General features: G+C 51.5%; 68 protein-coding genes and 1 riboswitch (2 of these 69 running past the window's edge). Of the genes, 54 read left to right on the top strand and 14 right to left on the bottom strand.

The window, feature by feature from the left end; genetic code table 11:
* Positions 1-492, bottom strand: partial view of a hypothetical protein gene (locus ACZ5FK_RS08065; RefSeq protein ID WP_464804421.1) — the 5' portion only. The gene continues 138 nt to the left of window position 1, outside the view; the window shows 492 of its 630 coding nt (coding positions 1-492); it begins with the start codon at positions 490-492; its stop codon lies off the left edge, out of view.
* Between the two features lie 221 nt (positions 493-713).
* Here ACZ5FK_RS08065 and ACZ5FK_RS08060 point away from each other — a divergent pair, with 221 nt between their 5' ends.
* On the top strand, positions 714-1,658 hold the full coding sequence (locus ACZ5FK_RS08060; protein WP_464804420.1) for an L-threonine 3-dehydrogenase: 945 nt from the start codon (positions 714-716) through the stop codon (positions 1,656-1,658).
* Positions 1,659-1,704: 46 nt separating this feature from the next.
* On the opposite strand, the gene ACZ5FK_RS08055 is transcribed toward ACZ5FK_RS08060, so the two are convergent.
* From ACZ5FK_RS08055 to thiD, 4 genes are all read right to left on the bottom strand, one after another.
* On the bottom strand, positions 1,705-3,063 hold the full coding sequence (locus ACZ5FK_RS08055; RefSeq protein WP_464804419.1) for a YjiH family protein: 1,359 nt from the start codon (positions 3,061-3,063) through the stop codon (positions 1,705-1,707).
* Positions 3,064-3,266: 203 nt separating this feature from the next.
* On the bottom strand, positions 3,267-3,947 hold the full coding sequence (gene bshB2, locus ACZ5FK_RS08050; RefSeq protein ID WP_464807399.1) for a bacillithiol biosynthesis deacetylase BshB2: 681 nt from the start codon (positions 3,945-3,947) through the stop codon (positions 3,267-3,269).
* Between the two features lie 45 nt (positions 3,948-3,992).
* Positions 3,993-4,343 carry a YojF family protein gene (locus ACZ5FK_RS08045; protein WP_464804418.1) on the bottom strand — a complete coding sequence of 117 codons (351 nt, stop codon included), beginning with the start codon at positions 4,341-4,343 and terminating at the stop codon, positions 3,993-3,995.
* A 111-nt stretch (positions 4,344-4,454) separates the two neighbouring features.
* Positions 4,455-5,288: a bifunctional hydroxymethylpyrimidine kinase/phosphomethylpyrimidine kinase gene (gene thiD, locus ACZ5FK_RS08040; protein ID WP_464804417.1), complete on the bottom strand. Its 834-nt coding sequence runs from the start codon at positions 5,286-5,288 to the stop codon at positions 4,455-4,457.
* Between the two features lie 448 nt (positions 5,289-5,736).
* Here thiD and ACZ5FK_RS08035 point away from each other — a divergent pair, with 448 nt between their 5' ends.
* From ACZ5FK_RS08035 to ACZ5FK_RS08015, 5 genes are all read left to right on the top strand, one after another.
* Complete coding sequence (locus ACZ5FK_RS08035; RefSeq protein WP_464804416.1) at positions 5,737-6,504, top strand: DUF4230 domain-containing protein; 768 nt, start codon at positions 5,737-5,739, stop codon at positions 6,502-6,504.
* 6 nt (positions 6,505-6,510) lie between these two features.
* A complete protein-coding gene (locus tag ACZ5FK_RS08030; RefSeq protein WP_464804415.1) occupies positions 6,511-7,194 on the top strand; it encodes a uracil-DNA glycosylase in 684 nt (227 codons plus the stop codon).
* Positions 7,195-7,365, top strand: coding sequence for a uracil-DNA glycosylase (locus ACZ5FK_RS08025; RefSeq protein ID WP_464804414.1), 171 nt, complete (start codon positions 7,195-7,197; stop codon positions 7,363-7,365).
* Positions 7,362-7,619 carry a YwdI family protein gene (locus ACZ5FK_RS08020; RefSeq protein ID WP_464804413.1) on the top strand — a complete coding sequence of 86 codons (258 nt, stop codon included), beginning with the start codon at positions 7,362-7,364 and terminating at the stop codon, positions 7,617-7,619. The genes ACZ5FK_RS08025 and ACZ5FK_RS08020 overlap by 4 nt, the downstream gene beginning before the upstream one ends.
* A 109-nt stretch (positions 7,620-7,728) precedes the next feature.
* A complete protein-coding gene (locus tag ACZ5FK_RS08015; protein WP_464807398.1) occupies positions 7,729-8,109 on the top strand; it encodes a DUF423 domain-containing protein in 381 nt (126 codons plus the stop codon).
* Between the two features lie 103 nt (positions 8,110-8,212).
* On the opposite strand, the gene ACZ5FK_RS08010 is transcribed toward ACZ5FK_RS08015, so the two are convergent.
* The gene (locus tag ACZ5FK_RS08010; RefSeq protein WP_464804412.1) at positions 8,213-8,575 is read right to left on the bottom strand and encodes a spore coat protein GerQ; all 363 of its coding nucleotides are present in this window, start codon (positions 8,573-8,575) and stop codon (positions 8,213-8,215) included.
* Between the two features lie 23 nt (positions 8,576-8,598).
* Positions 8,599-9,018, bottom strand: a complete 420-nt coding sequence (locus ACZ5FK_RS08005) for a cell wall hydrolase (RefSeq protein ID WP_464804411.1) — start codon at positions 9,016-9,018, stop codon at positions 8,599-8,601.
* 431 nt (positions 9,019-9,449) lie between these two features.
* Here ACZ5FK_RS08005 and ACZ5FK_RS08000 point away from each other — a divergent pair, with 431 nt between their 5' ends.
* Positions 9,450-9,794, top strand: a complete 345-nt coding sequence (locus tag ACZ5FK_RS08000; RefSeq protein WP_464804410.1) for a hypothetical protein — start codon at positions 9,450-9,452, stop codon at positions 9,792-9,794.
* A gap of 54 nt (positions 9,795-9,848) precedes the next feature.
* Here the strand turns inward: ACZ5FK_RS08000 and hemQ are convergent, their stop codons facing one another.
* A complete protein-coding gene (hemQ, locus tag ACZ5FK_RS07995; RefSeq protein WP_464804409.1) occupies positions 9,849-10,598 on the bottom strand; it encodes a hydrogen peroxide-dependent heme synthase in 750 nt (249 codons plus the stop codon).
* Between the two features lie 177 nt (positions 10,599-10,775).
* On the opposite strand from hemQ, the gene pta reads away from it, so the two are divergent.
* Entirely contained in the window at positions 10,776-11,747 is a 972-nt protein-coding gene (gene pta / locus ACZ5FK_RS07990; protein ID WP_464804408.1) for a phosphate acetyltransferase, read from the top strand.
* Between the two features lie 43 nt (positions 11,748-11,790).
* Positions 11,791-12,618 (top strand): octanoyl-[GcvH]:protein N-octanoyltransferase, encoded by an 828-nt coding sequence (gene lipL / locus ACZ5FK_RS07985; RefSeq protein ID WP_464804407.1) that lies wholly within the window; start codon positions 11,791-11,793, stop codon positions 12,616-12,618.
* Positions 12,619-12,668: 50 nt separating this feature from the next.
* Here lipL and ACZ5FK_RS07980 read toward each other — a convergent pair whose 3' ends face one another.
* Positions 12,669-13,301 (bottom strand): RsfA family transcriptional regulator, encoded by a 633-nt coding sequence (locus ACZ5FK_RS07980; protein WP_464804406.1) that lies wholly within the window; start codon positions 13,299-13,301, stop codon positions 12,669-12,671.
* A gap of 210 nt (positions 13,302-13,511) precedes the next feature.
* Between ACZ5FK_RS07980 and ACZ5FK_RS07975 the strand changes: the two genes are divergently transcribed.
* Positions 13,512-14,810 carry an HD domain-containing protein gene (locus ACZ5FK_RS07975; protein ID WP_464804405.1) on the top strand — a complete coding sequence of 433 codons (1,299 nt, stop codon included), beginning with the start codon at positions 13,512-13,514 and terminating at the stop codon, positions 14,808-14,810.
* A gap of 14 nt (positions 14,811-14,824) precedes the next feature.
* Positions 14,825-15,343: a YwgA family protein gene (locus ACZ5FK_RS07970; protein WP_464804404.1), complete on the top strand. Its 519-nt coding sequence runs from the start codon at positions 14,825-14,827 to the stop codon at positions 15,341-15,343.
* A 700-nt stretch (positions 15,344-16,043) separates the two neighbouring features.
* Here the strand turns inward: ACZ5FK_RS07970 and ACZ5FK_RS07965 are convergent.
* The 3 genes from ACZ5FK_RS07965 to ACZ5FK_RS07955 form a co-directional block, all read right to left on the bottom strand.
* On the bottom strand, positions 16,044-16,232 hold the full coding sequence (locus ACZ5FK_RS07965) for a 2-hydroxymuconate tautomerase (RefSeq protein ID WP_464804403.1): 189 nt from the start codon (positions 16,230-16,232) through the stop codon (positions 16,044-16,046).
* A 121-nt stretch (positions 16,233-16,353) separates the two neighbouring features.
* A complete protein-coding gene (locus tag ACZ5FK_RS07960; RefSeq protein ID WP_464804402.1) occupies positions 16,354-17,532 on the bottom strand; it encodes a site-specific integrase in 1,179 nt (392 codons plus the stop codon).
* A 1-nt stretch (position 17,533) separates the two neighbouring features.
* Positions 17,534-18,070 carry a helix-turn-helix domain-containing protein gene (locus ACZ5FK_RS07955; protein ID WP_464804401.1) on the bottom strand — a complete coding sequence of 179 codons (537 nt, stop codon included), beginning with the start codon at positions 18,068-18,070 and terminating at the stop codon, positions 17,534-17,536.
* A 167-nt stretch (positions 18,071-18,237) separates the two neighbouring features.
* Between ACZ5FK_RS07955 and ACZ5FK_RS07950 the strand changes: the two genes are divergently transcribed.
* From ACZ5FK_RS07950 to ACZ5FK_RS07845, 22 genes are all read left to right on the top strand, one after another.
* The gene (locus ACZ5FK_RS07950; RefSeq protein WP_464807397.1) at positions 18,238-18,447 is read left to right on the top strand and encodes a helix-turn-helix transcriptional regulator; all 210 of its coding nucleotides are present in this window, start codon (positions 18,238-18,240) and stop codon (positions 18,445-18,447) included.
* Positions 18,425-18,739 (top strand): helix-turn-helix domain-containing protein, encoded by a 315-nt coding sequence (locus tag ACZ5FK_RS07945; RefSeq protein WP_464804400.1) that lies wholly within the window; start codon positions 18,425-18,427, stop codon positions 18,737-18,739. Before ACZ5FK_RS07950 ends, ACZ5FK_RS07945 begins: the two co-directional genes overlap by 23 nt.
* 109 nt (positions 18,740-18,848) lie before the next feature.
* Positions 18,849-19,022: a hypothetical protein gene (locus ACZ5FK_RS07940; protein ID WP_464804399.1), complete on the top strand. Its 174-nt coding sequence runs from the start codon at positions 18,849-18,851 to the stop codon at positions 19,020-19,022.
* Entirely contained in the window at positions 19,019-19,390 is a 372-nt protein-coding gene (locus ACZ5FK_RS07935; protein ID WP_464804398.1) for a hypothetical protein, read from the top strand. Before ACZ5FK_RS07940 ends, ACZ5FK_RS07935 begins: the two co-directional genes overlap by 4 nt.
* A gap of 14 nt (positions 19,391-19,404) precedes the next feature.
* The gene (locus tag ACZ5FK_RS07930; protein WP_464804397.1) at positions 19,405-19,623 is read left to right on the top strand and encodes a hypothetical protein; all 219 of its coding nucleotides are present in this window, start codon (positions 19,405-19,407) and stop codon (positions 19,621-19,623) included.
* A gap of 24 nt (positions 19,624-19,647) precedes the next feature.
* On the top strand, positions 19,648-20,154 hold the full coding sequence (locus ACZ5FK_RS07925) for a hypothetical protein (protein WP_464804396.1): 507 nt from the start codon (positions 19,648-19,650) through the stop codon (positions 20,152-20,154).
* A gap of 393 nt (positions 20,155-20,547) precedes the next feature.
* Positions 20,548-23,481 carry a DEAD/DEAH box helicase gene (locus ACZ5FK_RS07920; RefSeq protein WP_464804395.1) on the top strand — a complete coding sequence of 978 codons (2,934 nt, stop codon included), beginning with the start codon at positions 20,548-20,550 and terminating at the stop codon, positions 23,479-23,481.
* A 240-nt stretch (positions 23,482-23,721) separates the two neighbouring features.
* Positions 23,722-23,907, top strand: coding sequence for a hypothetical protein (locus ACZ5FK_RS07915; protein ID WP_464804394.1), 186 nt, complete (start codon positions 23,722-23,724; stop codon positions 23,905-23,907).
* A gap of 74 nt (positions 23,908-23,981) precedes the next feature.
* Positions 23,982-24,245 (top strand): hypothetical protein, encoded by a 264-nt coding sequence (locus tag ACZ5FK_RS07910; RefSeq protein WP_464804393.1) that lies wholly within the window; start codon positions 23,982-23,984, stop codon positions 24,243-24,245.
* Positions 24,245-24,619: a hypothetical protein gene (locus ACZ5FK_RS07905; RefSeq protein WP_464804392.1), complete on the top strand. Its 375-nt coding sequence runs from the start codon at positions 24,245-24,247 to the stop codon at positions 24,617-24,619. Before ACZ5FK_RS07910 ends, ACZ5FK_RS07905 begins: the two co-directional genes overlap by 1 nt.
* Positions 24,620-24,951: 332 nt before the next feature.
* Positions 24,952-25,596, top strand: coding sequence for a hypothetical protein (locus ACZ5FK_RS07900; RefSeq protein WP_464804391.1), 645 nt, complete (start codon positions 24,952-24,954; stop codon positions 25,594-25,596).
* A gap of 121 nt (positions 25,597-25,717) precedes the next feature.
* Entirely contained in the window at positions 25,718-26,068 is a 351-nt protein-coding gene (locus tag ACZ5FK_RS07895) for a hypothetical protein (RefSeq protein WP_464804390.1), read from the top strand.
* Positions 26,069-26,085: 17 nt separating this feature from the next.
* On the top strand, positions 26,086-26,913 hold the full coding sequence (locus ACZ5FK_RS07890) for a head maturation protease, ClpP-related (protein ID WP_464804389.1): 828 nt from the start codon (positions 26,086-26,088) through the stop codon (positions 26,911-26,913).
* A gap of 14 nt (positions 26,914-26,927) precedes the next feature.
* Positions 26,928-27,545, top strand: a complete 618-nt coding sequence (locus tag ACZ5FK_RS07885; RefSeq protein ID WP_464804388.1) for a hypothetical protein — start codon at positions 26,928-26,930, stop codon at positions 27,543-27,545.
* Positions 27,545-27,991: a hypothetical protein gene (locus tag ACZ5FK_RS07880; RefSeq protein ID WP_464804387.1), complete on the top strand. Its 447-nt coding sequence runs from the start codon at positions 27,545-27,547 to the stop codon at positions 27,989-27,991. Before ACZ5FK_RS07885 ends, ACZ5FK_RS07880 begins: the two co-directional genes overlap by 1 nt.
* A gap of 43 nt (positions 27,992-28,034) precedes the next feature.
* On the top strand, positions 28,035-28,343 hold the full coding sequence (locus ACZ5FK_RS07875) for a hypothetical protein (RefSeq protein WP_464804386.1): 309 nt from the start codon (positions 28,035-28,037) through the stop codon (positions 28,341-28,343).
* A gap of 10 nt (positions 28,344-28,353) precedes the next feature.
* Positions 28,354-30,366: a tape measure protein gene (locus tag ACZ5FK_RS07870; protein WP_464804385.1), complete on the top strand. Its 2,013-nt coding sequence runs from the start codon at positions 28,354-28,356 to the stop codon at positions 30,364-30,366.
* Between the two features lie 143 nt (positions 30,367-30,509).
* The gene (locus tag ACZ5FK_RS07865; RefSeq protein WP_464804384.1) at positions 30,510-30,851 is read left to right on the top strand and encodes a putative periplasmic lipoprotein; all 342 of its coding nucleotides are present in this window, start codon (positions 30,510-30,512) and stop codon (positions 30,849-30,851) included.
* A gap of 64 nt (positions 30,852-30,915) precedes the next feature.
* On the top strand, positions 30,916-31,134 hold the full coding sequence (locus ACZ5FK_RS07860; protein WP_464804383.1) for a helix-turn-helix transcriptional regulator: 219 nt from the start codon (positions 30,916-30,918) through the stop codon (positions 31,132-31,134).
* A complete protein-coding gene (locus ACZ5FK_RS07855) occupies positions 31,127-31,393 on the top strand; it encodes a group-specific protein (RefSeq protein ID WP_464804382.1) in 267 nt (88 codons plus the stop codon). The genes ACZ5FK_RS07860 and ACZ5FK_RS07855 overlap by 8 nt, the downstream gene beginning before the upstream one ends.
* A 264-nt stretch (positions 31,394-31,657) precedes the next feature.
* Positions 31,658-32,284 (top strand): hypothetical protein, encoded by a 627-nt coding sequence (locus tag ACZ5FK_RS07850; protein WP_464804381.1) that lies wholly within the window; start codon positions 31,658-31,660, stop codon positions 32,282-32,284.
* Between the two features lie 244 nt (positions 32,285-32,528).
* Positions 32,529-33,059, top strand: a complete 531-nt coding sequence (locus tag ACZ5FK_RS07845) for a YwhD family protein (protein WP_464804380.1) — start codon at positions 32,529-32,531, stop codon at positions 33,057-33,059.
* Between the two features lie 221 nt (positions 33,060-33,280).
* Here the strand turns inward: ACZ5FK_RS07845 and ACZ5FK_RS07840 are convergent, their stop codons facing one another.
* Positions 33,281-35,341, bottom strand: a complete 2,061-nt coding sequence (locus tag ACZ5FK_RS07840) for a transglycosylase domain-containing protein (RefSeq protein WP_464804379.1) — start codon at positions 35,339-35,341, stop codon at positions 33,281-33,283.
* Positions 35,342-35,523: 182 nt separating this feature from the next.
* Here ACZ5FK_RS07840 and ACZ5FK_RS07835 point away from each other — a divergent pair, with 182 nt between their 5' ends.
* The 5 genes from ACZ5FK_RS07835 to ACZ5FK_RS07815 all read left to right on the top strand — a co-directional run bounded on the left by ACZ5FK_RS07835 (position 35,524) and on the right by ACZ5FK_RS07815 (position 40,262).
* Complete coding sequence (locus tag ACZ5FK_RS07835; RefSeq protein WP_464804378.1) at positions 35,524-35,964, top strand: YwiB family protein; 441 nt, start codon at positions 35,524-35,526, stop codon at positions 35,962-35,964.
* On the top strand, positions 35,961-37,628 hold the full coding sequence (argS, locus tag ACZ5FK_RS07830) for an arginine--tRNA ligase (protein WP_464804377.1): 1,668 nt from the start codon (positions 35,961-35,963) through the stop codon (positions 37,626-37,628). The genes ACZ5FK_RS07835 and argS overlap by 4 nt, the downstream gene beginning before the upstream one ends.
* A gap of 329 nt (positions 37,629-37,957) precedes the next feature.
* Entirely contained in the window at positions 37,958-38,818 is an 861-nt protein-coding gene (locus ACZ5FK_RS07825) for an aminoglycoside phosphotransferase family protein (protein ID WP_464804376.1), read from the top strand.
* 47 nt (positions 38,819-38,865) lie between these two features.
* A complete protein-coding gene (locus ACZ5FK_RS07820; protein WP_464804375.1) occupies positions 38,866-39,417 on the top strand; it encodes a GNAT family N-acetyltransferase in 552 nt (183 codons plus the stop codon).
* Positions 39,418-39,509: 92 nt separating this feature from the next.
* Positions 39,510-40,262, top strand: coding sequence for a hypothetical protein (locus tag ACZ5FK_RS07815; RefSeq protein WP_464804374.1), 753 nt, complete (start codon positions 39,510-39,512; stop codon positions 40,260-40,262).
* A 149-nt stretch (positions 40,263-40,411) separates the two neighbouring features.
* Here ACZ5FK_RS07815 and ACZ5FK_RS07810 read toward each other — a convergent pair whose 3' ends face one another.
* The gene (locus ACZ5FK_RS07810; protein WP_464804373.1) at positions 40,412-40,858 is read right to left on the bottom strand and encodes a helix-turn-helix domain-containing protein; all 447 of its coding nucleotides are present in this window, start codon (positions 40,856-40,858) and stop codon (positions 40,412-40,414) included.
* Between the two features lie 279 nt (positions 40,859-41,137).
* On the opposite strand from ACZ5FK_RS07810, the gene ACZ5FK_RS07805 reads away from it, so the two are divergent.
* From ACZ5FK_RS07805 to ACZ5FK_RS07730, 16 genes are all read left to right on the top strand, one after another.
* Positions 41,138-41,359 (top strand): hypothetical protein, encoded by a 222-nt coding sequence (locus ACZ5FK_RS07805; protein WP_464804372.1) that lies wholly within the window; start codon positions 41,138-41,140, stop codon positions 41,357-41,359.
* A 57-nt stretch (positions 41,360-41,416) separates the two neighbouring features.
* Positions 41,417-41,614 carry a hypothetical protein gene (locus ACZ5FK_RS07800; protein WP_464804371.1) on the top strand — a complete coding sequence of 66 codons (198 nt, stop codon included), beginning with the start codon at positions 41,417-41,419 and terminating at the stop codon, positions 41,612-41,614.
* Between the two features lie 114 nt (positions 41,615-41,728).
* Positions 41,729-41,917, top strand: a riboswitch (cobalamin riboswitch).
* A gap of 121 nt (positions 41,918-42,038) precedes the next feature.
* A complete protein-coding gene (locus tag ACZ5FK_RS07795) occupies positions 42,039-43,025 on the top strand; it encodes an ABC transporter substrate-binding protein (RefSeq protein ID WP_464804370.1) in 987 nt (328 codons plus the stop codon).
* Positions 43,018-44,010 (top strand): FecCD family ABC transporter permease, encoded by a 993-nt coding sequence (locus ACZ5FK_RS07790; protein ID WP_464804369.1) that lies wholly within the window; start codon positions 43,018-43,020, stop codon positions 44,008-44,010. The genes ACZ5FK_RS07795 and ACZ5FK_RS07790 overlap by 8 nt, the downstream gene beginning before the upstream one ends.
* A 1-nt stretch (position 44,011) precedes the next feature.
* On the top strand, positions 44,012-45,475 hold the full coding sequence (locus tag ACZ5FK_RS07785; RefSeq protein ID WP_464804368.1) for an adenosylcobinamide amidohydrolase: 1,464 nt from the start codon (positions 44,012-44,014) through the stop codon (positions 45,473-45,475).
* Between the two features lie 2 nt (positions 45,476-45,477).
* Positions 45,478-46,434: an adenosylcobinamide-phosphate synthase CbiB gene (gene cbiB / locus ACZ5FK_RS07780; RefSeq protein WP_464807396.1), complete on the top strand. Its 957-nt coding sequence runs from the start codon at positions 45,478-45,480 to the stop codon at positions 46,432-46,434.
* On the top strand, positions 46,421-47,497 hold the full coding sequence (locus ACZ5FK_RS07775; protein WP_464804367.1) for a pyridoxal phosphate-dependent aminotransferase: 1,077 nt from the start codon (positions 46,421-46,423) through the stop codon (positions 47,495-47,497). The genes cbiB and ACZ5FK_RS07775 overlap by 14 nt, the downstream gene beginning before the upstream one ends.
* Positions 47,479-48,063 (top strand): bifunctional adenosylcobinamide kinase/adenosylcobinamide-phosphate guanylyltransferase, encoded by a 585-nt coding sequence (locus ACZ5FK_RS07770; RefSeq protein ID WP_464804366.1) that lies wholly within the window; start codon positions 47,479-47,481, stop codon positions 48,061-48,063. The genes ACZ5FK_RS07775 and ACZ5FK_RS07770 overlap by 19 nt, the downstream gene beginning before the upstream one ends.
* On the top strand, positions 48,060-48,887 hold the full coding sequence (locus tag ACZ5FK_RS07765; protein WP_464804365.1) for a cobyric acid synthase: 828 nt from the start codon (positions 48,060-48,062) through the stop codon (positions 48,885-48,887). The genes ACZ5FK_RS07770 and ACZ5FK_RS07765 overlap by 4 nt, the downstream gene beginning before the upstream one ends.
* Complete coding sequence (cobS, locus tag ACZ5FK_RS07760; RefSeq protein ID WP_464804364.1) at positions 48,887-49,651, top strand: adenosylcobinamide-GDP ribazoletransferase; 765 nt, start codon at positions 48,887-48,889, stop codon at positions 49,649-49,651. Before ACZ5FK_RS07765 ends, cobS begins: the two co-directional genes overlap by 1 nt.
* 15 nt (positions 49,652-49,666) lie before the next feature.
* Positions 49,667-50,248 (top strand): histidine phosphatase family protein, encoded by a 582-nt coding sequence (locus ACZ5FK_RS07755; protein ID WP_464804363.1) that lies wholly within the window; start codon positions 49,667-49,669, stop codon positions 50,246-50,248.
* A complete protein-coding gene (locus tag ACZ5FK_RS07750; RefSeq protein WP_464804362.1) occupies positions 50,200-50,613 on the top strand; it encodes a bifunctional adenosylcobinamide kinase/adenosylcobinamide-phosphate guanylyltransferase in 414 nt (137 codons plus the stop codon). The genes ACZ5FK_RS07755 and ACZ5FK_RS07750 overlap by 49 nt, the downstream gene beginning before the upstream one ends.
* The gene (locus ACZ5FK_RS07745) at positions 50,610-51,191 is read left to right on the top strand and encodes a cob(I)yrinic acid a,c-diamide adenosyltransferase (protein ID WP_464804361.1); all 582 of its coding nucleotides are present in this window, start codon (positions 50,610-50,612) and stop codon (positions 51,189-51,191) included. Before ACZ5FK_RS07750 ends, ACZ5FK_RS07745 begins: the two co-directional genes overlap by 4 nt.
* Positions 51,191-51,679 carry an ECF transporter S component gene (locus tag ACZ5FK_RS07740; protein ID WP_464807319.1) on the top strand — a complete coding sequence of 163 codons (489 nt, stop codon included), beginning with the start codon at positions 51,191-51,193 and terminating at the stop codon, positions 51,677-51,679. Before ACZ5FK_RS07745 ends, ACZ5FK_RS07740 begins: the two co-directional genes overlap by 1 nt.
* Positions 51,676-52,356: an alpha-ribazole-5-phosphate synthase gene (locus tag ACZ5FK_RS07735; RefSeq protein ID WP_464807318.1), complete on the top strand. Its 681-nt coding sequence runs from the start codon at positions 51,676-51,678 to the stop codon at positions 52,354-52,356. The genes ACZ5FK_RS07740 and ACZ5FK_RS07735 overlap by 4 nt, the downstream gene beginning before the upstream one ends.
* Before the next feature lie 597 nt (positions 52,357-52,953).
* On the top strand, positions 52,954-54,634 hold the 5' portion of the coding sequence (locus ACZ5FK_RS07730; protein ID WP_464807317.1) for a (Fe-S)-binding protein. Its footprint extends 470 nt past the window's final position; only the first 1,681 of its 2,151 coding nucleotides appear in the window; the start codon lies at positions 52,954-52,956; the stop codon falls past the right edge of the window.

Raw genomic sequence — 54,634 nt, 5'->3', positions numbered from 1 at the left:
CAGGAAATGGGCGAGCCATAGTGTTCGGATACGGCCCGCTTGTTCCTCGGCTTGTCCGGTGTCATTCTTGAGCACGGACGATAACCCGCCGAAATAGGCGGCGAGTTCCGTATTCGACATGCCCCGGGCCAGTTCAGCCAGCTTTTTCGCGTCTTTCTGGATGAGCGCAAGATTCGCCTTATAGGTCTCTTGCATCTCAGATTGCGGGTAGGAAGCGATGATCCGTTTCAGCGCCTTGATCACCTCTTCCTTGCTGCCGTTGCCCATCGCGTAGGCGTAAGTGAACAGCGGTTTATTGTGATTGTTTTTCAAATACTGCCCGATCAGGCGGACATTTTTGGAGCGATATGTAATGAAAATAGGGTATCCTACCGACAGGATGAGTGTTCCGATGAATAACAGGATAAAGACAAGCCACACCGGCACGCGCAGGGAATACAGTATGAAAAAGGCGGCCATCAGACCGATGAACAAAAGCAGCTTGCCTTTCATCATGCACCTCGTTTTTCCTCCAGTATACCAAAGGAAGCCGGGGCATGAAAGGTTTCCGGCTGATACTGATAGAATGGTCAAATGTGCGATACTTCTATGTGTTGTATTTTTCGGCTGCACACTATATAATCAGAGAATATTGATTCTACAACGTTTATGCTTGGGTGAAATGGATAATGTACGCTCCAAAAATACATATGTCGATTGGGAGGAATATACGGATGAAAAAGATACTCGTGACGGGTGCGCTTGGCCAGATCGGCTCTGAATTGATTGAGAAGCTGCGGAATGAATACGGTGCAGAGAATGTTCTGGCGACAGATATCCGCAAGCCGGCAGGAGACATGTCAGGGCCGTTCGAACTGCTTGACGTGACGGACGGTAAGCGTATGCTGGAAATCGCTGAATCATTCGGTGCGGATACGATGATGCATATGGCGGCGCTTCTTTCTGCCAAAGCGGAAGAGAATCCGCTGCTCGCATGGAACTTGAATATGGGCGGTCTCATGAACGCTCTTGAAACGTCACGCGAGCTCGGCCTGCAGTTCTTTACGCCAAGTTCCATCGGTGCATTCGGCCCGTCGACACCAAAACAGGATACCCCGCAAGATACATTGCAGCGGCCAACGACAATGTATGGCGTGAATAAAGTCTCGGGCGAATTGCTCTGTGACTATTATTATCATAAATTCGGCGTCGATACACGCGGCGTCCGGTTCCCTGGTTTGATCTCATACGTGGCACAGCCCGGCGGGGGCACGACGGACTATGCGGTCGATATTTATTACAAGGCGCTGGAAGAGGGGGCATACACCTCCTTTATCGCGGAAGGCACGTATATGGACATGATGTATATGCCGGATGCCCTGCAGGCGATTGTCGACCTGATGGAGGCAGACCCTGCGAAGCTTAAACACCGCAATGCGTTCAACGTTACTGCAATGAGCTTTGAGCCATCTGATATCGCGGCTTCGATCCGCAAGCATATTCCTGATTTCAAGATGTCATACGATGTCGATCCTGTCCGCCAGGCGATTGCGGACAGCTGGCCGGATCATATCGACCCGTCTGCTGCGAAAGAGGAGTGGGGCTTCAAAGCGACCTATGATCTGGATGCGATGACTGCCGATATGCTTGAAAAGTTGAAAGTGAAGCTGAATAAATAAGAGAAAGGCTGGCGCGGATTGAATACCGTGCCAGCCTTTTGTCCGTTTAAAACAGCAAATGGGCGACGCCTGCGACAATCGGCAGGGCGATGAGTGTCCGGAGCACGAAGATGACGATCAGATCCCAAACGTTGATGGGAATCTTGGTTCCAAGAATCAATCCGCCGACTTCAGACATGTAAATCAGCTGGATGACCGAGATACAGGCGATGGTGAACAGCGTAATCGGCGATGTGATGACGCCGTCCGCCAGAATGACCGGGAGGAACATATCCGCAAATCCGACGACCATCGACTGTGCGGCATCGGCTGCTTCCGGAATGCCCAGAACAGAAAGAATCGGTTCGAACGGTTTTCCGAGAATCCGGAAGACGCTTGTGAATTCGGCAAGCATGAGTGCGACCGTACCGAATGCCATGACGACCGGCGCGACGCCGATCCACATATCCAGGACATTTTTGACCCCCGCGCCAGCGACTTTGCCGAGGTTCTTGCTTTTCGATGCTGCCTGCAAAGCGTTCTCGAGGCCGTGCGTAACCACGTTATAGCCTTCCGGCAATGTCTCTTCCGCTCCGGTATACGGGCGTCCGTCGATGTATTCATCTTTCTTTCCGCGAAGCGGATAAATGCGCGGCATGATGAGTCCTAGAACAATACCCGTCAAGATGACAGTGCCGTAAAACGGCAGGAAGTACCGGTCAAGCCCGACGGTGTCGATAATGACGAGCGAGAAAGTGATGGAAACGACGGAAAATGTCGTTGCGATAATTGCAGCTTCCTTCTTCGTGTAATGTCCTTCTTCGTATTGTTTGCTCGTCAGCAAGACGCCAATCGTTCCGTCACCGATCCAGGATGCAAGCGCATCGATTGAAGACCGGCCTGGCAGCTTGAACAGCGGGCGCATGATCTTCACCATCATCGTACCGAAGAACTCCAGCAATCCGAAGTTCAGCAGCAGTGGCAGGAAGAGGCCTGCGAATAGGAAAATCGTGAACAGGAATGGCACGAGGCCGTCCGGCGCAAGCAGCAGGCCGCCGGTATCTTCGCTCCATACCGCTTCCGGACCGAGCTTGAACGTCGCCATGACAGCAAACACTGCTCCAATGATGCGGACGACAGTCCAAAATGGAGTCACTTTGAACAGGGTCGCAAGGAACGAAGGCGGCGCCGCTGAATCTGTGCGGATAAACATGAATACAAGCGATCCGAGCGCCGCAATGATGATGACAACCATCGGAACCATCGGCATGGCGGGTTCCACCACGCCTGCCAGCATATCAGCGAACTTTGCGATCGGCACTTTCCATCCGCCTTTGAACGGAAGGGGAATCATGAAAAGAATAATGCCAAGTATAGAAGGGATTAAAAAGTAAAACCAAGTCGATGTGCGGAAGTTTTTGAACACAACTCTCTCTCCTCTATGAATAAATTACTGTACCTAATGAATATTTATACATAATAATGCATTATCGTAGATGTGTAAAGTATGTGATTAGAAGTTTGATTTGTCAGTATTCATTAGTGGATGACCAATATCTCTTATGAAAGCGTTTGCATAATTATGTAATGAAGAGCCGTCCGCATCTGACCGCGGACGGCCGCTCAGCCTTATTCGAAATCACGGTCCCACTGATACGTGTAAAAACGCTCGTAGTGCAGCCACTTCAGTGCTTCGGGATCTTGTTCCACCAGGCGTTTTTCCATATCGCGCATCATCCAGACCGTCTGCGAAGCATGGGCGTTCATCGTCGCGAGCTTTTTCGCGGCTGCCCCTTCGACATGATGGATGACATCCGGCTCGCCGAGGATTTCGGGCGTCCGTTTGTCGAATGCGATCGTGTATAATACAGGCCGCGTTTCCTCAGGCATGCGCCGGATCGCCCGGACGACCGCCCGCGCTGTCGCATCGTGATCGGGATGGACGGATAAGCCTGGATAGAACGAGATGACGAGCGATGGGTTCGTATCTTCGATCAAATCTGTGATCATCTTGACCATCTTTTCGTCGTCTTCAAATTCGACCGTCTTGTCGCGGAGGCCCATCATCCGAAGGTCTTCAAGGCCCATGGCTTTCGCTGCGTTCTGCAGTTCACCTTTACGGATCAGCGGAAGCGTCTCCCGGTTCGCAAAGGGCGGATTGCCGAAATTACGGCCCATTTCGCCGAGAGTCAGACAGGCGTACGTGACGGGCACGCCCATATCGATATATGTCGAAATCGTTCCGGACACACCGAACGCTTCATCGTCAGGGTGCGGAAAGACGACCAGTACGTGACGTTCTTGTTTTATCATGGGTAATCCTCCTTGGGAATGGTTGTGGATCGCGTGGCTATCTCAATATGTAAACGGAGATTCACTGATCTCAAGCGATACGGCAAGCTTGCCTTCCGGATCAAGCCCCGCCATCAGCAGGCGTCCGTGTTCGTCGAGTTCAAAGTGCGTGATCCCTTGCGCATACACCCAGCCGTACGGCAGTTTAAGGCCGACACGGTGCGGTGATTCGCCAGCCACTTTCCCGAGTTCGTATTTCACCAATACATTGCGGATAAATGCGCCCGCATTGAAAAATCCTTCATTGAAGTGTGCGGCATAGGAACCATTGGTCGTCTCCAAGTGCAAATAGACATCTTTGTTTGCAAAGGAATCGATCAGCTCCTGCAAGCGGGCCGGTTGTACCTGTTCCATTTGTATTCCTCCTTCATCCATTCTTTAAGTATATCGAAATGGAAGACGGATTGCAGAGCAGGCGTCTTCAGAAAGGATGCATGCGGCTATCCATGATAAAACAGCGGCCGCTCAAATCTCCGTAACGGTGACCTCTGGAGCGCCAAAGCGGTTTTTTGCACCATGCATGACAGGGCCGACATATTCGTTCAGTTTCCAGCCGTGAGCAATTGCCGCAGCGACAAATTTCTTCGCTTCGATGACCGCATCGCGGACAGGCAATCCGTTTGCAAGATTCGCAGTGATGGCCGCTGCGAATGTACAGCCCGCTCCGTGATTGTAATGGGTATCCGTCTTCTCGGTCTCAAGCAGCAGAAAAGCGGTCCCGTCATAGAACAGATCAGCCGCCTTGTCGTGATGCAGCTGTTTGCCTCCTTTGACGACGACATTCCGTGCGCCAAGGGAATGGATCTTTTCAGCGACCGATTTCATCTGCTCGATAGAAGCGGGGGTCTTCATTCCCGCAAGCTGGCCGGCCTCGAATAAGTTCGGCGTCACGATTTCCGCTTTCGGCAGCAAGTACTGGATCATCGCATCGACCGTGCCGGGATTCAGCACTTCGTCTTCCCCCTTGCACACCATGACCGGGTCAATGACCACATGATCCAGTCCGGATTCCGCAATCGCCTCGCCTGCTGTCATGATCACTTCTTCCGTGCTCAGCATGCCAGTCTTGATGGCGTCGACGCCTGTCGAAAGGGCGGTCTTCAGCTGCGCCTTCAGCACATCGATCGGCAGTGAATGGACATGATGGGCCCAATTATTGTCCGGATCCATCGTCACAACGACCGTCAATGCTGTCATGCCATATGTTCCGTGTTCCTGGAATGTCTTCAAGTCAGCCTGGATGCCGGCTCCCCCTGAAGTGTCCGAGCCTGCGATCGTCAACGTCTTTTTCAGCGTCATTTTGGAAGCTCCTTTATAATGGGATATACAATTTCCATCGTAATCAATTTGAAGAAAAAATACAATTGTCGAAACTTGTAGGCTTGCCAAAAGAAGGTTGTACAGGATTGCTTTTCAGTTGTCCATAGCGGAACTTTTCGATAGGCTAAACGTACAACTAGTAGACTGTCAGTCGATTGAAGCCATAAAGGAAAGAATTCTAGGGACTGATGAATGTTTTTGGCGGATATGCCAGGGTCTTCCCTGCTAAACGAAGCAATCCTGCTGCTACATGAAGCAATTTGCATTGCAAATCAAGCAATCAGGCAACTGAATGAAGCAAACATGCATATAAAAGAAGCAACCAAGCCGCCTGGCGAAGCAACCGAGTCTTGAAACAGAGCAATCGAGAGGCCACAGCTAGCGGTATTGCACAGATACAACAACCTGAAAGGGCGGTGAGCCGGGAATGGATGAAAAAGAGAGGGAGCAGGAACGAAAGCAAGCGATGGACGAGATTCGGCGGGCGGAACGCGAGCAGGCGGTCACGTTTGAAGAAGTGTCAGGGCGCGAAAAGCGGAAAAAACGGACAGGCTTCCGGAGAACAGGCCGCTTTCTGTTCTCTTCCTGGAAACGGTGGGCCGTTCTCATCGCAGTTATCGCCATACTGGTGCTTCTTGCGCTCCCGTTCATCACATTCAAGTTCCTGACGCTCGGGAGCACCTTTTCGGAAGATAAGGGCGTATTCCTTGAGCGGATTCAGGACTTAAGCGAGATTGCGACCGCGGAGTCGTATACGAAAGTGATCATCGAGCGGCAGGACAACCAGCTGTTCGGCCAGAGCATCGGCGTCAATCTGCCGGGGACGAAGCGGCAGCTGCTCGTCGTCATCCCGGGATCCGTGAAAGCGGGTGTCGACTTGTCCGGTGTCACCGACAAAGATATTTCCATCAATGAAAAGAAGAAGACGGCGACGCTCCGGCTTCCGCCAGCGCAATTCCTCGGCGGAGCGGAGATTTATTTCGACCAGGTCGAAATATATTCATATGAAGGCGTGTTCCGCGAAAAAGCGGATATCAAGGAAGCGTATGAGCTGGCTGAGGAAGCGAAGCAGATGATTTTGGATGAAAGTGCCGGGCAGGGCGTTTTGCAGACGGCTGAGCAGAATGCCGTCCGGACGCTGCAGGAAATGTTCTCTTTCGCAGGATACGATGTAACAATTGAGTTCAAGGAGTGATGCTGGATGAGTGTACGATTCGGAAATGATTGGGACGAGGTGCTCGCGGGGGAATTCGGCAAGCCGTATTACGCGGAGCTCCGGGAATTCCTGAAGGAGCAGTATGCACATGAAAGGGTATATCCCCTCATGGAAGATATGTGGACCGCGTTCAAGCTGACCCCTTTTGAGAGCGTCAAAGCGGTCATTCTGGGCCAGGATCCGTATCACGGACCCGGGCAGGCGCATGGCCTGAGCTTCTCTGTGAAGCCGGGTGTACCTCTTCCGCCGAGTCTCCGCAATATTTATAAGGAACTTGCCGCGGATGCCGGGTGCCAGGTGCCTGATGAAGGAACGCTCACCGGCTGGGCGGAGCAGGGTGTCCTCATGATGAACACCGTTCTGACCGTGCGGGAAGGGGAAGCCCATTCGCACCGCGGCAAAGGATGGGAAATCTTCACCGATGAAGTGATCCGCAAGCTGTCCGCACGTCCTGAGCCAGTCGTCTTTGTCCTGTGGGGAAAGCCGGCGCAGGAAAAAAAGAAATTGATCGATCTTGAAAACAATGCCATTATCGAATCGCCGCATCCGAGTCCGTTGAGCGCAAGGCGCGGTTTCTTCGGGAGCAAGCCCTTTTCCAAAGTGAATGAACTGCTGGCAAGCTGGGATGAACAGCCGATCGACTGGTGCCGTACCAGGGAGGATCACTGAATGGCCGTCAACTGCTTCAAATGCAAGAATTTCTTCGTCACCTGGGACCCGAAACACCCGCGCGGCTGCAAAGCGTATGGTTTTAAGACGAAGGAACTGCCGTCGATTGTCGTAAAACGGACGTCCGGCATGGAGTGCATGAAATACGAACCGAAGGAGTCTGCAAAATGATACCCTATGACCGTATCTTACTTGAAATGGAACGCCAGCTGGGAAATGCCCGGCAATCGGCGGATGAAGCGGGCGTGCGGGAAGCGCTGGCCGCGATCAAATCGCTGTGCGATCTCATGCTCGCGGATGCCAAGAAGCCGGCGGCCGTTCAGCAGGCAGCGCCTCTGATGCCTGCCGCCATCCCGGATATGCCGCTGACTGGGAAACCGCTGGAGGAAGAGGACGCGAACGGCGGCTCGCTCTTTGATTTCTGAGGGCCGTCTAATTATTTGTCGAAAACTTGTCATGCAGGAATTCGTACAAATGGGACGGAAACAGGTACGATAGAGGGGCACTGTATTTTCAATGAAAGAAGGAACCCATATGCCATTTTTCATCATCGCAGGTGCTGTCAACGCGGCACTCGCTGTCGCGCTCGGCGCATTCGGCGCCCATGCGCTGAAGGAGAAACTGTCCGAGCACTATCTCGCCATCTGGGAGACCGCCGTGCAGTATCAGATGTTCCACGCGATCGGCCTCATTGCGGTCGGTATCCTGATGAGTTCGGCACTGCTTGGACCGTCCACGCAACTGAGCTGGGCCGGATACTTGCTGCTCGCCGGAACAATCATCTTCTCCGGCAGCCTGTATGTACTCAGCCTGTCCGGAATCGGCGTCCTCGGCGCCATCACGCCAATCGGCGGTGTCGCCTTCATCGCAGGATGGATCATGCTGATCATCGCAGCCGTCAAATTCGGCCGCTAAGCTCTCTTCGGAGGGCTTTTTTCATTCCAATGAAAAGAGGCACAGGACGCAAAATGCGAACTGTGCCTGGAGTGAAGGTGGCGGCCGGTCAGCCGGTCAGCCCCTATTGCTGTACATATGGATTCTGATTGAAGTAGTTCAGTTCCTCATTGAACTCGGCATAATCAAAATAGATCATTGGGAATAAATAGCGCTTTTCCGTTCCGATTTCACTGAGGATGACATGATCCCTTCCCGCCGCCTCGACGCGCCCTTGTATGGCGACCGTATTCTGGCCAGGAGCCAAGGCGTGCTCAAACGAAAAATGGAAGACGCCGGGCGTTCCCCGGTTCAGACGCAAAATGTTTTCAATGTAGGATTCTTCCCGGCCGGGCGGGCGGCCGGTCGGAAGCGTCACTTGGGGCGGCATCATTTGCTGAGGCATCGTTTGTTGCTGGTAATTCGGATTCCAATAATATTGGACCATCGTACATACTCATCCTTTCAACATTAGATTTTCGGACAGTCTTGCTCCGATGGGGAAAAGAAGCAGTGTGACTTATACCGGCCGGTGTTCGCCTGATTGTACCACTGGGCAGGACAATCGCCTGATGGCATGAAGAACCAGAGCGACCGCTCGGCAGGGTGGAACCGTTCACCATTGATAGCCCGCCGCGCAAGTCGTTTGTCCTGTTCCCGTGCGCGCTGATAGAAGTATCCTTTCACCGTCGCCTCGAAACCGCCGGGACGCTGATAGACCATCTGCTGCAAAGTGCGGATATCGCGGAAATCCAGACAATCCCCCCGCACCCGGTTCACGCCCACGTTCCCGACCATCAACATACCCAGTTTCCCTTCACCTTCCGCCTCCGCGCGCATCAAGCGGGCGAGCAGCTCCACTTCTTTGTCAGTGGCTTTAATGACAGCCACGGCAAAACCCCCTCACAACTAACGGTATGCCGGCCCGTGGCTCTTCATTCCAAAGCTATGGCAAAATTGCTGGCAATAGGGGGAGATAGTTCATGAATATTAAAAATTTCACTCGTATAGAAATGAGGCGGAGGCTGCGATCGATCTAGCTGATTTGGAGCGATGAGGGGGGTCCCCCTAAGTAAGCAATGAGGTGCCGGAAGTGAGCAATGAAGGGCCGAAAGTAAGCAATGGTTCGATAGAAGTAAGCAATGGCGAGCCGGCAGTAAGCAACAAGGCGCCAGAAGTAAGCAACGAGCACCGCAAAGTAAGCAATCCCCGCGTCTTTCCGTGCCAAAACTCTTTCATAACCGTTTCGGCAGCCACACATCTCTGAACCTTCTCGCAGGTAATTCGTCAATGTTATACAGTACGGGGACTGGGGGGAGTTCATGACAAGTATTTTAATGATGCTGGGGTTGGGGCTGGTCTTTGTTTTCCTTCTGATCGGGGTTTATTTGCATATCCAAAAGAGGAACACGAAGAAAAAGCCTTCCGTGATGGGCGTCAGCTCGCTGGCCCTGCAAATCATACTTCTTCTCCTGTTCTTCACGGATACGCTGGCGGGGATGCCTGAAAAGTTATTTGACACAATATGGTTGATTGTCATCGGCGGCGGCTTCGTTTTCGGCATCCGGGAGTTCAGGCATAATTCGATTGTGGCGCTGCTGACGATCCTGCTTAGCCTATTGCTCTCCATATTCCTGTTGCTGATCCTTGTGATCGGCTCCATGTAAGCACGAAAAAACGCTCAGGCCTGGCTGCCTTGAGCGTTTTTCATTTCACCTATATTAAACTGTGAAAAATTCCTCTTTCTTCTCTCCGTCCAACAGCGTACCGACGAAGAACGAGCCAAACACGCCATAGCGCGCACTTACTTCGTCAAAACGCATTTCGTAGACGAGTTTCTTGAACTGGAGCACATCATCCGCAAACAGCGTGACGCCCCACTCGTAGTCATCGAAGCCGACGGAGCCGGAGATGATCTGCTTCACTTTGCCTGCGTAGCTGCGGCCGATCATGCCGTGGCTGCGCATGAGCGCTTTCCGGTTGTCCATGTCGAGCATGTACCAGTTGTCGTCGCCTTCGCGCTTCTTGTCCATCGGGTAGAAGCAGATGTACTGGCTGCGCGGAAGTTCCGGATACAGGCGTCCGCGGACGTATGGGTTCTGGTATGGATCTTCGTTCGATTCGCCTGCCAGGTAGTTGGACAGCTCAACGACCGACACGTACGAATAAGCGGGCACAGTGAAGTCCGCAATCGTCAGCTTGTTGAATTCCGCTTCCAGCTGCTGCAATTCATCCATCGTCGGGCGAAGCATCATGAGCATGAAGTCCGCTTTCTGGCCGACCACTGTGTAAAATGCGTGGCTGCCCGTCTTTTCGTCGTCCGCCTGTTGCAGTTTATCCAGGAATGCCATGAATTCCGAGACCGCCTGCTTGCGCTCCTCTTTCGAAATCAATTTCCAAGAGGCCCAGTCCATCGTGCGGAAATCATGCAATACATACCAACCATCGAGTGTTACCGCTGCTTCGTTCATGTATCTTCAAACTCCTTCAATATGGATTTTAACTATTCCCAGTGTAGCATATTCCTAAGGAAAAGACGGCGGCGGACGAATGGGTGTCAACAATTTGACACGAAGTGCCGGGCTGTTCGGACGCGCCTGCCTGGTGTATGCTAAAGGTATCGAATGAATACGGAAGGTGTGAGGAAGATGACGGATGTATTCACTGGAATCACTCAACAACTACGCGGCCAAGGCAAAACAATCGTGTTACCGGAAGGGGATGACCCGCGCATTTTGAATGCAGCGGCCCGCCTCAATCAGGAGGGAATTGTCAAACCGCTCCTTCTTGGCAATGAACAGCAGATCCAGGCGGCTGCAAAGGAAATGGGCGTGGAGCTTGCGGGCATCGAAGTGGTCGATCCCATGCAGGCGTCCGATTTCGAAGAGCTCGCGGGCATGTTCGTCAGCCGGCGCAAGGGAAAAGTGACGTTGGATGAAGCGCGGGAACTGCTGAAAGACGTCAATACATTCGGAACGATGCTCGTCTATGCGAACCGCGCGGACGGGCTTGTCAGCGGCGCAGCGCATTCGACGGCGGAGACGGTGCGCCCGGCGCTCCAGATCATCAAGACGAAGCCCGGTGTCACGAAGACGAGCGGCGCGTTCATCATGATGAAAGGGGAGGAGCGGCTCGTATTTGCTGATTGCGCGATCACCATCGCACCGACCGCGCAGGAGCTCGCCGAAATCGCTGTCGAAAGCGCGAAGACGGCAAAAGCGTTCGGCATCGAGCCGAAAGTCGCCATGCTGTCGTTCTCGACGAAAGGGTCCGCGGTGAGCGAGGAGACCGAGAAAGTCGCCCTCGCAGCCTCGATCGCGAAAGAGCTCGCTCCCGACCTGATGATCGACGGGGAATTCCAATTTGACGCTGCCTACGTGCCGGAAGTCGCCGAGAAAAAAGCGCCGGATTCCGTGATCAAAGGGGACGCCACCGTGTTCATCTTCCCGTCCCTTGAAGCGGGCAATATCGGCTACAAGCTCACGCAGCGGCTCGGCGGCTACGAAGCGATCGGACCGATCCTGCAAGGGCTGAACGCGCCTGTCAATGACCTGTCGCGCGGCTGCTCCGCGGAGGATGTCTATAAACTTGTCCTGCTGACGGCGGCCCAAAGCATTTAAAGCCTGCCTGATACCATCAATCCAAAAGAGGAAGTAACAGACTATGAATCAGACTTTACAACAGAACGCCTGGAGGTTCATTGATGAATCGATCAGCGGAAGAGGGCGTTCCGCACTAGAATCATTCGCCGCGGACGATACACTTTGCCAGCTCGTCGGCCAGCAGATGAGTGAACCGTGCGTCCGCACATGGGTGCATGAGAAAACGGTCGTGCTCGGCATCCAGGATCACCGGATGCCCCATATCGAGGATGCGCTCTCGGTCATCACGGACGCCGGCTACGAAGCAATTGTCCGGAACTCAGGGGGCCTTGCGGTCGTGCTTGACGAAGGCGTGCTCAACATCAGCATCATCCTGTCCGAGCAGCGGGGCGCAATCGATATTCCAGAAGGGTACGAGCTTATGCTGGAATTCGTGCGCGCCTTGTTTCCAGAAGCAGCCGACAGCATCGAAGCCTATGAGATTGTCGGTTCCTATTGCCCGGGTTCATACGATCTCAGCATCGGCGGCAAGAAATTCGCCGGCATCTCCCAGCGCAGGCTCCGCCAAGGCGTCGCCGTGCAGGTGTATTTATGCGTCGAAGGAAGCGGGGCAAAGCGGGCCGAGCTGATCCGCTCCGTGTACGAAGCGGGCCTTCAGGGTGCCGAAACGAAATTTGCCTATCCAGAGATTCAGCCGGATGTCATGGCATCGCTCGCGGAACTGCTCGGGGAACCGATCACCGTTCCAGGCGTCATCATCCGTCTGCAACAGCTGCTCCACTCGCTTTCCGGCGAGGTTCGCACAGGCGGCTTCACGCCTGACGAAATGCCGCTGTATGCCTTTTATCTCCAGCGCGTCGTTGATCGGAATGCGAAATTACTCGGCTAACAGGAAAAAAGCAGATGGCATGATCGCCATCTGCTTCCTTTTTATTGCAATCAAGTCGTCGGCGGTTCTTTGATGACGAGGTTGCCGTTCTTCTCCATCGTGAAGACCGGTGCGACCCGGTCGTCGTCTTCGTCAAGCGTGACAAGTCTCCGCGCCCGGTTCATGATCTGGACGAACTGTTCGTAGTCGCTCTTGAGCGTGGCATTTTCCTGCCGGAGTTTCTCAATCTCCTTCTCAAGTGAATGGACCTTGTCATTCGCGACCTTCGCTGTATGTTTCCAGCGGAGCGATTCGGAATCCCCGCCGCCGCTGTGATGCAGGCGGATCAAGTAGGCGATGACCGTGTCAAGGGACAAGGCGGACAGCGGAACAGCTGCCTTCTCTTCGCCTTCCCCGGCCGGCGCGCCCGTATAGAGCTGCTGGTTGCGGCGCTTGAAATCAGGGCCGAGCACGCGCATCGCCTGCTTGCGCTCCTTCTTCGCCTCCGCGAGTTCCTTCTCGTAATCTCTGCGGACGACCGCGTTCCACCGGAAGCCGCATGCCGCAGCCGTCCGGTTCAGCGCATCGCCGACCTCTTCAAATGCACTCAACTGGGTGCTGCCTTCGCGTACATGACGCAATACCGTTTCAGCTAATAAAATATCATCCTGTTCAAGCCAAGCATCTTGTCTCACTTTCACCATCTCCGTGCCTCCTGCCGTTTTCATAGTCTTTTCTCTACGGTCAGTGTGGACGGCATGCAAGCCTTTTATTCATGCAAACTGGGGAGTTGTGCAAAAAATATACTTCTCGCCTGAGAAGATAGTCTGACGAAAAACAATTCGATTGCCATCTTCCTTGCGGGCGTCTTTCTGCTATACTTAAGGAAATGTGCTTTCAGAGGAGGTGTACAGGTGGATTATAAGAATGAAAAACTGTTTGAAGAGAAAGTGTTCAAAGATCCGGTCCACCGGTACATCCACGTGCGGGACCAGGTGATCTGGGATGTCATCGGCACCCGGGAATTCCAGCGGCTCCGGCGGATCAAGCAGCTCGGGACAACGTATCTCGTCTTCCACGGCGCGGAACATACCAGGTTCCAGCATTCGCTCGGCGTCTATGAGATCGTCCGGCGCATTATCGACGACGTGTTCAGCGGACGTCCTGAGTGGAATGACGAAGAGCGTCTCGTGACGCTGTGTGCCGCCCTGCTGCACGACCTCGGCCACGGCCCGTTTTCGCATGCATTCGAAAAGGTGTTCAACCTGGATCATGAGCAGTTCACGCAGCGCATCCTGACAGGCGATACCGAAGTGAATGAAGTGCTGCGCCGGGTGTCCCCGGACTTCCCGCAAAAGGTGGCGGATGTCATCGGGAAGACCTATCCGGACAAGCTCGTCGTCAGTCTCATCTCGAGCCAGATCGACGCGGACCGGATGGACTATCTTCAGCGGGACGCCTATTATACGGGCGTGTCGTACGGCCATTTCGACATGGAGCGCATTTTGCGCGTCATGCGGCCGACAGAGGACCAGGTCGTCATCAAGTTTAGCGGCATGCATGCGGTGGAAGACTATATAATGAGCCGGTACCAAATGTATTGGCAAGTCTATTTCCACCCCGTTTCACGCAGTGCGGAAGTCATCTTGATCAAAATCCTGCACCGCGCGAAACAGCTGCACGCCAGCGGCTATTCATTCATGCACGCTCCTGTGCATTTCCTGTCATTCTTCGATCAGAAGATCGGACTGGAAGACTACATATCTCTCGATGAAAATGTTTTGATGACGTATTTCCAGTGGTGGCGCAAGGAGAAGGATCCGATCCTTTCCGATTTGTGCGACCGCTTTATCAACAGGCGCCTGTTCCAGCATGCCGAATTCGACCCGGCGAAGGAATACCGGAAGATCGGCCAGCTCGAGCAGCTGTTCCGCGAAGCCGGCCTCGATCCGGAATACTACCTCGTGGCCGACTCGTCATCCGACCTGCCGTATGATTTCTACCGGCCGGGCGAAGAGAACGAGCGCGTGCCGATCTACTTGCAGAAGCAGAATGGCGAGCTGAGCGAGCTGTCGAGGTCTTCGGATATCGTCGACGCCATCTCGGGCAAGCGCCGCACCGACCATAAGATCTATTACCCGGAAGATGTGCTGATCGAGCAGGCAGGGGACAACCCGCGTTTCGCGGAGATGCTCCGGATGCTGAATGAGTGAAAGGAGTGGGCAACGTGTTGCAAGAACACGCCAAGATCACGCAGTTCATTTCCCTCGCTGGCCAAGTGAGCGGCCGGAAAAAGCTGCAGAAGATGATCTATATCGCAAAAAAGATGAATTTTCCATTCATTGAAAAATATGAATTACATATGTACGGACCGTATTCGGAGGAATTGACACTCCGGGTCGAGGAACTGTGCGAGATGGGCTTCTTGTCAGAACAATGCACGGACAAGGGCTCCTATGTCCAGTACCACTACAATGTGACCGAGGAAGGGGAGCGCTTCACCGAAACGGCCGACGCCCCTGCGGAAGAGCTCGCCGCCTGCATCGAAAAACTGAATACGAAAAGCTCGCGCTTCCTCGAACTCGTCTCGACGCTGCTCTACTTCGACCATCTGCCGAAAGACGAGCAGATCGCCAAAGTCCATATCGTCAAAAACAAACTGAACTTCTCCGAAGAGGAAATGGCAGCCGCCTTCGATTTCATCGAAGAACTCGCGGACTGCTCACGCGTCACCCACGCCGGCTAATATGCCGGTTTTTTTGGTTGTGCCGCGATGGCAGGCCGGCGGAGCACCCTGAACGCCTAATTGTGGCAACTGAGCGCCCGTTTATCCAGTTGAAAGCCTATTTACGTCAGTCGAACGCCTATTTATCCGTCTGAACGACTGATTCCGGCAGTTGAACGCCTGATTAAGCGTCTGAACGCCTGATTATGGCTGATGAACGCCCGATTAGCCGAAGGAACGATCCATTTACCAGCCGCATCGATCCATTTAGTTAGTATAACGATCCGTTTAACCGCCGGACCGATCCATTTAGCTGAGGCAGCGACCGACTAACCGGCGGAACAATCCGTTTATCCGTATGAACGCCTTATTGCGGCAACTAAGCGCCCGTTTATCCATTTGAAAGCCTATTTACGTTAGTCGAACGCCCATTTATCCGTCTGAACGCCCGATTCCGGCAGTTGAACGCCTGATTAAGCGTCTGAACGCCTGATTATGGCTGATGAACGCCCGATTAGCCGAAGGAGCGATCCATTTAGCAGGGAGAACGACCGACTAACCGGCAGAACAATCCGTTTAACCGCCGGAACGATCCATTTAGCTGAGGCAGCGACCGACTAACCGGCGGAACAATCCGTTTAACCGCCGGACCGACCCATATGTCGCAGCGATTTTCCCGCCAAGCCCCTTGAGCACACAAAAAAACCGGCACACAGGCCGGTCAGTCCTTGTCGCTCAACCGCTTACCTGCGACGGCATAGTGGTTTTTGGACATTTCTTCGATGAAGACGACGACATTCTCGATCGGAGCGCCAGCTGTCTCGGCGACGGCTTGCGACACTTTTTCGCAAAGGGCGCGCTTCTGTTCCTCTGTGCGGCCTTCTAGCATTTTTACGGTTACATACGGCATACTATTTCCCCCTTCCCATGAGTTTTCGGTATAGTGTATATAATACTAACTAATTATAAAGCCTTTCATATCAACGTTTCAAGAGGGTGTGTCGAAAATTGTTCATGTTTCTGCTCATGCTTTACAAAAACAGTTCATTTGAGAAGTCTTTCATCAAGTCGCCAAACTTATCGGCGGCTTCTTTTTTTACGTCTTTTGTTAGGTGAGCGTAGACCGCGAATGTCGTATTAATACTACTGTGTCCTAAACGCTCCTGTATTTCTTTTATATGCACCTTCGCTTCAATGAGTAGTGCAGTGTGGGTATGGCGCATGGAGTGTGGTGTGAGTCGCCTAGTGATGTTTGAGCGTTCCAATAGCCGGCGCATACGGTTAGCCACAATGTTCATTGTGACCGGATATCCTTGATTCCCTGTGAAGATGAAGCCGTGGTCTTCATAAAAGGGAGCATTCTCATTCATGAGCGCTTCTTGCTCTCCCTTGTGCTCCTGCAGCACCCTTATTAAAGCCGGATCGATTGAAATAGTACGGGCAGAACTTTGAGTTTTCGGTTCATGAAGTGTGAAAGCGTCTTTTCGATGGGTGGGGTTGTAATAGGTCTTGTACACACGCAATGTTTGTTGCTCAAAATCAATGTCTTTCCATTTTAGGGCGAGTAATTCACCGATACGCAGACCGGTATAGGCCAATGTGGAGAATAAAACAAAGTCCCCGGACAGTCCTTCCTGTTTTGCAGTCATGAGAAACGTGTGTAATTCCTCTTTTTGAAAGAAAGTATCCTCTAAATGTTCGTTTTCAAGTTCGGTGACAGTTTTCTTTTTCTTTGGCAGGCGTGTACCTTTGGATGGAACTTCTTTAATCATCTTGTGATCGTACGCGTACTGCAATGCCATGTGTGCGGAACTGTGGATGATAATGAGTGTGTTCACACTGTATCGTTCGGCTAGTTTGTCGATGGCGTCCTGGTACCTCTTTTTCGTGATCTTCTGAATAGGCGTATCTCCGATGTCTGCTTTTAAATGGGCCAGTCCTTTTCTCCGTGTTTCATAACTGCTTATCTTTACTCCCTGTGCTTTGTAATGGCGTAACCAATCCTCGCATAACGCTTCGAACGTTACTACAGACGGCTTGACATACTCATCATTATGGAATTGACGTTCAAACAGCGCTGCAGCTAATTGAGCGTCTTTTTTCGTAAGGAAGCCAGACTTGCTTGCCTGTTTGTCCTTTCCAGTGACAGGATCTTTACCGGCGTAGGCACGATATGCCCATTTGGAGCCGCGTTTGTAGATGTATGCCACTTCATTCACCTTCTTTAGTAATAAAATGTTCAATAAAAATCTTGATATCATTTTTGTTTTTGTCGGATAACTCTATTCCTTTATAGAACAATCTAATTCCTGGTTTTAATAAATGTTCCAATTCATCTATTTTGGGAGTGGTCAACCTCTTGTTTTTTCTGTCAACCAACCTTTCTTCTCTTTTATTCAAGTTGTCTCGAAGTTGCTTAAGTTTTGTCCCGTCCCCATCGTCTTCTTCGCCCTCAAGGTCATTGATTTCTTCGTTTAACCTTTTAATAAACTCGGTTTCATCTTGAAAAACGATTTTATTGTAATCTTCATGGTCAATGTAGCCGGCGGAGTATAGCAAATAGTTATAATTTAACCCCAAACCTTTTGCGATTGCAGACAAGAATTCGTAAGAAGGTTTTTTCTTCTTTTCGTTTTCAACCATGGATATATAGGCTGCTGAATATCCAATTTTTTCGCTTAGTTCCTGTAAGGTTAAATTTCTTTTTTCCCTACGTTCTTTCAAATAACTAGCCAACGTACTTTTCAAAATTACTCCCTCCCTTTTATTTGTTTCCATTAACCTAAGATTAACACAAAGTTTAACTGCGGTAAAATTAAATTCAGTTAAAACGTTGTATTTGTTTCATGGGCATGTTATAGTTTAACTACAGTTAATAAACCAAGGTTAAAAAAGGAGGTATAGTTTTGAATAGCATGAGATCTTTTCGTGAAAAAAGAGGGTTAAAACAAAAGGATCTTGTTGTGATAACCGGTCTAAGTAAGGCATCTATCTCGCTCATTGAAAATGGGAAAAGCGCTCCATCAATAAGAAGTGCATTTAAAATTGCAAAAGCACTAAATGCAACTGTGGATCAAATTTTTGGGAAGGAGGGAAGCAAAAGTGCTTCAAATCCAATTCGATGAAGAAACCGTAAAAACGATGTTCGAAACGGAAATCAAAAAACGCGTTGACGAGTTGGCCAAACAAAAATACTTCATGACGTACAACGAACTAGCTGCATATCTCAATATCAGCAAGCCGATCATAGAAGACCGTTTTATCAAAAACGGATTGAAGTATTACAAAGTCGGTTCGAAATACTTGTTCAAACGCGATGAAGTAGATGCGTTTCTCGATGAAATGACCGCGAACATGAACGCTACAAATAACGATATCAAGTTCTTTGCGAGTTTGAAGGGAGGGTCATCGAAATGACCACAGAATACGGTCTCCTCCTAATACTATCCGTCTGCATCGGCTTTCCAATGATGTTCGCCATGGGGGTACATTGGGCGCGTCTGGATCAGGAAGAGAGGTGAATGAGATGGATGATGAACTAAAAGCAAAGCTGAAACGGGCAGTGGAATTCTACCGTCAGATGGAGCTAAAAAAATGTGGTGGTGATACAGATTTCGCTCAAGGCCAGGGGAACGCGTTCGGCATTGTGGCGGAGCACCTGGAAGACTTGTTCGAATTAACAAAGGAGGACAATCAGTGACGACGACAGACAACGCAAAGATTGCAGAACTGCCGGTCCATCTAGTGAAGGTTGTGGATGATCATATCCGCAATATCCCTTACTACACAAAGCTGATCAGCGGGGAAGTGGAATTGGGGAACGAGTACGGTGCGTTCGTACAACAACTCAAACGGATTGATGAAATAACGCGAATTACAGCGGCTATTGAGGAAGCTTACAACGAATTGGAACCAGTACGGCGCCCGTTCATCACGCTCTACTATTTTAGCAAAGAACGCGTAAAGATCACTGCTGCTGCCGACCGGGTCAATATCGGAAGAAGCACCGCGCAACGATGGAAGTCGGCGTTTATCAGTGACGTATGTAAAAAGCTTGGGTGGATTTGAAAGGAGTGAATTAGATGGAACGTGATGCAATCGCTGAACTGGATGTACAAGTCGAAATCATGGAAGGATTACACGCTTTGCAGGAGGACGTAGTAGAACAGTTTTCCGCATACGGCATGGGGAGGGAATCAAAGGAACTCCAATCAGCCATTTTGAAATTGGTCACACTCACAGGCTTCATGAAGCGGAACCTGGACGACATGAACCAGACCATGGCAGCCTTGCGAAACTAAAAACTCAACTAGGGAGGACTTAAGATGAAGCAAACAAACGTTGAATCACTCAAAACCAATGCACTCTTGCTAGATGGGGCAATGGGTAACATCAGGAATCAAGTGGACACATTGCAGGCGGTCGCTTCGGAATTCATGCAGCTGCAGCAGGACATGGAGAATACACCGCGTGAGAACGTAGCATTCAAGTTCTACGAATGGCGACGCATGGTGAAGATCCTTTCTGAACTGCTCCGTATGACAGTAGAAGAAACGGACATTGAAAGCACGGGCGCTCACAACCTTCATGAAGTCATGTTCAACCAGATTGTCGAATTGGATCAGCCACAGAAAGTTGTTTCCTTCATGTCACCAGAGCGTGATCGGGAAGTATCGTTCCAGCAGAACCGGAAGATGTTCATAAATAATTTTGGACGGGAACCGGAGAGTGGTCAGGAAGTGTGTGATTGGGTTGCGGAGTTAGTGTCTGCCATTGATAAACAGGCAGAAAAAAAGCCTTCTCCGCTCGCAACGGAAAGGCATGATCAGTAAAAGTAAGGGGTGAATGCTGAATGGACAACCTAATATCCAGACATGAAACAAGGGTTGTCCTATTGGCAGCCCCATTACCTTTATCACATTATACGCAATCGGGAATGTGTTCATTCCTGTTAATTAAGATATTACTGCATTTGAATGTGAAAGTCAAATGCAAATTGGGGGAAGTAGTGTCACTGGCTGAAAAGGGATGCTATTTGAGTGGTTAAGGCTTTACAACGTCCTGGCATTAAACACTACACCTTGATTTTCCCCCAAAAGTTCAAGTCAAAGCCAGATGCGAAAGCTGATGTCGGACGGATCCACAACTATTTTAAACGTCATCCTTATGCACAACCCTACTCATTAACTGAAATAGTGGAAGCGTTCTGTTCTGGTCAAACATTAATGTTGGCAATGGTCGAACGCGATTTAAAGAATCAATCCGACAAAGAAAAAGTAACTTCGCTTCAGTCATATACGAGCGAGTGGGCGAACCTTCACAAGTTGGAATTCAAGTCTACCCAGCTGCTTGGGATAGATATTGACGATGAATACAGCGAAACAGACGTTCAACGGGTCCTGGATCACTTCAATGGCAGAGTGGCTGCCGCGTATTATTCTTTTTCACACGGAAAGCCGAATGATAAGGGTGGTACTCAAAACAGGTACAGGCTCCTCTTCCAGTTCGATGAATTGATTACTGACTATGAAGTCGGCAAAGAGATCGTGGTCCTACTACGAAATGAATTATTGAAACTGTACCCTCACTTTCCGGCAGAGAAAATCGATACCATGAACCCGAAAACACTTTGGCACGGTTCAAACAGGGCGCCCATTCTGATCAATGAGAATGTAATGCTGAATACAAAGGAGTATGTACGGTTCGCGAATGAAGCGCTGCAAGAGAAACAAAACTCCATAGAGGAAAGACGCAAACAGGCAGCACACGATTTCAGGCAACAATCCAATAACCCTGTCACCTACGAGGAAATGAGGGAAGTTGCCGAAGTCATCGGGCATATCCCTAGCGGGTCTGGAAGATTTGAGGAATGGAGAAACATCTGTCTCGCCATACGACATCACGAAATGGCGGGCCATATATCCGTATCTGAAGGATTGGATATCTTCCATATTGTCAGCGGCGGCGAGAGTGACGACGATACCTATTTCAATTTCAAGCCAAGCGGCGCCATTACAATCGGTACGTTTCTCAAATACGGAAACGAAGCGGGCTACAAGCGGAAACACAAGTATTCATACGCTCTACAGGAAACACCGGAGAACATCCCCAGAGAGCGGATAAAGGTGGATGGATATATCCCTTCCGATGTTGCGAAGGAGCTGATAGGCAGACGGCAGCGCCTTCTGGTGGATAGCCCTACAGGGAGCGCCAAGACATCGTCATTCATGAAAGCGTTCAAGGAACTGGCGAGCCGCGACTATCACTATTTTATCTTCGCGGCGCCTACCATCCCACTCACTGAACAGATTGCAAAGGAACATGACGAAATGGGGATCACCGGGGGGATGGTCAACCTACGTCATGAAATCACTAGTAAGGCAATCGCGGGGAAGCGGATATTCGTAACAACCTATGACAAGGCTGCAGAACTGATTTATTTTCTTGAAAAAGGTATCGACTACGGAGCGGACAAGCCAGAATTCACATTGGTCATTGACGAGATCCACAAGTTTTCGGAAGCGTACAATTACCGATATGTAGCTATTGACAGACTGGAAGAGTTGGCGAACATGGCGACTTCCTTGATTGGACTGTTAGGCACACCAGAGGACGTTCTAAAAGATAACTTCGACAAGTTGATTGAAATAGACACCGGCAACAAGAAGTCTCCCTGTAGCGATTACCGGGTGTTCACCTACGATACAAACGAAAACGGAATCATCACAGGAGAGAACGCAGATTTAATGATAGTGCCTGTCGTCAGAGGGCTTCTGCAGCAGTCGAGAGTGTTATTGTTCATCAACAGCAAGGAACGCATCAAGCGGGTCGCCAGACTGCTCAAAAAGGAAGGTATCACCTGCCGGACCGTTTCAAGCGACAACAAAACGAGTGTCACCTATACAGGTATCGTGGAAAACGGCGACATTGACGATGATGTCCAAGTCGTCATCACCACAACGGTACTAGCGGACGGCATCAGCATTAAAAATAAATTGGATTGGTCGTGTGTGGTAGTAGCGGACCGGGCTTCACCAATATTCAATCCATCTACGATCAAGCAGATCAGTAACCGGTTTAGAAATCAGTACCGTTACTTCGCCTTATATATGCGGACGCCGAACCCGGACTATGACGAAACGAGAAGATTCAATATTGAATCGGATTTCCAGTACAGGCTCCGTACCGTGAAAAGTCATGTGGAATACCTGAACAGTGAATTCGAGGGCGAATTGCTGAAAGACTTCATCCCCTCCACTGTCGAGAAGCACAACGGAATTTTCTATAGGAGCAAGGATGAAGACGCGAAAATTGAATTCAATCCGCTATATGTCCGGCACCAGTCCATGCGCCAGAAGGAAACCTATTACGCTACATTCCGAAATGCTTTTATCAACGAAGTTGAACGGGTTCTAGGCCACAAGCTGAAAGGCGTCTTCAATGTAAATGAGGAAGTCAGAAAGAACGGTTCGGATCTAAGCGGCCTTCTTGCCGATCTGGTCACAGAAAAGGAGCAGCAGCAACTAGAAGCCGATGAACTACGGGCAAACTTCGAAAAGTATTTCGATGAATCGATTTACGGATGCTTCGCCCGCGGTGATGATGAAGCGCTCAAACTGTTCAAAGTAGACGTCCACCCCGATTTATATAGTGCGGCGTGGAGGATTTCCAAACTTACAGACTATGAAACTTGTAAGAGATTAGTAATAGCGGTTGAAAGAAGGGCTGACATAAATAAATATGTCAACGACATCCAAGCCTTGGCGGATATTGCTTCCTTCTATCATGTAAAAAAATACACCGTTACTAAGCGGATTTTCGGAGAGCTGCTAAGGATAGAAGGTAAAACCTTTGCATCATCCGATTTTAAGGCTATCGCGGAACAGGATATACCTAAAAAGCTGAAAGTCTCAAAGAAAGATGTCAACGAAGCGCTGAAATTGTTTCATAGGTTCTCCAGTAGGAGCGCATCCGAACGCATGGTGACGATCCGTCCGTTGACTGTTGAATTAGTTGCTGCCGTCCGGCATGGAATCGAGATTCCGAAAGTAGAAGAAAGCCTTCTCAAATACATCGATGGCCGACCAGAACAACAGCAGAAGGTTCTCTATCCGGCAGTACAGGCGAAATGGAATGTTAGTTGGTACAAAGAAGAGTAAGTTTTATATGAACTTTTTCTGTGAAGAATGACTGGTTTGGAAAATGACGTTTATTGACCCTGTTTGTATAAGGTCTTTAAAAAATACAGGTAGCCAATAAACGTCATACCTAAATCGCATAGCATCAACGTTTTCGGAGGTTCACCGAAGACCCTTTTTGCCCTGTTTGAAACTACTATCGGAATGGTCGATTTCGAGGTATATTTTTTATGAATAAGTAAAGAAAAGAGGTTGTTTTATATGAAAACACACCCGTACAAATACGAAGTGAAAAAATGGTATGCAATCGGTGAAGCAAACGCAGGCATTGAAGACTTCATCCACGAGTGCAACGAAAGCGACATTGAAATTGTGGACGTCGCATCCCACGTTACAGAGACAGAGGACGGCTTGACATATTCTTTCTTCTTCAAGCTGAAACGTTAAGGAATGCGATAAAAAAGGAGAACAGCTATGGCTAAGGGCATCCAATAACTCATAGAGAAAAAGGAGCCATTATCATGTCAAAAGAAAAAATTGTATTTGTAGAACTGCACCCAAGCAGCAGATCACGCTTCATCCAGTTGGTCGTTCGGAACTGTCCGTTTTGCGGCAAGCGCCATAACCATGGCATGGGGGAAGGATGGCGCACTTCGCATTGTGTGAATAAAGATTCCGGCATTCCGGCCATGCGCGGCTCGTACTATCTGAAAATCGATTGGTCCGTTCCTGCTCACGCCAAGCTGAAAGAACGATACAACGATGTGATGAAAGAGGGATATTGATGAAAGAAAACCTATACAACCCAACCGAACTGCAATCAATCATCGACCGCACCAAAGAACGCCTGCAATCCATCGATGCCCGCGCGCCGCACTTTGAAATGAAGGTGGCTTCCATCCAAGCGCAAATGGACAAGCTGCAGCAGACCATGACCGGCGCGATCCATCAGTACAGGGAGATCGGCAAGGACATTCGCTCATTTGAAATCGCACTCGCCCTTCTAAGCGAAGAGGAACGGAAACACTTCGACTTTCTGGACATTCCGGCACTCAAACTCGAACAGTCAAAGCGTCTGGAATCCTTGCTCATTGTCCTGGATGAACCGCTGCCAGGTACGCCGTACCAACAGTTTCAGTGGAAGGAGGAAGGTGAGTGAGGAGTCTACAAGAATACGATTACATGAAACTTGAAAGTATGTGGCGTAGGTACCATGAATTAGCGCGATCTATTGTCAATGAACCCTCGCCGGTCCGCAAACAGAACATGTTGAACATCACGCGAACTATCGAAACGATATTCAATGAAGCGAATCACGACTATAAGAATATCGCTAGGCTCATGTTTTGGGAGGGATATTCGGCAGACGATGTGGCTATTCAATTGTCAATGCCTAGAAGTAAAGTCAGACGAATGAAGCGCTGCATTCTTGAAGATACGGCGACAAATATCTGTTGGGTGTAAATAATTCATAGCAGGGGAGGGGTGACTGTGAAGCACACCGCAGACGATTACGGAGATATGAAGTGGCAGATCTATCACTTAGCACAGGGACTCACGCGGGCCAGGCGGATGGAGAAGCATCGGGCGGAATGGTTTGAAGAACTCTATGAGAATATCATCTACCCAGGTTCTAACCTTGATTACAACAATCCAAGCGCCTACAGCAGTAGGACGGAAACGCAGGCAATACGCATTGTAGAGCTGAAGGAACGCTATGACAAGAAGATTCAACAGGAATACGAGAAGCATTTCAGATGGAAGGACTTACTGGCATGGGCGGGCGACAGTGACCGTATCATCATGATCCGCTACTTCCAGAAGAAGAAGTACATCGAACCGGACATCATCATTCGTGTGTTGGATCGTCTGCATGAGCGTTTGCATTTGGAAGAAGAATCTTTAGGTCGTGAGCGCGATCAGGAAGCAAGAGAGAAGATGAAGCTCCACCGCAAAGACTTCTTCGATAAGTACCAGGTGAAACCACTTCTCGATGATTCAGAAAAGCAAACTGTTCTTGTCAACGGAAGATTTGTTCAAATGTCTCAAGAAGAATATGAAAAACATAAAAAAGAACGGGAGATTAAGGCGGAAGAGTTTCGAGCGGAACTGCTGCGGAGGTGTGAGGGAGTATGACACCCCCCGGTTTCGGGGTTCAGCTTCCTAGGAAAACCCGGCAACCGGTTGGGGCCTCGTTTCCGTAGATTTTTGAGCGTTCTTCATACAACCCTACCCCAAAAGACAGGAGGTGCCATAAATGGTGGTGATTCATGACAGAGAAAAGCGTGTGAAGAAAGAGGAAAAGCGTTTGCTCAAATTGTTCAGCGATGTCCCGGAAAATAAGTTGAAGGTGGCGGAGGGTCTCATTATCCAGGCGGCTAGGCTAAGGGTTCTGCTGAATGATATGTGGGCGGATATCAGCGAGAACGGTGATGTGGAATTGTTCAGCCAGTCGGAGAAGTTGGACCCTTACGAGCGGGAGCGCCCGGTTGCGAAACTATACAACAATCGAGACCAAGCGTATCAGAGAATCATTAAGCAGCTGACGGATCTGCTGCCGAAAGAAGACGGCGAGAAGGAATTGGATCCTTATCGTGATTTGTTATAACGAAAGGTGGAAAATTTATGAACAAAAATTGGCTATGGCCTGTTGTGGCATCTAGTAGTCGTGGCAGCATACGCATAGACGGGGCAATTGTACCAGAGCCACAAAGAGAAAGTGGCGACATGAGCGCCGTGGAATTCGACCGGTTGCTAAAGGGTTTAGGCGATGTAAAGAACGTGGATTTGTACGTTAATAGCGGTGGGGGAAGCGTATTCGAAGCCGCTGCCATTGTAAACATGATGAAGAGGAGCTCGGCTAGCTTTACGGCTCATGTGGACGGCCTGGCAGCTTCTGCAGCATCTGTGATAGCTTGTTCTGCCGACAAGCTTGTGATGCCAGATAACAGCTTCCTTATGGTCCATAACGCTTGGATGATGTTGGCCGGGAACGCTGACGAGATTAGAAAGCAAGCAGACGATTTGGAGCGCATCAATGAAAATACGGTCAAGCAGGCTTATCTGAATAAGTCATCCACGTTGACCTATGCCCGCATCACCGAACTGATGGATGCAGAGACATGGCTTACAGCATCGGATGCTTACGATCTGGGGCTTGCTGATGAAGTGGTAGTCGGAAAACAAGTGGCTGCAGTGTTGAAGCCTGAATTTGCGGCTAAGTATTCCAACGCGCCGGCCGCACTAGTAAACATGCATACCCAGCCAAAGCAGGGGAAAGCATCTGTAAAACCAGTCTTTGACAATGGTTATATAATGACTTTCGTCAATGGGATGGAAAAATGGTTGGAAGGCAAGCAGAAAGAGCGAGAAGCAGAACAGCAAAAAGAAGAAGAAATGCAGTCAAGACGCAAAGCTTATCTAAAGAAATTCTACGACTTACTAGACAAATAAGGAGAGATATTACCATGGAAGCAATTAACACGAATGATTATTTTGTAGAATCCAAGAAAGCCATTCAACTGGTGTTGGATCGTGAAGAGGAACTAAGCCGGAAACTGAAAGCGCATGAGCGACTGCAATTAGTGAAGAAGCATAAGGATTCAGCGAAAACAGCTGAAGAATACGAAGAGCTTGAGCAACATGAAAAAGAACTAGAACGGAAAATTCGTTTTCGCCAACTTTCAGAGCCAGCAATCCCCGAACAGCACAGGGAAAAGGTTCTTCGCAATCTGAAAACAGAACAGCTGCAGCAAGCTGAAAAATTGAACGAATTGAAAGGGCAACTGGCTGAACAGATTTCTTACATGAAAGAGAACATCATTCCTTTGCTGAAAAGCATTCATGATTTAGAAGCGATGGACAAGGTGACAGATCAGGTGAATATCATTCTGGACGCTGAAATTGGAGAAAATGTCCCGTTGCCGGTATATGCGAGAATAAAACCGTTTGTCAGTCAGGGATATGTGCCGCGTGCCGGGATGGCGCTCCGGGATGCTCAAAAAGCAGTAGACGAACTATCTAAAATCACTGTTCCCATTGAAACTACAGGACTACTATCATTCTTGAAACGAGGTAGAAAATAATGAACGCATTCGAACGTGAAGTGGCTGAAAGAGAAAACCTTACACCGAAGTTTAGTTATCCATACGAGGTGGAGCCGATTACGGACCATGCTATTGATTTCTTTGCCATCTATTGCAGAGGGAATGGCCCAATTCCTAGAGACCAGGCGGAACTTAAGCAAATCCGGAAGAATTTTGACCTTGAGAAGTCGCCGTTTGTTGGCAAGATGACATTCCATTATGATGATCCGTCCGAAACTGAAGCTGAACGAATTGCGGATGTCAAAAACCTAGCTATCAAGAACATGGCTGATCGGCACGTGCCGGGAATCTATCATCACAATAGCAATGCCAGGAATCCTTATCTTGCATTAGTCGAGGGCAAGGATTATGAAATCAAAGTTGGTAAGAAGATCGTTCATGAACAACCGAACCGTCTTACGTTCGACGATATCAAGGCACTGTGAGAGGGGGGAACCCTCTCTCTTTCTATAAAAGGAGGTGATAATGATGCAAGTAACAAAAGGAAGACTGTGGGTAGGTGCTCGCTCCATCCCGGTCGGGTTCGGTCCAGCCACGCCAGATATCTACCGCAAGACATTTAAGAGCAACTTCTGGACGGATATGGCCATTGAATGCAGCCGTACTGAAGGGAATTACGACATCCCGAAGACGGAACGTATAGCTTGGCAAGTCCTGTGGTCGCTGGTGCGGACTGTGAATGCGAAGGTTCCAAAGATGGATGAATGGGTGAAGCAATTCGATAGCTCTTCAGGGGTTGAACTGATGACGGAAGCGTGGAATTCAATGCAGAAATGAGGTGAGATGAATGGCAGGAAACAGAGTAATATCCGCTGTCCTTACGTTGAGGGACAAGGACTTTTCAAGCAATGCCAAAAAAGCCACTTCCGCAACAAAGGAAATGGAACGGAAGCTGAAACACGCGAACAATACAGTGAGCCAGTTCAGCAGATCGGCTTCAGCGGGATTGAAAAATGTCGCCACGAGCGCTGCAGGAATGGCGGGAGCTATCGGAATTACAAAAGCATTTTCTTCTGCAGTCGGTATGGTCAAAAGTTCTGTTACGAGCGCATTTGACCGGATCGATACAATGGAGCAATTTAAAAACGTCCTAGAAGTCATGACGGGTAGCGCCGAAAAAGCCAACGCCACACTGGAAGCTACACGAGAGATCGTGAAGGGTACGGCGTTCGGATTGGACGTAGCTGCGGGGGCCGTTCAGGGCTTTGTTACAGGCGGAATGAAGGTCGAGGACGCCACGCGCGTAATGGGCTCCCTGACGGATGCTGTCGCGTTCTACACGAAGGGCACGAACGATGAGCTGGGCACTGTCACCGACGCTTTCATCAAGATGTCCACAAAGGGCAAGGTCAACATGGAGCAACTGGGACGTGTCGTGGAAGCCGGTATTCCTGCGGTTGATATTTATGCGGAAGCCATCGGAAAGAGCACTGCGCAAGTAGCTACGGAGATTTCCAAGGGCAAGGTGGATGCGAAGTCATTTATGGATGTTCTTGACGAAGCACTCGCGAACGGCACGAAGAAATTTCCGGCTCTCGAAGGGGCGGCTAAGAATGCCGGCGCATCGTGGAGCGGAACATTCGGCAACATGAGAGCGGCGGTCACCCGGGGTGTTACGGGAATCATTGAAAGTATCGATAAAATGCTGAATGACAAAGGCTTACCGGATATGCGCTCCATGGTGGCGAATTTCGGCAGTAAGTTCGAAGGTGTACTGATGAGCGCTGCCGGTGCAGTTCCTGCATTGTCTGGCGCGGTTGTGGGAATGTACAATGCGGTACAGCCGGGGCTTGCATGGATAAAAGACACGGCCATTCCGGGGATAAAAGATAAGATTGTCAATATGTACGAAGCGTCCCAACCGGCGCTGAACTGGATGAAGGATGTCGCGTTTCCGGGCATTAAAGAAGCTGTCGGCTATGCCGTTGATAAGTTCGCGGATATGTACAACTATGTCGTAGACAACTGGTCGCTGATTGGTCCGGTGGTCGCGGGAGTAACGGCGGGTGTATTAACATATAAAACAGCCGTTGCAGCGGTAAGCGCAGCCCAGGGTACTTGGAAGCTGATCACAGCCGGTGTAACAATGGCGCAAACAGCACTGAATGCCGTTATGGCGGCCAATCCGATTGCGATTGTCACGCTAGCTATCGCGGGACTTGTCACAGGGGGCATCCTACTGTGGAAGAACTGGGACACTGTGAAGGAAAAGGCACAAGGGTTGTGGGATAAGATGAAGCTGGTCGGAGAGGGGATTTCTACAGCGTTTTCCCTAGCCTTTGATAAGGTGAAGTCAGCGGTAGGGTCTTCCGTCAACTTCGTAGTAGACAAGATCAATGACATGATTGGAATTATAAATAAGATCCCCGGCGTCAACATCCCAATTGTGCCCCGTGTCGATTGGGGAGCGGCGCAGTCGGCAGTAGCCCAGTCGAGAACACAACTATCTGGCGGCCCTGCATTGGCTTCCTATGACGTCGGTACAAACCGGGTTACTCACGATCAGGTAGCTCGCATCCATAAAGACGAGATGATTGTTCCTGCTGTTCAGTCGAGGAATCTGCGACGTCAGGGCATCACGATAGATAACATCGACCAGGCGCGTCCACAGAGGACAGTGGGTGTTCCGACATCGACTTCAGACAATGGCCTGTCTGCAAGGATTGATAGACTGATACGGGCGATTGAGGGCATGCCGAAGGGTGATGTCAACGTAACAATCGATGGTTACAACAAATCGGTGAATGAAATTCTTGGCGAAATGATTCCGCAGCTGAAATTGCGTTTGGCGAATATGTAACAACCACAAAACGAACCTACCCGGCGTCAATTGGGCAGGTTCGTTTTTTTTTGTGGTCATTTTATATATCGGTTCCTGATAATGTTCAAATATTTTCCAATCTGTGTTATATTTGAACCATCATGTAGATGGGGGATGTTCAGATGAAACGAGTAATTTTTATCTTGGCATGTTTTCTATTAGTGGGGTGTAGTTCGTCAAATGATTCTAAGCTATCCATGCAGTCATTTGTCGATGCTTTTGAAGGGGAAGGTATCCAGGTAGACGCTAGTGAGAAGCCGATGTATTCCATGATCGGCGCGAAAGACGGCGTTATTTTCTACAATGAAAACAATCCGGTGAAAATCTATCAGTTTGATTCAGAAAAGGACATAAAGGCAGCGGAAGAAGCATTGCCGGCGGCGAAGGACTGGGAGCAGAATGGCCTGTTCTTATTGGAGACTTCTGATGATGAAGCGAAAAAGATATTTACAGATGTGAAATAAGTGTGCGTAGGAGGGGCTTCGGCTCCTCTTTTTTGTATAATCGAGGAAAAGGAGATTTTAACCAATGCACCATAAACTTTTTATCCGCCGACGCGAAGCGCGCATGAAGCAAACGGAGGTCGCAAAGATCCTAGGCATCCACAACGCAACGTACTGCCTGAAGGAAAGCGGAAAGTCGGACTTCACACTCGGGGAAGCGAAGCAGCTGGCCCGTATATTTAAATGTACCTTGAATGATTTGTTCGAGGATGACTGTGAGATAGGCGGAAAAGTCGTTGATTGAAATAAAGGTGGATCGCGAACTGATCGAGCAATTAATTGCGAACGAATTAAAAGAACAATTCAACGCAATGTCACCCAGATTTACCTTCTGGGATATGAAAGAGCTCTGTCGGCAGACCTGTATGAGCGAGCCGTTCATTAAGAAACAGTTTTTCTATGATAAAGATTTCCCGAAGTTTCGTGTGGGAAGGAAGTGGCTCTTTCCTGCAAAAGAGACGGAGGAGTTTTTGATTCGGTGGTTGAAAGCGAAAGGGAAATGAGAAGGGCTTGCGTAATTGTTAGCAACCCTATTTCTTCTTCTCTTTTTTATGAATAGGGAATCCAACCTTCTTTGCGTGATCGATGATTTTCTTGGCTTCCTTTGCAGCATCTTCTTTTTTCGTCATGATATAACCCTCCACATTTATTCTGTAATACTACCAGTATGGCCACGCCTGCCCTCTTTCATACTTCTCCCCTACCAGACATATAGTAGGGACACAAGGACACATTCGATATGAAAAACAGGAAAAGAGGGAGCCGGAATGACGGTGGGGGAGCGAGAGAGGAAAGTTCGGAGCGATAAGAAACGTGATGTGAAACCGACCATACCCATGGAATTAAAAGATACCATCTACCGGATATCATATATCACAAATACACCCGTGAAGGACGTAGCGGAAACAATCTGCCTGCATGGGATTTCTTCTAAAAAAGTGATGGACGTTTTGTCGTGGAAGTTGCGTAGATCCGTCATGTTAGCGAACACAATGTACATGGGGGATATGAGCCGTCCTTCTTTGCAACGGAAGGGAACTGTGGGGGCGAGCGAAAGAATCACCATTCGATTCAAACAAGCTGATTATGAGAACTTGTCCGCCCTGGCGTTTGGATTGGACGTCACACCCTCGAGAGCCACAGCGCTTCTCCTGGACGCTAGTGTACGGGATAAGGACTTTATCAGGGAATACTTCGAAGGGTATCTACAGAAGCAACTGGACGACCGTAGAATGGCGGAATTGAAAACGGTGCTGAAGTATCTTAATGAGAACAATCCATACGAAGAAGAAATATCGTTCGGCATGTTACTGTCCTACTTGGTCGAGGAGATCCGGGACAGTGCGGCTACGGCGGCGGAAACGTTGTCAGTGTTTATTAAGAGGTGGAAGTGATTCCGGGCTATGTGCTTAATGCAGATAATTCCGTAATAGTGTACACTGAAAAATGACGAGAACTAATCATTAAACGGTTTGTGCATGTTCACGTTTTGTTCATGTTCATGTTCAAATTCGTGCAAATTCATTGGTGGGATAAAATGAGAAACGTTGATACAAAGGCGTTTCCGCTCGCTGTTTTCATCTGTTTTAGCGGACAAAGTATAGTGTATATAATACCAGAGTAGGAGTGGATCGAGAAATGGCGAATGAAGAGAAACCGAAACAAAAAATGGGATTCACCATCATAAAGAACGATCCGACTGATGGGCATAAGGGATTCGGCATCGGGTCGCTGTCGCTTGAGAACGTGTCGCCTGTCATTGTCGACGTTGAAGCGGAAGAGGCGAGGATCGAAATCGGTGCGATGCATGCGCGCAGTGATACCGAGCGGGGCATCAAGTTCACGACGAACCGGGAGGATTCCGAGGGCGGGAAGCCGTACTGGCTCGTCTGGGTGACAATTGATTTCAACGAGGAAGGCCCGTATTATGCCGGTGTCACGGCGTGTGAAATGGTCATTAACCGGGAGAAGCGACGCGGCTACAAGATACTTGCGGACCATGTGAACCGGATGGATAAGTCCATGAAGCGCCAGATCATCGTCGACCAAATGGATGATAAATCGAAACGCATCTTGGCTGATTTCCTAAGGAGCCATAATCCCGAAATGTGGGAGCGGAGCGAGCCGAAACTGCATATCGACCTCGGCGAGGACTCCCCTCATTTATGAAGAAAGTGTGACATTTGCCCATTACGGCCAAATCCATGGTTGAATGTGCGGCAGAAAGGCAGTACACTAAAATTACAGCTTGCCAATGTAAGCTAGGACAACCGGAATTGTGCAGCCATGCACTGTTTCATCCAACCCAAGCTGATTCAGCCGCTGGAGCACGTTTCCGGTAAAAAAGCCATCCATTCCTGCTAGCGGAGTGGATGGCTTTTTTGCTGATTCTATTCAAAAAAGGAGAAGGGGAACAGTTCAAATGTGCCGGTGCTGTCATCCTGCCCATTTTTCCGCTGCTCGCGAAGGGCCGGGTCGGTGCACAGTTTTTGCGGCAGATCCTTTTCTTTCAAATAGACGACCCGCTGTTTTGGGCATTCGTTGACAGCGATGCCGCCCGTCTCGATGTCCACAATGGCGCTGCTGACCCCTTTAGGCGGAAGGAACGGCTCTTCCGGCAGGCCGGCATGCGCCTCTTCCATAAAGTCGATCCAGATCCTTTTTGAAGCGGCCTTATCTTCGAAATCGGTCAGATGCTGGCCGACGTCATAGCCTGTCCAGATGCCCGCCGTGAGCGAGGGCGTGAACCCGATCAAATACTGGTCGGAGATGGTCGTACCGGATTTCGCGGCGTACGGACGCGACTGTTTCGCGCGCATCGACAGTCCGGTCGATGTCAAATAGTCGTTGAAGACAGGATCGAACATGCCCGTCATCATATGGGTGAGGAGAAATGCGTCCTGCTCGGTGATCGCCTGTTTCTTCGTCTTTTTCGGCTTCTCATAAACCGTTTTGCCATTCGCGTCCGAAATGGACAAGATAGTCGTCGGCTCCACTTTCAGGCCTCCTGACGCGATGCGGTTATAGGCGTTCGTCATTTCCTTCAGCGTCACGTCGGATGTGCCGAGTGCAATGGCGGGTGATTCCTGATACTTCAAGTCGAGACCGAGCCGCTCTGCCATCTTGTTGAACTTTTTGTATCCGACATCCTCGATCGTTTTGACGGCGAACACATTGTCCGAAATGGCCAGCGCTTGTGACAGGGAGATTGGATGGTCGGCGAACTTACCGTTGATATTCTTCGGTTCATACGTCGAGCGTCCTTCATCATACGTGAAAACGGTCCGCTCCACTTCTTTGAACGTCAGCGGGCTGTAGCCTTCTTCCAGGGCCGCCGCATACAGGATCGGCTTCATGGCAGAGCCGGGCTGCCGTTTCGCCTGTGTCGCCCGGTTGAACGGACTCTTTGCATAATCTGTGCCGCCGACCATTGAGGTGATGTTGCCGGTTTCATTCTCCATGGAAATGAAAGCCGTCTGGAGCTCGTTATCCGGCATCCACTTCTTCACCATCTCCTCCGCCGTCTTCTGATGGTGGATATCGAGCGTCGTGCGGATCGTCCAGCCGCCTTCCGCCGGGTAGCGCCCTTTTTCACTTAAAATCTGCTCGGCTTCCCGCCACACTTCATCGAGGAAATACGGAGCGACCCGGCGCATATCGGCCCAGTCATCCGTCTTCAGGGCGACCTGTACTTCTTTGGCGCGCTCTTCCATTCGCTCGGTGATGAAGCCCTGATTCTCCATGAGGGACAGGATGAGCAATTGGCGGTTCCGCGAGCGCTCCGGGTTATCGATCGGGGAGTAGATGGATGGCCCCTTGACGATCGCCGCGATGACTGCAGATTCTTCAAGCGTCAGGTCTTTCGCAGACTTTGCGAAATAGAACCGGCTCGCGGCCTCAACCCCGTACATCCCATGGTCAAAATAGACTGTGTTCAAATACCCTTCCAATATGGTGTCCTTGTCGTAAAACAATTCCATCCGGTAGGCATACAGCGCTTCTTTGATCTTCCGATTCCATGATTTCTCGTGTGTCAAAAACAGGTTCCGGGCATACTGCTGGGTGATCGTGCTCGCGCCTTCGCGCATGCTCATCGTCTTGATATCCTTCAGCACGGCGACCGCAAGTCTCCGGTAATCAAACCCGTTATGGTCGTAGAAGTTCCTGTCCTCCGTCGCGATGAAGGCGTCGATCAGGAAGGGGGACACGTCCTCGAGCCCGACCCAGTACCTGCGCTCCGCCGAGAACTTATCGCCGATCTGCTTGCCGTTCTTATCCAGGAAGACAGTCGCTTTCGGCACGCTCAGCGACGGGGCGCCCGCGATCTGCGCATAGATCCGGAGGCAGATGAGCATCGTGAAGGCGGCCGACAGAGCGGTGACGACAAGCAGCAGGCAAGTGCGCCAGATCCGCCGCCTCTTTCTTTTCTTGATAAAATCCGACCGTTTCACCGGGCCCCACCTCCGTCATTTTCTACCCCCCATTATTGGTTAATCGGCTAAGGATTAAACGGTGCGGCCTGGGAAAACTTCACTGCCGCACAGCAGCAGGAAGCCCGTGCATAGATGTATTGGAATTAACAGCTGAAAAACGGTATAATGGATAGATATTTGAACAGGAGGATGATGGCTGTATGAATTCCTCATCTAACGGGAAGCCCGTCACGGTCCGCCTTCAGTCGGTGATCCGGCACCCCGGGCAGCCGGAGGACAAGCATGAATTCATGGCTTCGGGCACATTTCTTACAAAAGCCGGCCAGGATTATCTGCGATTTGAAGAAGACATGAACGGCCAGGCTGTACGGACGACGGTGAAGCTGGGGGAAGAGGACGCGATCATCATGCGGAGCGGCGCGGTGAATATGCGTCTGCCGCTTGGAGGCGACGGATTCCGTCTTGGCTCGTACGGCAGCGGACCGGCTTCATTCAACTTACATGTCCGCACAAAAACATTTTCGCATAGTACGGAGCGGCCGCTTGCAGGGGCTTTGAAAGTGACCTATGAACTGCATGACGGCGAAGCGCTCCTTGGCACGTATACATTGCACATTACATACACGGAGGGAAAAAGATGAACGCAGTCGAAAAGATCCAGGAAGACATCCGGGCGGCATTCCGGAAAGCGGTCCAAGCGGCAGAACTTGTAGAGGGGAATGAAATCCCTGAAATCATGCTGGAAACGCCGAAGAACAAGGAGAACGGGGACTATGCAACGAATATCGCGATGCAGCTGACGAAGCTGGCGAAAAAGCCGCCGCGCGCCATTGCGGAAGCGATTGTGGAGCATATGGATAAGGAAGGAACAGCGATCGAGTCGGTTGAGATCGCGGGTCCGGGCTTCATTAACATCCGCCTGAAGAATGAACTGTTAGGCGAAGCCGTCAAGGCGGTGCTCGAACAAGGGGAGAGCTACGGCCGGTCGACATTCGGCAACAACGAGAAGATCCAAGTGGAATTCGTCTCCGCGAACCCGACTGGCGACTTGCATCTTGGGCATGCGCGCGGGGCATCCCTCGGCGACTCGCTTTGCAACATCCTCGATTTCGCAGGATACGACGTCTCCCGCGAATACTACATCAACGACGCAGGCAACCAGGTGAACAATCTTGCGAGGTCGGTGGAAGCGCGTTACTTCCAGGCACTCGGCCTTGATAAAGAGATGCCGGAAGACGGCTACCACGGCCAGGACATCATCGAAATCGGGAAGAAACTTGCGGAAGAGAACGGCGACCGCTATGTCCATATGAACGAGGACGAGCGCTTCGAATTCTTCCGGAAATATGGCCTCGAGTACGAGCTTGCGAAATTGAAGAAAGACCTGGACGATTTCCGCGTCCCGTTTGATACATGGTTTTCGGAGACGTCACTGTATGAAGACGGCAAGATCGGCATCGCGCTCGACAAGCTCCGCAGCAACGGACATGTCTACGAAGAGGACGGCGCGACATGGTTCCGCTCGACGACTTTCGGCGACGATAAGGACCGGGTCTTAATTAAGAACGACGGCTCCTACACATACTTGACGCCGGATATCGCGTACCACGAGGACAAACTGCGCCGCGGATTCGATACGCTCATCAACGTCTGGGGCGCCGACCACCACGGCTATATCCCGCGCATGAAAGCGGCAATCGAGGCGCTTGGCTACGACCGCGACACGCTCGAAGTCGAAGTCGCCCAGATGGTGCAGCTGTACAAAGACGGCGAGAAATTCAAGATGAGCAAGCGGACAGGCAAAGCCGTCACGTTGCGCGAACTTGTCGAGGAAGTGGGACTCGACGCAGTCCGCTACTTCTTCGCGATGCGCTCAGGCGACGCCCAGATGGACTTCGACCTCGACCTCGCCATCTCGCAGTCGAATGAAAACCCGGTCTACTACGCGCAATACGCGCACGCGCGGATTTCCTCGATCTTGCGCCAGGCGGAAGAGAAAGGCTTAGCTGCGTCAACCGATCATCTTGACCTGCTGACGAGCGAAAAGGAAGCTGAACTGCTCAAGAAGATCGGCGACTTCCCGAAACTCGTTGCGGACGCTGCAAGATTACGCTCGCCGCACCGCGTCACGACCTACATCCAGGAACTCGCAGCGACCTTCCACAGCTTTTACAATGCGGAAAAAGTGCTCGACCCTGACCACAAAGACCTGTCCGAAGCGCGTCTCGCTCTCGTCACAGCAACGCGCATCACGATCGCAAACGCCCTCAAACTGATCGGCGTCGCGGCACCGGAGCGGATGTAATTTTGCGCCCATCGTCCTTTTTGGATGGTGGGTGTTTTTTTTGCGTAGCGCGAAACATGACGCTGGTGGAGGGGTTGCGTACGTAGGCGTGTATGTTGCTTACAATTGGGCCGTTATTGCTTGTTTTGGCGTGGAGATTGCTTGCAGCGGCGAGTTGTTGCTTGTTCTAAGGAAGGCATTGCTTGCTTTTCGAAGCGTATTGCTTATTTTGCAGGTAAAAATCAGGTTTCTTTGCAATCGTTCTGAAAGATGAATGAATAGCCGGAAGAAAATGATATGATGGCATAACAGGTTCTATCTGATTTGAGCAGGAAAAAAGGGGGGGCAGCATGCTGCAACGAGTGATAGACCAATTAAAGCTGAATGTGATTTCCATGAACGAAGTCGAAGATTCCCACAGTTCCACTGTCTATAAATGCAAGCTGCTGAATGAGGAAACTGTCTTTTTGAAGATTCCATATACCCAATTGAAGTGCCAGCGGGAGCTGGAAGCCTATGATATCTTGAAGAATCGGGTTTCCACGCCTGAACTGCTGGATCATTGGCCGGGTGACGAGGAATGTCCGGGTGCTTTCGTATTATCGGGATTAAAAGGCCGGCCGCTGACGAGTAAGGATTCCCCTGCTGTCTCTTTCCAGGTAGGAATTCTTCACGCCTCCATGCATCAAATTCAGCCGCCGGATAGGGAGCTGACAGGCATTCAGAATGAATTTCCGGGTTGGATGCATTTTGTGGAACGTCAATTTAGAAGTTTCGCAGAGGATGTAAAGGAGGTATTGGACGAAAGCTTATACAGAAAGTCCATTGAAAAGTTCGAGGAGATGAGACACCGGCTTCCTCCTTCTGATGGACCCGGTTTCATCCATATGGATTTTCGTCCAGCCAATATTATCGTGGACGGAGAGAACGTGTCCGGCGTGATCGATTTTGAAAGTGTCCGTTTCGGTTCGACAGAAGTTGATTTCACCAAATTGTATCGTGACTTTTTACGCTTTGATGATCGTTTGTTCCAGTCCTATCAAGAGGGCTATCGGACGGTAAGGCCCTTGGCCGATGTAGAGGCGGTGCTGCCTTTTTACCGGTTTACAGACGCGTTCAACAGTATTGGCTGGTGCAAGCGGCGGGGTCTAAAGAAGAATGCTTCATTTTACGCGGAAAACCGTATGATCTTGGAAGAGTTTTTACGGTAGGAAAATAACACAGCGCACGAGTGCGGTCTGCTGAGGGGATGGCTAAGTTGAAGAAAATTTTATCAGAAACAGAAAGACTGGTAATACGGCCGTTGCAAACTACGGATTATGAACGCTGGCTGGAGGGATGCCAGAACAGGCTGCCTTCTCAGCACAAGTACGATGATGAAAAAATGGACTTGACTAGCTGGACGCAGGAAAAATTCAGTGAAGAAGTGGTAGCGAACTTTCAAGGACTAGCTGACAGGGATGAAATATATGTATTGGGCATCTTTCGGAAGACGGATCACAAACAGATTGGCAAGGTTGAAATTTGCACACTGATGAGACATGAATTCCAGTGGGGATTGCTTGGGTATACGATACATAATCAGTACTGGCGCAAAGGCTACGGCAAAGAAGCGGTACGAGAGACGCTGAATATCGCATTTGAACGTCTGGGATTCCATCGCATCGAAGCTCATATCAATGTTGATAATGAGCCTTCAATCAGGTTGGCAGAAAGCGTCGGCATGGCATATGAATGCACGAGGAAAGGGTTTATACATGAATTTGGCGAGTGGACGGATAACCTTGTGTATTATATGAATGCCAGGTGAAGTAAGAGCAACACTATTTCAATATATAATATGGATAGGATTGTAGATTTACAAGACATGCCCCATATTGAGTATGAAGGAGAAAAAGAATCATGAGGAAGATATCTGGATTTTTAGTTATACTGCTCTTTGCGGCTTCCGTTTTAATGGGATGCAGCCAAGACATGGAGAAGATTCCACTGCGTAAAGTGAAGGGTGACGGGCTGACATTCAGCCAATATTTCAAGCCTTATGACGGTCTGGACCAGAGGGAGAAAGTTACGTATTACAAGCCATTTTCACTAAAGGATGCACCAGCTTCTATTCCAGATCATTTCCGTCAGGCGCTCGACGCATTCGATCAAGATCAGCTGCCGTTCAAGGTGGACGAAGAGAAAGTATATGTGGTTACGTCCAAAGGGAAGGATGGCAACTTGCAGAAGCAGGTACAAGTGACGTATGCCAGCAAGGATGAGTACGAGAGCATAGACGAGTTCTTCATCGTATCGATTACTGACGTAGATAAAAACCCGCTTGCCGCTTATAAGATGACAGGAGATGTGGACACGGTCGGCAATCAATTGATCCAGGAACCGCTGATGGGTGATCTTTTCATGTATCAGCAAGTCCGCACGACGGATAGTGCCTTGCTGTACCGGTACTATCAGGAAGATGAGGGACGTATCACGGTCGTAGGAACTGCGGCGAATGAAATCTATGCGTATCATAACGGGCATGTGTATCATGTTGGTTATTCATTGAATCCGGAAAAGGCGGATGAAGACGTGCATAAAAAGATGCTGCAGCTTGTTCGTGATTATATTGCAGCTGGCGGATTTCTGTTGAACGATCTCACTGGTTTGTAAAGTAGGAAACAAGAGTAGACAGGGAAAAGGTTGATCTCACAATTTGAGAAATCAACCTTTTGTAGTGAACGACCCATCCATCGTCCTTTACGGATGGCGGGCTCTACGAATCGGGATGCCATAGAAGACTAGTCATACAAAAACGGGGATCAGTCTTTGTACGCTTTTCCAATCGTTTCATGGCCGAGCCAGCTTCCGAGCAGCAATAAGATCGCCGCCAAATAGGTGATATTGGAACTGAGCACTGGAATCTGCCAAGCCGATAGTTTGTGGATCAAGAGCGTACCGACTTTGGCAATCAGTAAAAGGATACCAAGCAAACCGATTGCGTCAATGACATTATTCCATATGGGGAACTTCAGTTGCTTTCCCTTCTCTTGAATATCGTTCTTCAACGAATCATCTCCTTTCAGCAATTCATCTAGCGTACTGTCAAAAATTTCACTTAACTTCAACAATGTCTCAATGGAAGGATACGACTGACCCCGCTCCCATTTTGAGATGGACTGCCGGCTGATGTTCAGTTTTTCAGCCAGCTCTTCTTGAGACAACTGCAACTCGTTTCGTTTTTCTTTTAATTTGTCTTTGAATTCCATGTCCTCATCTCCTATGGCTCGTTAACTATATGATACCATTCTCATTACTTAAAGAACCGCGTAGTTGCACGGTGTAACCTAGTAGTTGCATCCCATTCGCATAGCGGTTCCAGAGGGTTTTTTAGGTGGAATATAGAGTTGGATATGTATGATGCGAAGCAGTCCTAACTGGCTTATTCTAAGAAACCATTCGTGCAGTCTGTTAGGACATGTAAGAGGAAAGAAGAATTTTTCACGCCACCAGGCTTTGGGTTGTACTAGGAGAAGGGAGAAATGCAGATGTCTAGAAATATCAACATACTGTATTGTATTTTGGGGAGTGCGGTGCTTGCTTTGTTAAATGCGCCTCTGCTCAGTTACGCAAAGCTTGGAATCTTGGGAGGAAGTACTTTTGGAGAATTGCTGGAACTGCTTGCTGATATCCTATCACTGGCGGGCTTTCTGCTCCTCATCTATTTTTCAATCAAATTAATAATGAATAACTATAAACACATCGATTGATCACGGCAAGGGTTCATGCTGAGCACACAACTATTCTACATGGGGGGGAGAATGTAAATGGAAGTCCTATTATCTATATTTGCGTCTGTCGGTATTTTTGGCATGCCTATTTTGGGTATTATTTTTTGCGTGAATCTGGTGGAAATCATCAAGAAAGTTAAACGTGATCAGCCGACCGCGTCGAATACGTTCTGGATGACTACTTCTTTCATTTTGATTACATGGAGCCTTGCTTCGTTCCTTATGATTCTATGACTTGCTTCTGATCTGCGTTTGAAATGAAGCTTCTCAGCGGCACATCGACTCGACTTCTTCCGACAATCTATCGACAACTTAAAATTTTGTAGTATAATGGTTCAGAACACCAATTACATATCCAAACGTGAAGGTGCCTAAGTCGTAATCGGCTTGGGTTAAAAGGGAAGCCGGTTCGAGTCCGGCGCGGTCCCGCCACTGTACGTGCGAGCTATTCCGCGAAAGGCCACTGGAGAAATCCGGGAAGGTGCGGAGAAGGCGTCGAGCACAAGCCAGGAGACCTGCCTTCGTGGATCACCCGAGATGCCTACGCGGATAGGTTCGGTTGCAGCCGGCTGCTTTTCGCATGCCCGGTTCCGCTGAGCGTATCCTCCGTCATCCGAACGGGGGATTTTTGTTTGGGATTCAATAGGAGGAACTACGGATGAAGAAGTTTTGGCAGTTATGGCTGACGGCCATTCTGGCGACATTCCTGCTGGCCGCTTGTGGCGGTACGGCGGATAATGCAAAAAAGGATGACACACCGGCGACGTCGCAGACGGACACGGGAACGTCTGAAGAGGCAACACAGGAGGAAGCTGCATTCCCTGTCACCTTGACCGATGCGCTCGGCAATGAGGTCACGTTTGAAGAAGCACCGAAAACGATTGTTTCCATGCAGCCGAGCAACACGGAAATCTTGTTTGCACTTGGCTTGAATGATGAAATTATCGGCGTCAACGATTATGATGATTACCCGGCGGAAGCACTAGAAAAAGAGAAGATCGGCGGAATGGAATTCAACGTCGAGAAAATCATCTCCATGAACCCGGATGCCGTATTCGCGCATGAAATGGGGCAAAGCACAGGGGAAGAAGGCTGGCAGCAGATCCGCGATGCGGGCATTCCTGTGTTTGTTGTGAAAAATGCGATGAACTTTGACGAAACATACGAAACGATTGAAACGATCGGGGAAGCGACTGGCAAGAAAGAAGAAGCGGACCAGATCGTATCGGATATGAAAGCGAAAGTGGATGAAGTCGTCGCAAAGACAAAAGATGTCGAAAAGAAACGTGTCTTCATCGAAACATCCGACGCACCTGAGATCTATACACCAGGAAAAGGGACATTCATGCAGGAAATCTTCGATATGATCGGTGCGGAGAACGTCGTGACGGAAGAAGGCTGGGTCATGATCAGCCCGGAAGAGATCGTCAAACAGGATCCGGATGTCATCCTCATCATGTACAGCTATGTGCCGGATATCATTGAAAGCGTGAAAAACCGAGATGGCTTCGCAGACATCAAAGCGGTGAAAGAAGACCGTGTCGTACAGGTCGATGAGAACTTGACGAGCCGCACAGGTCCTCGCCTGGCGCAAGGTTTGGAAGAAGTGGCGAAAGCGATCTACCCTGAGGCGTTCAGTGAATAAAACGGCAATGGCCTACCTCGTCAGTGCCGCGGCGCTCCTCGTCGCAGTCTGGCTCGGGGTGTCCATCGGTTCGGTGAAGGTGCCGATCAGCACTTTATGGGATTCATCGGATACGACAGCAACGAATATATTATGGAAAATCAGGATGCCCCGCGTGATCCTTGCCGGACTCGTCGGCGCATCGCTCGCGATTGCCGGGGCGGCCTTCCAAGGGCTGCTGAAAAACCCGCTCGCGGATCCATACACCCTCGGAGTGTCCTCCGGTGCCTCTGTCGGTGCCGTTGTGACGCTCTTTTTCGGCTTGTCGATCCCGTTCCTCGGCACCTACACCCTCCCCGTTTTCAGTATGACGGGTGCAGCCATCACCATGTTCCTCGTCCTCGGATTCGCGAGGCTCGTCGACCGCTCGATGAAAATGGAGACGATCATCCTGACGGGCATCATCTTCGGGTCGTTCCTCGGCTCGGTGCTGTCCCTCATGATCGCGCTCACCGGAGAGGAGCTCCGCCAGATCATCGGCTGGCTGCTTGGCAGCGTATCGATGCGCGGCTGGAAGTACATCGTCATGGTGCTGCCGTTCGTCGTGATCGGTTCCTTCATCCTCTGGCTCAACCGCCGGGAATTGAACGCGATGCTGTTCGGCGAGGAGCGGGCGCATCACTTGGGCGTCAATGTGAGACGCCGCAAGTTCATGATCCTGATCGGCGGCTCGGTCCTGACGGGTTCCGCCGTCGCCGTGTCCGGAACAATTGGATTTGTCGGACTCGTCGTCCCGCATATGACGCGGCTTCTCTTCGGCTCGGACCACCGCCATCTGCTGACGCTGTCCTTCATGAACGGAGCGACATTGCTCATCATCTGCGACCTTATCGCGCGGACGATCATTTCGCCGTCAGAGCTGCCGGTCGGTGTCATCACTTCGTTCATCGGCGCGCCGGTGTTCGCGTATATCTTTTACAGGCAGCGCCGGAAAGGGGTGATGTAAGTTGCTGAAAATCAGCCATCTATCGGGCGGCTACGGCAAGGAGCCGGTCGTCCGGGATGTTTCATTCGAAGTAGGAAAAGGGGAAGTGCTCGGCATCCTCGGCCCGAACGGCAGCGGAAAGTCGACGCTGCTGAAAATCATTTCGGGCATTTTGCCGAAGCAGCAGGGGACTGTCGAAATTGACGGCCGGAATGCTTCGGTTTACTCCCAGAAAGAGTTCGCCCGGAAAGTCGCCGTCCTGCCGCAGCTTCATGCGCATGCATTTTCGCATACGGTGAAGGATACCGTCTCACTCGGCAGGTACCCGCATCAATCGGGGCTGTTTTCGGTCTGGAGCGACCGGGATGAGGCGGCGGTGCAGGAAGCGATGGCCTATACAGGTGTGACGAAGTATACGGACGCTGCGATTGAACTGCTGTCAGGCGGGGAGCAGCAGCGCGTGTTTGTCGCGCAGGCGCTTGCCCAGGAAGCGCAGGTGCTGTTGCTGGATGAACCGACTAACCATCTGGACATCGCCCATCAGCAGCAGCTTCTCGATACGGTCAAGCGGCATGCGGCGGAAAAAGGGGTCACTGTCGTCTCTGTGTTCCATGACATCAATCTCGCGTCACTCTACTGCGACCGGCTTCTGCTCATGGAGACAGGGAAAGTCGTGACGATCGGCGAGCCGCTCGATGTCGTGAAAGAGGGACTGATCGGACGTGTCTATGAAGCCCGTGTCGCGACGCAGCCCCACCCTGAACTTCCGAAACCGCAGATGACGCTCCTTCCTGATACAATGGAGAAAACAGAGCCGTTGTCGATCAGGAAAGACGAGATCAAGATATCTGCGAGGCATGTCGCGCTGACTGCAGAAAAGCCGCTAAAGACGCTGTCGTCCGCGGTGCATAACCCGGGCATGGGCTGGTACCGGAGCTTCGTCAACCGGCATGTCGATGCGGATTATAACTGCGAAAATGTGAAGACGGAAAATGCCGCGTATCTCGAAGCGGAGGGGTTTCATCTAACGGAGACGGTCGGCATGATGACGGCTGTCACGACGGAGCATGCGGAAGTGGAAGCCTATGAAGCGGAAGGCGCTTCCATCGTCGTCATGGTGACGGCGGGCGTCGGCAATGCGGTCGATGTGTCCCAGGCGCTCAGCCGTGAAACGCGTGTCGGCACGATCAACACTTGGATTTTCGTGAACGGCCGGCTGTCCGAGGAGGCGTTCATCCAGGCGGTGATCACCGGGACGGAAGCGAAAGCGAAAGCCCTTCAAGAGGAATCAATCCTTGATCCGCTCACCGGCACGATTGCTACAGGCACCTCGACAGATTCCCTTCTCGTCGCAGCGACCCAGCAAGGTGCGTTCCATGAATATGCAGGACCTGTCGCGCCGCTCGGAAAACTGGTTGGCCAAGGGGTCTACGACTGCACGGTGCGTGCGATACGCGCTTACAAACAAGCGAAAGGGTGGACATGATGATCCCCGCTCATTTCATCGCCATCGCGCTCGGCTTTTGGCTCGACCGCCTTATCGGCGACCCGCCTCAATTGCCGCACCCAGTCAGGTGGATCGGCACGTTCATCTCGAAATTGACGAAGATGCTGAATCAAGGCGGATTCCGCATCGCGAAAGGCGGGCTGCTGCTTGTGTTAGTTGCCGGCACTGTCACGGCAGCCGCTTTGTTGTTGGTGAGCGCTGCATATAGCGTACATCTGGTCGCAGGCATTATGGTCGAAGCGGTCCTGATTGCGGTCGGTCTTGCGCAGAAGAGCCTGAAAGACGCAGCTATGGACGTATACCGGCCGCTTGAAGCAGGCGATCTGGCGGAAGCGAGGACGAAGCTGTCGTGGATTGTCGGACGCGATACGAAGCAGCTCGGAGAGAGCGAAATCGCCCGAGGCACGGTGGAAACTGTATCGGAAAACATAGCGGACGGCATCACGTCGCCGCTGTTCTGGGCTTTCCTTCTCGGCGCGCCGGGACTCTGGCTGTACAAAGCGGTGAACACGCTCGATTCGATGGTCGGCTACCGGGATGAGCGGTATGAGCAGTTCGGCAAGGTGTCGGCACGGGCGGATGATGTGCTGAACTTCATCCCCGCTAGGATCACTGGGCTGCTCATCGTCCTGACCGTCGTAAATGAGGCGAAGCTGCCGCTCGGAAAACGGTTTTCCGGCTGGCTCCGAGACGCCCGGCGGCACCCAAGCCCGAACAGCGGGTATCTCGAAGCTGCGACCGCCTGGCAGCTCGGCATCCGGCTCGGCGGCACGAATACATACAGGGGCGTCGTCTCGAGGCGGCCGGAATTCGGTCCCGGGCTGACCCCTTTGAAAGCGCAGCATATCGATGCGGCGATCCGCCAGATGCACCGGGCTGCATTCGCGTTCTGGGCTATTTTGACCGTGATAGGAGGAGTGCTCTATGCGTTTGCCTGAACACGGGGCGAACCCCCGTCTTTTATATGACCGGCTCGGCATGGAGGCCCCCGGGCGGCTGCTCGATTTCAGTGAAAACTGCAATCCCGAGGGGCCTCCGGAGAAGGTGAAGGAGATGTGGCCGGAATTGATTTCGGAGATCCGTGCCTACCCGGACCCTGGCGGCGAACCCTTTCTCAGCGAGGCGGCCGCGTTTCATGGAATTGACCGGGATTGCCTTCTCGCAGGGAACGGGGCAGCGGAACTGCTGTCGCTTCTCGCGGAACGATACCGCGGCAAGCGGGTGCTCGTCGTGCATCCGGCGTTTTCGGAGTATGAGGCGACACTTGTGGCGAAGGGAGCCATCGTGGGGCGGATTGTCGCTTCGGAGGTGGATGGGTTTCAACTTCCAGTTAATGAAATCCTTGATACGCTGCAGGAGGCGGATGCGATTTATCTTTGCACGCCGAATAATCCGACGGGCATCCTGCCGGAAGCGGAGCAGCTAGATAAGATCATCAGCCGTGCAGGAGAGGTTGGCTGCGATGTCGTGCTGGACGAAGCATTCATCGATTTCGTGGATGAAGGGCGGTCTTTCATTCCGAAAATCGGCAGGAATCCGCATGTGACGGTTGTCCGGTCGATGACGAAAATGTACGCGATTCCGGGGATTCGGCTTGGCTATATCGCGGCAAGTCCAGAGAGGATCCGGGACGTGAAACGGCTGGCGCCGCACTGGAATGTGAACGGCGTCGCGTCGAGCATCGGGGCAGTATGCCTTGGCGAAGAGGCGTACCGGGAACGGGCAATCCTGCATGCAGCGGATATGCGAACAAATCTGACCGCATTTCTGCGCGATAACGGATGCACGGTGACGGAGTCGGCTGCGAACTTCCTTTCATTCAAACCGGGTACAGGAAGCGTGCGTGACTTGCAGAAGCATATGCTTGAGCGGGGCATTGTCCTGCGCCATTCCGAGAATTTCATCGGGATGGACGGCGAATGGCTGCGGGTCGGCATGAAAGCGAAAAGCGACATGGCCATCATGAAAGAGGAGCTGGGCGGATGGTTCAAGGGAAATTGACGTTCGTCAGCGGCGGTGTCCGGTCCGGGAAAAGTGCGTTTGCGGAAAAGCTGCTAACGCGAGGTGGAGAAGAAAGGCTCGTCTATATCGCGTCCGGCGTGGCGTCAGACAGCGAAATGCAGGAGCGGATCCGGCAGCACCAGGAGCAGCGGAAGGGTGACGGCTGGCTGACGGTCGAGCAACCTGTGCGGCTTTCAGAAGCTCTCGAGTTTATCCGAAAAGGCGACCGGGTGCTTTGGGATTGCCTGACGACCTGGCTGGCGAACGAGCTGTACGAAGGGTGGGAAGACGGGACGCCGTGCATCGGGCGTCCGGGCTGCATGGAGAAGAAGACGGCGGAACTGCTGGAGACCGTCCGAACTATCACGGATACCGCCTCGAAGTTCGTCATCGTGTCGAATGAAGTGCTGGATGAGCCGGCGTCACTTTACGAGGAGACGTGCATCTATGCGAGCTGGATCGGCCGGCTTCATCAAGAGATTGTCAAGATTGCGGATGACGCAGTCGAGATGGAATACGGCATGCCGGTGTACTGGAAAAAAGACGGGGAGATGGTCTTCAAGTGAATGGTTTGATGGTGATGGGAACGGCGTCTGATGTCGGCAAGACGATGATCGCGGCGGCGCTCTGCCGGCTGCTTGCGGATGAGGGCGTCCGGGTCGCTCCGTTCAAGTCACAGAACATGTCGCCGTTTTCGGTAACGTTGCCGGGTGGCGAAGTGATCAGTCGTGCGCAGTACTTGCAAGCGCTGGCTGCGAGAACGGAGCCGGAAATCGCGATGAATCCGATTCTCTTGAAGCCGGTTCCCGGAATGCGTGCGGAAGTTCATCTCCTTGGAAAACCGCTCGGGCAAGTCGAAGGGATGGCCTATCGCGAGCAGTACTTCGAGCGCGGCATGGAAGCGATCCGAACGTCGCTTGATAAGCTGGCACAAACATATGAAGCAGTCATCATCGAAGGGGCGGGCAGCCCGGCCGAGATGAATCTGAATGACCGGGAGCTCGTCAATATGCGCGTCGCGGACCTTGCGGATGTGCCGGTCCTGCTCGTCGCGGACATCGAGCGCGGGGGCGCGATGGCATCCATCGTCGGCACGCTCCAGCTGCTTGCGCCTGAGCATCGGAAACGGGTGAAGGCGATTGTGATCAATAAATTCCATGGCGATACGGCCTTATTCCGGGATGGCGTGGAGTTCATTGAAACGTATACAGGCCTGCCTGTCGCAGGCGTCATCCCGCATAAGGCGGACCATGGCATTGAGGAAGAGGATGCGGACCGCCCGATTGCGGCAGCTCCTGAAGGCATCGATATCTATGATGCGTGGGCGGATCATGTGAAGACGTATCTTGATTGGCCACTTGTGAAAAGAATCATCGCAGGAGGTGCATGATGAAGGGGATTTTGCTCGCCCTCCAGTTCTTCACGTCGGTGCCTGTCCATAAGGAGCTCCCGCTCGGTAGGCGTGAAGTGACCGCAATGTATATGGCGCTGCCGTTCATCGGCGCATTGATGGGCCTGGTGATGTACGGAATCGCGGTGCTGTTTGGCGGTGTGCTCGAAACAGGGCCGCTGCTTACGTCAGTGCTCGTCGTCATCAGCGGAATTGCGATGACAGGGGGGCTGCATCTGGACGGTTTCGCGGATACAGGAGACGCGTTCTTTTCGTACCGGGACCGAAAGAAGCGGCTCGCGATTCTTGATGACCCGCGTATCGGGGCGTTCGGAGCTATGGCGATCGTTCTGCTGATCGTGCTGAAAATCGCGTTGTTTCATGAGTTGCTTTCGAGAGGGCATGCGGATCTGCTTTTGTTCACTGCTGTTCCATTGCTAGCACGGGCGGGGATGAATGTCTACTTCTGGAAGACGCCTTCAGCGAAAGAGACGGGACTTGCACACTTCTTTAAGGAAAAATTGATTGCAGGTAAAGCGGCTGCTGTTTCTGTTGCTGTTGGTATCCTGCTTTTGATTGCCATCTGGATGGTCTTTGGGTCTGTGGTGCTGCCGGCTGTGCTGCTCGGCGCGGGCGTCATCGGAACAATGTGGTACCGGAGCTGGTCGCTGAAGCATTTTGGCGGTGTCTCGGGGGATTTGTCCGGCGCTTATATTGAAGGGATGGAGGTGCTGCTCTGGCTCGCCGTTGTCCTTTGCGTGTGACGGGAGGGAACGAGCTTGCATGAACTGTATCTGATCCGCCATTTGCGGACGCCGGGGAATGAAAAGCGGCAGTATATCGGCTGGACGGATGAAAGGATCGCGGAGGGGCAGACTGCACCGCAGCTAAAGCTGGATGTTTCCGCCGTCTACGGAAGCGACCTGCTGCGTGCACGTGAAACGGCGGCGGTTTATTTCCCTGAAGCTTCATATAGGCCGGATCCGCGCTTCCGCGAATGCCATTTCGGTGATTTCGAGGGGAAGACGTATGAGGAGTTGAAGGACGTGGCCGCTTACCGGGCCTGGCTCGATGATCCGCGTGCGAATGCCCCGCCCGGCGGGGAGCTGCTTGCTGAGATGGAGAGGCGCGTCTTTGCGGCTATTTCGGAAATGCCGGGAGGAAGCGCCGTCATCACCCATGGCGGACCCATCCGGTTTTTATTGACGAAGTTCGCGGGTGAGCCTCGTCAGTTCTGGGAATGGAAAGTTCCTCATGGGTCGGTTTGGAAATTGTCATGGAAGACTGCTGAAGATATGAAGGAGGGGATCAGATGCATGTCATTATCGGAGGAGCCCATAACGGGAAACGGGAGTTTGTAGGGAAGCTGCTCTCTGATCCGGACGCATGGACGTGGGTCGGAGAAGGCCACGAGGAGGATCTTGATTCGATAAAGGGTAAAGACGCGGAGTCCATTGTGATTGATGGCGTCGAGGGCTGGCTCGAGCAGACGGAGCTGGACGAAGAGGCAGCGATTCAGCATATACTGGAAGTGACGGAAGGACGGAATGTGATTTGCATCCTGACGGACATCGGCAGGGGGATTGTGCCGATGGATAAAGGACAGCGGGAGCTGCGGGATGCGTGCGGACGGCTGTATCAGCGGCTGATGGAGCAGGCGGATGAAGTGACGCGCATCTGGTACGGCCTTGCGCAGACAATCAAGAAAAGGGGAGAGGCACAATGAAAATCTACACACGCACAGGGGATAAAGGGAAGACGAGCCTGATCGGAGGACGCGTTGATAAGGACAGCCTTCGGGTGGAGGCCTACGGCACGATCGATGAACTGAATTCGTTCATCGGCAAGGCGATGACGGAGCTGGATCGGGGGAAATTTGCGGATATGCTGGAGGATCTTGAAGCCGTGCAGAACGAATTGTTCGATGGCGGCGGAGACCTCGCGAATGTGATGAAGGAGCGCCATTACAAACTGTCGGAAGAACCGATCGAGGTACTTGAGAAGCGGATCGATGAATTGATGGACGAAGCGCCGCCGCTTGAGAAGTTCATCTTGCCGGGAGGATCGCCTGCTGCAGCGACGCTCCATATCGCGAGGACGGTGACGCGCCGGGCGGAACGGCTGACCGTGACGCTCATGAAGGCGGAAGAGGACGTGCCAGGCACGGTGCAAAAATATTTGAACCGGCTGTCGGACTATTTGTTCGTTGCGGCACGCATCGTCAACGCGCGTCTCGGCGTGCCGGATAACGAATATGTCCGCAGTGCGAAAGTGTTCCGGACGGATAAAAAGAAAGAGGACTGATGAGACGGACGAAACGGCTTGCGCTCACCGCCATGTTCGCGGCGCTGTGCGCGGTCTTCGGTTTTATTAAAATCCCATCCGGCGTCGGTTCGCTCGCGCTGGATGCAGTGCCGGCGCTGATCAGTGCTGCATTTTTGCCGCCTGCATTCGCTGGGATGGCTGCGGCGTTCGGCCATCTGTCTTCGGCTTTGTATGCGGGCTTTCCGCTCGGTCCGCTTCATATCGTCATCGCAATTGAAATGCTGCTCATTTTGTACGTATTCACGCGGCTGCACAGAAGCGGCCGGACCGTGTTGATGTGGGTATTCTTTGTGATTGCTAACGGTTTGCTTGCGCCGCTGCCGTTCTATTTCCTCGTCTCGCCGGCATTCTTCACGGGTGCAGTGCCTGCCATTTTCCTGTCGGCCTTGCTGAATGCGCTGGTCGCGGGGATTTCCATGCAGGCGGTGAAAAAAGCGGCGCATGGCCGGAAGGGGTTGATCCAATGAGAAATGCGGTAGATATCGGCGGCGGGCTGATCCTGACGACGGATAATTCGGGCGGCGTCGGAGAGAAAGAGGCGGATCTCGTCCGAGCGGCTGACCGCGTGACCGCCCGTTTCGCGGCTCGTGTCGGCTTGCTCGAACAATGGGCGGCGGGGGCAGAGCCGTCTGTCGTCCTGCTGCATAACTTCAGCGGGGAAGGCAGCTGGGACAACTATGCGGCCGGCGTTGCGGACATTTTTGAGGAAGCAGGCGCACAGGTGCCGGACATATCGGGCAGCACGGAGTCCAACATGACACTCCTGCAGTCCGCGCTCGCAGTGACGATGATCGGGCGGAGAACCCGGGAAGCGGATGGCGGTCCGCTCGCCTGGTTCACCTGCGGAACGCCACTCGTCGGAAGCGACGTACTCGCCCGGCAGGAGGAAATTGCGCCGCTGCGCCTGATCCGGGAGGCGCTCGATCAAGGACTGGCAAGGCGCGTCTGGCCAGTCGGCTCCAGCGGCATTGGCCAGGAAGTGCGGCGCCTGGCCGGCGTGGATGTTGCATTTGACACGCTGCACGACCCGGACGCCTCCGCCGGACCGTCAACATGCGTCCTGCTCGGCGTGCCGGTGGATGCGCAGGCGAGCGCCATCCAGCATTTCGGCGGGATGCTGCACGCACTTCATTTCATAAAATAAATGAGACCATCCGTGCTGAACGCGGATGGTTTTTTTAGTCGAAGGAAGCAATGTGGGTGCGTTTTGAAGCAACCGGCTGCCGGTAAGAAGCAATCGCAACCAAAATCTAAGCAAATAAGCAAAATAGGAAGCAACGATCAGCCGGAAATGAGCAATACCCGGTTGAAAGGAAGCAATGTGCAGGAGAGTCATAGCCAGCAGCTTCGCCATAAGCGAAAGTAAGCAACAATCCGGCGTTTCGAAGCAACTGGCCGCCGATAAGAAGCAATCGAGACCATGATCTAAGCAATCAAGCAAAATAGGAAGCAACGGCCCGCCGAAAGTAAGCAAGCGCTGCTCAAAAGTAAGCAATGCCCGGCAAAACGCCGGTGATAGTTTGCCAAAGGCACTTCGTGCGGCGGGAGTTGGCGGAGGATCGGAAACTATCCCGCGCACATTTCGTCAGGCGAAGAAGTCGAACTTCCCTGACTAGCAGAAAATAAACGTTGACTGAATGCTCATTCATTATTACACTAGAAACAGGGAATCGACAGAAGTATTATTTTCTACTACACTATTCATAACGTTTATTCGATTACAGGGAAGGAGAGGGCATTGATGTCACCATTACTCATTGCAAACTGGGTGTTGTTCCTGGCGGTTGTGGCATATGGCCTGGCGCTGTTCACATACTTGATCCGTTCGCGCGTCGAGTATATCAAGCTCGGCCGGAAAGAGGAGTTTGACAGCCGGGTGAGTGAGCGGCTGCGGGCGATTTGGGTCAATGTGTTTGGCCAAAAGAAGTTATTAAAGGATAAGAAAAGCGGAACGATCCACGTCATGTTCTTCTACGGGTTTTTGCTCGTGCAGTTCGGCGCGATCGATCTGATCTGGAAAGGGCTGAAGCCGGGGTCGCATTTGGCACTCGGTCCGGTGTACGGCGCGTTCACGTTCTTCCAGGAGATTGTCGTCTTCATGATTCTCGTTGCGGTTGTCTGGGCGTTCCACCGCCGCTATGTCGAGAAGCTGGTACGCTTGAAGCGCGGCTGGAAGTCGGGGCTTGTGCTCATTTTCATCGGCACGCTGATGCTGTCGACGTTGGTTGCGAATGGTATGAATATGATTTGGCAGGGGCATGAGACGACTTGGACAGAACCGATGGCGTCTGCAATTGCAACCGCTTTCGCGTTCCTGCCGCCGACTGCAGCTGCCGCCATCTTCTTTGTGGCGTGGTGGATCCACTTGATCACGCTTCTCACATTCCTCGTGTATGTGCCGCAATCGAAGCACGCGCACTTGATCGCGGGGCCGGTCAATACGTATATGATGCGTTTCGACCGCCGCGGTAAGCTGGCGCCGCTTGATTTCGAAGCGCTTGAGGAAGCGGAGGATGAGGATGACATGCCGGCGCTCGGCGTTGGCAAGATCACCGATTTCACGCAGAAGCAGATGATCGACTTCTACGCATGCGTGGAATGCGGGCGCTGTACGAATATGTGTCCTGCAACGGGAACAGGCAAAATGCTGTCGCCAATGGACTTGATCACAAAGCTTCGCGACAACTTGACGAACACAGGCGCGCTTGTGACGAAGAAGCAGCCATGGGTCCCTACGTTTGCGTTCAAGCAGACAAAAGGCAACCAGATCGCACTTGCGGCTGGTCTGGAAGGCGCTTCCATCGACGATATTTACAACCCGTCCCTCATCGGGGATGTCATTACAGAAGAGGAAATATGGGCGTGCACGACTTGCCGGAACTGTGAAGACCAGTGCCCGGTCATGAACGAACACGTCGATAAAATCATCGACCTCCGCCGTTACCTCGTCATGACGGAAGGGAAGATGGACGCGGATGCACAGCGTGCGATGACGAACATCGAGCGCCAAGGGAATCCGTGGGGCCTTAACCGGAAAGAGAAAGAGAACTGGCGCGATGCGCGTCCGGATCTTCATATTCCGACAGTCAAGGAAGCGAAGAAAGCGGGCGAGGAGTTCGAGTATCTTCTCTGGGTCGGCGCAATGGGCGCATTCGACAACCGTTCACAGAAGATCGCTCTCGCGTTTGCGCATTTGCTGAACGAAGCGGGCGTCAAGTTCGCGATCCTTGGCAATAAAGAGAAGAATTCCGGCGACACGCCGCGCCGTCTCGGGAACGAATTCCTGTTCCAGGAGCTTGCGACTGCGAATATCGAAGAGTTCGAAAAGAACGGGGTCACGAAGATCGTCACAATCGACCCGCACGCATACAATATTTTCAAGAATGAATATCCGGATTTCGGCTTCAAAGCGGAAGTCCTCC

This window comes from Sporosarcina sp. GTC18466 (assembly GCF_055389225.1).
Note: the sequence above shows the minus strand (reverse complement) of the source record. Positions and strands in the feature narration are given on the sequence as shown.

Coding starts and splice junctions, on each gene's coding strand:
- ACZ5FK_RS08060 (WP_464804420.1), top strand. CDS start 714: ATGAAAAAGATACTCGTGACGGGTGCGCTTGGCCAGATCGGCTCTGAA.
- ACZ5FK_RS08045 (WP_464804418.1), bottom strand. CDS start 4,343: ATGGAACAGGTACAACCGGCCCGCTTGCAGGAGCTGATCGATTCCTTT.
- thiD (WP_464804417.1), bottom strand. CDS start 5,288: ATGACGCTGAAAAAGACGTTGACGATCGCAGGCTCGGACACTTCAGGG.
- ACZ5FK_RS08035 (WP_464804416.1), top strand. CDS start 5,737: ATGGATGAAAAAGAGAGGGAGCAGGAACGAAAGCAAGCGATGGACGAG.
- ACZ5FK_RS08030 (WP_464804415.1), top strand. CDS start 6,511: ATGAGTGTACGATTCGGAAATGATTGGGACGAGGTGCTCGCGGGGGAA.
- ACZ5FK_RS08025 (WP_464804414.1), top strand. CDS start 7,195: ATGGCCGTCAACTGCTTCAAATGCAAGAATTTCTTCGTCACCTGGGAC.
- ACZ5FK_RS08020 (WP_464804413.1), top strand. CDS start 7,362: ATGATACCCTATGACCGTATCTTACTTGAAATGGAACGCCAGCTGGGA.
- ACZ5FK_RS08015 (WP_464807398.1), top strand. CDS start 7,729: ATGCCATTTTTCATCATCGCAGGTGCTGTCAACGCGGCACTCGCTGTC.
- ACZ5FK_RS08010 (WP_464804412.1), bottom strand. CDS start 8,575: ATGGTCCAATATTATTGGAATCCGAATTACCAGCAACAAACGATGCCT.
- ACZ5FK_RS08000 (WP_464804410.1), top strand. CDS start 9,450: ATGACAAGTATTTTAATGATGCTGGGGTTGGGGCTGGTCTTTGTTTTC.
- hemQ (WP_464804409.1), bottom strand. CDS start 10,598: ATGAACGAAGCAGCGGTAACACTCGATGGTTGGTATGTATTGCATGAT.
- pta (WP_464804408.1), top strand. CDS start 10,776: ATGACGGATGTATTCACTGGAATCACTCAACAACTACGCGGCCAAGGC.
- lipL (WP_464804407.1), top strand. CDS start 11,791: ATGAATCAGACTTTACAACAGAACGCCTGGAGGTTCATTGATGAATCG.
- ACZ5FK_RS07980 (WP_464804406.1), bottom strand. CDS start 13,301: ATGGTGAAAGTGAGACAAGATGCTTGGCTTGAACAGGATGATATTTTA.
- ACZ5FK_RS07965 (WP_464804403.1), bottom strand. CDS start 16,232: ATGCCGTATGTAACCGTAAAAATGCTAGAAGGCCGCACAGAGGAACAG.
- ACZ5FK_RS07950 (WP_464807397.1), top strand. CDS start 18,238: ATGAGATCTTTTCGTGAAAAAAGAGGGTTAAAACAAAAGGATCTTGTT.
- ACZ5FK_RS07940 (WP_464804399.1), top strand. CDS start 18,849: ATGGATGATGAACTAAAAGCAAAGCTGAAACGGGCAGTGGAATTCTAC.
- ACZ5FK_RS07930 (WP_464804397.1), top strand. CDS start 19,405: ATGGAACGTGATGCAATCGCTGAACTGGATGTACAAGTCGAAATCATG.
- ACZ5FK_RS07925 (WP_464804396.1), top strand. CDS start 19,648: ATGAAGCAAACAAACGTTGAATCACTCAAAACCAATGCACTCTTGCTA.
- ACZ5FK_RS07920 (WP_464804395.1), top strand. CDS start 20,548: ATGTTGGCAATGGTCGAACGCGATTTAAAGAATCAATCCGACAAAGAA.
- ACZ5FK_RS07915 (WP_464804394.1), top strand. CDS start 23,722: ATGAAAACACACCCGTACAAATACGAAGTGAAAAAATGGTATGCAATC.
- ACZ5FK_RS07910 (WP_464804393.1), top strand. CDS start 23,982: ATGTCAAAAGAAAAAATTGTATTTGTAGAACTGCACCCAAGCAGCAGA.
- ACZ5FK_RS07905 (WP_464804392.1), top strand. CDS start 24,245: ATGAAAGAAAACCTATACAACCCAACCGAACTGCAATCAATCATCGAC.
- ACZ5FK_RS07895 (WP_464804390.1), top strand. CDS start 25,718: ATGGTGGTGATTCATGACAGAGAAAAGCGTGTGAAGAAAGAGGAAAAG.
- ACZ5FK_RS07890 (WP_464804389.1), top strand. CDS start 26,086: ATGAACAAAAATTGGCTATGGCCTGTTGTGGCATCTAGTAGTCGTGGC.
- ACZ5FK_RS07885 (WP_464804388.1), top strand. CDS start 26,928: ATGGAAGCAATTAACACGAATGATTATTTTGTAGAATCCAAGAAAGCC.
- ACZ5FK_RS07880 (WP_464804387.1), top strand. CDS start 27,545: ATGAACGCATTCGAACGTGAAGTGGCTGAAAGAGAAAACCTTACACCG.
- ACZ5FK_RS07875 (WP_464804386.1), top strand. CDS start 28,035: ATGCAAGTAACAAAAGGAAGACTGTGGGTAGGTGCTCGCTCCATCCCG.
- ACZ5FK_RS07870 (WP_464804385.1), top strand. CDS start 28,354: ATGGCAGGAAACAGAGTAATATCCGCTGTCCTTACGTTGAGGGACAAG.
- ACZ5FK_RS07865 (WP_464804384.1), top strand. CDS start 30,510: ATGAAACGAGTAATTTTTATCTTGGCATGTTTTCTATTAGTGGGGTGT.
- ACZ5FK_RS07860 (WP_464804383.1), top strand. CDS start 30,916: ATGCACCATAAACTTTTTATCCGCCGACGCGAAGCGCGCATGAAGCAA.
- ACZ5FK_RS07850 (WP_464804381.1), top strand. CDS start 31,658: ATGACGGTGGGGGAGCGAGAGAGGAAAGTTCGGAGCGATAAGAAACGT.
- ACZ5FK_RS07845 (WP_464804380.1), top strand. CDS start 32,529: ATGGCGAATGAAGAGAAACCGAAACAAAAAATGGGATTCACCATCATA.
- ACZ5FK_RS07835 (WP_464804378.1), top strand. CDS start 35,524: ATGAATTCCTCATCTAACGGGAAGCCCGTCACGGTCCGCCTTCAGTCG.
- argS (WP_464804377.1), top strand. CDS start 35,961: ATGAACGCAGTCGAAAAGATCCAGGAAGACATCCGGGCGGCATTCCGG.
- ACZ5FK_RS07825 (WP_464804376.1), top strand. CDS start 37,958: ATGCTGCAACGAGTGATAGACCAATTAAAGCTGAATGTGATTTCCATG.
- ACZ5FK_RS07815 (WP_464804374.1), top strand. CDS start 39,510: ATGAGGAAGATATCTGGATTTTTAGTTATACTGCTCTTTGCGGCTTCC.
- ACZ5FK_RS07810 (WP_464804373.1), bottom strand. CDS start 40,858: ATGGAATTCAAAGACAAATTAAAAGAAAAACGAAACGAGTTGCAGTTG.
- ACZ5FK_RS07805 (WP_464804372.1), top strand. CDS start 41,138: ATGTCTAGAAATATCAACATACTGTATTGTATTTTGGGGAGTGCGGTG.
- ACZ5FK_RS07800 (WP_464804371.1), top strand. CDS start 41,417: ATGGAAGTCCTATTATCTATATTTGCGTCTGTCGGTATTTTTGGCATG.
- ACZ5FK_RS07795 (WP_464804370.1), top strand. CDS start 42,039: ATGAAGAAGTTTTGGCAGTTATGGCTGACGGCCATTCTGGCGACATTC.
- ACZ5FK_RS07775 (WP_464804367.1), top strand. CDS start 46,421: ATGCGTTTGCCTGAACACGGGGCGAACCCCCGTCTTTTATATGACCGG.
- ACZ5FK_RS07770 (WP_464804366.1), top strand. CDS start 47,479: ATGGTTCAAGGGAAATTGACGTTCGTCAGCGGCGGTGTCCGGTCCGGG.
- cobS (WP_464804364.1), top strand. CDS start 48,887: ATGAAGGGGATTTTGCTCGCCCTCCAGTTCTTCACGTCGGTGCCTGTC.
- ACZ5FK_RS07750 (WP_464804362.1), top strand. CDS start 50,200: ATGCATGTCATTATCGGAGGAGCCCATAACGGGAAACGGGAGTTTGTA.
- ACZ5FK_RS07745 (WP_464804361.1), top strand. CDS start 50,610: ATGAAAATCTACACACGCACAGGGGATAAAGGGAAGACGAGCCTGATC.
- ACZ5FK_RS07740 (WP_464807319.1), top strand. CDS start 51,191: ATGAGACGGACGAAACGGCTTGCGCTCACCGCCATGTTCGCGGCGCTG.
- ACZ5FK_RS07735 (WP_464807318.1), top strand. CDS start 51,676: ATGAGAAATGCGGTAGATATCGGCGGCGGGCTGATCCTGACGACGGAT.